The sequence below is a fragment of the Neorhizobium sp. SHOUNA12A genome (genome assembly GCF_023006505.1).
Lineage (GTDB): Bacteria > Pseudomonadota > Alphaproteobacteria > Rhizobiales > Rhizobiaceae > Neorhizobium.
On sequence record NZ_JALBGV010000029.1, the window covers coordinates 1 to 57186 of the forward strand.

At 61.3% G+C, this 57186-nt stretch carries 53 protein-coding genes and 2 pseudogenes (1 of these 55 only partly in view); 22 read left to right on the top strand and 33 right to left on the bottom strand.

Annotated elements, in window-relative coordinates; translation table 11 throughout:
- From MOV63_RS14885 to gcvP, 3 genes are all read left to right on the top strand, one after another.
- The coding region (locus MOV63_RS14885) for a glycine cleavage T C-terminal barrel domain-containing protein (RefSeq protein ID WP_309500830.1) at positions 1 to 295 on the top strand (295 nt) is incomplete at its 5' end.
- A 16-nt stretch (positions 296 to 311) separates the two neighbouring features.
- Positions 312 to 674: a glycine cleavage system protein GcvH gene (gene gcvH / locus MOV63_RS14890; RefSeq protein WP_247034492.1), complete on the top strand. Its 363-nt coding sequence runs from the start codon at positions 312 to 314 to the stop codon at positions 672 to 674.
- Positions 671 to 3538, top strand: a complete 2868-nt coding sequence (gene gcvP, locus MOV63_RS14895) for an aminomethyl-transferring glycine dehydrogenase (RefSeq protein WP_247034493.1) — start codon at positions 671 to 673, stop codon at positions 3536 to 3538. Before gcvH ends, gcvP begins: the two co-directional genes overlap by 4 nt.
- A gap of 220 nt (positions 3539 to 3758) precedes the next feature.
- Here gcvP and MOV63_RS14900 read toward each other — a convergent pair whose 3' ends face one another.
- Positions 3759 to 4100: a hypothetical protein gene (locus MOV63_RS14900; protein ID WP_247034494.1), complete on the bottom strand. Its 342-nt coding sequence runs from the start codon at positions 4098 to 4100 to the stop codon at positions 3759 to 3761.
- Between the two features lie 223 nt (positions 4101 to 4323).
- Between MOV63_RS14900 and MOV63_RS14905 the strand changes: the two genes are divergently transcribed.
- The 3 genes from MOV63_RS14905 to MOV63_RS14915 are packed head-to-tail and all read left to right on the top strand — an operon-like array spanning position 4324 to position 7175.
- Positions 4324 to 4872, top strand: a complete 549-nt coding sequence (locus tag MOV63_RS14905; RefSeq protein WP_247034495.1) for a hypothetical protein — start codon at positions 4324 to 4326, stop codon at positions 4870 to 4872.
- Between the two features lie 13 nt (positions 4873 to 4885).
- Positions 4886 to 6853 (top strand): hypothetical protein, encoded by a 1968-nt coding sequence (locus MOV63_RS14910; protein WP_247034496.1) that lies wholly within the window; start codon positions 4886 to 4888, stop codon positions 6851 to 6853.
- 4 nt (positions 6854 to 6857) lie between these two features.
- Complete coding sequence (locus MOV63_RS14915) at positions 6858 to 7175, top strand: hypothetical protein (protein WP_247034498.1); 318 nt, start codon at positions 6858 to 6860, stop codon at positions 7173 to 7175.
- 20 nt (positions 7176 to 7195) lie between these two features.
- Here MOV63_RS14915 and MOV63_RS14920 read toward each other — a convergent pair whose 3' ends face one another.
- From MOV63_RS14920 to MOV63_RS14935, 4 genes are all read right to left on the bottom strand, one after another.
- On the bottom strand, positions 7196 to 8179 hold the full coding sequence (locus MOV63_RS14920) for a hypothetical protein (RefSeq protein WP_247034500.1): 984 nt from the start codon (positions 8177 to 8179) through the stop codon (positions 7196 to 7198).
- Positions 8176 to 9039: a hypothetical protein gene (locus MOV63_RS14925; RefSeq protein ID WP_247034501.1), complete on the bottom strand. Its 864-nt coding sequence runs from the start codon at positions 9037 to 9039 to the stop codon at positions 8176 to 8178. The genes MOV63_RS14920 and MOV63_RS14925 overlap by 4 nt, the downstream gene beginning before the upstream one ends.
- Before the next feature lie 475 nt (positions 9040 to 9514).
- A complete protein-coding gene (gene dusA / locus MOV63_RS14930) occupies positions 9515 to 10606 on the bottom strand; it encodes a tRNA dihydrouridine(20/20a) synthase DusA (protein ID WP_258719205.1) in 1092 nt (363 codons plus the stop codon).
- A gap of 473 nt (positions 10607 to 11079) precedes the next feature.
- Entirely contained in the window at positions 11080 to 11964 is an 885-nt protein-coding gene (locus MOV63_RS14935; protein WP_247034503.1) for a LysR substrate-binding domain-containing protein, read from the bottom strand.
- A 126-nt stretch (positions 11965 to 12090) separates the two neighbouring features.
- Between MOV63_RS14935 and MOV63_RS14940 the strand changes: the two genes are divergently transcribed.
- The 6 genes from MOV63_RS14940 to MOV63_RS14965 all read left to right on the top strand — a co-directional run bounded on the left by MOV63_RS14940 (position 12091) and on the right by MOV63_RS14965 (position 19335).
- Positions 12091 to 13698 carry an ABC transporter substrate-binding protein gene (locus MOV63_RS14940; protein WP_247034505.1) on the top strand — a complete coding sequence of 536 codons (1608 nt, stop codon included), beginning with the start codon at positions 12091 to 12093 and terminating at the stop codon, positions 13696 to 13698.
- A 66-nt stretch (positions 13699 to 13764) separates the two neighbouring features.
- Complete coding sequence (locus MOV63_RS14945) at positions 13765 to 15168, top strand: adenylosuccinate lyase family protein (RefSeq protein WP_247034506.1); 1404 nt, start codon at positions 13765 to 13767, stop codon at positions 15166 to 15168.
- Positions 15168 to 16151, top strand: coding sequence for an ABC transporter permease (locus tag MOV63_RS14950; protein ID WP_247034508.1), 984 nt, complete (start codon positions 15168 to 15170; stop codon positions 16149 to 16151). The genes MOV63_RS14945 and MOV63_RS14950 overlap by 1 nt, the downstream gene beginning before the upstream one ends.
- Positions 16148 to 17359, top strand: a complete 1212-nt coding sequence (locus MOV63_RS14955) for an ABC transporter permease (protein WP_247034510.1) — start codon at positions 16148 to 16150, stop codon at positions 17357 to 17359. The genes MOV63_RS14950 and MOV63_RS14955 overlap by 4 nt, the downstream gene beginning before the upstream one ends.
- Positions 17360 to 17370: 11 nt before the next feature.
- Entirely contained in the window at positions 17371 to 18339 is a 969-nt protein-coding gene (locus tag MOV63_RS14960) for an ABC transporter ATP-binding protein (RefSeq protein ID WP_247034511.1), read from the top strand.
- Positions 18340 to 18342: 3 nt separating this feature from the next.
- Positions 18343 to 19335: an ABC transporter ATP-binding protein gene (locus MOV63_RS14965; RefSeq protein WP_247034513.1), complete on the top strand. Its 993-nt coding sequence runs from the start codon at positions 18343 to 18345 to the stop codon at positions 19333 to 19335.
- A gap of 175 nt (positions 19336 to 19510) precedes the next feature.
- Here the strand turns inward: MOV63_RS14965 and MOV63_RS14970 are convergent.
- Together MOV63_RS14970 and MOV63_RS14975 are read right to left on the bottom strand one after the other, a co-directional pair.
- Positions 19511 to 19651: pseudogene (locus tag MOV63_RS14970) on the bottom strand (N-alpha-acetyl diaminobutyric acid deacetylase DoeB); the annotation flags it as partial.
- 313 nt (positions 19652 to 19964) lie between these two features.
- On the bottom strand, positions 19965 to 20825 hold the full coding sequence (locus tag MOV63_RS14975) for an SDR family oxidoreductase (RefSeq protein ID WP_247034515.1): 861 nt from the start codon (positions 20823 to 20825) through the stop codon (positions 19965 to 19967).
- Between the two features lie 107 nt (positions 20826 to 20932).
- Here MOV63_RS14975 and MOV63_RS14980 point away from each other — a divergent pair, with 107 nt between their 5' ends.
- The gene (locus MOV63_RS14980) at positions 20933 to 21823 is read left to right on the top strand and encodes a LysR family transcriptional regulator (RefSeq protein ID WP_247034517.1); all 891 of its coding nucleotides are present in this window, start codon (positions 20933 to 20935) and stop codon (positions 21821 to 21823) included.
- Positions 21824 to 21920: 97 nt separating this feature from the next.
- On the opposite strand, the gene MOV63_RS14985 is transcribed toward MOV63_RS14980, so the two are convergent.
- From MOV63_RS14985 to MOV63_RS15005, 5 genes and pseudogenes are all read right to left on the bottom strand, one after another.
- Positions 21921 to 22346: a CBS domain-containing protein gene (locus tag MOV63_RS14985; protein ID WP_038543186.1), complete on the bottom strand. Its 426-nt coding sequence runs from the start codon at positions 22344 to 22346 to the stop codon at positions 21921 to 21923.
- Between the two features lie 17 nt (positions 22347 to 22363).
- Positions 22364 to 22828, bottom strand: a complete 465-nt coding sequence (locus MOV63_RS14990) for a YbhB/YbcL family Raf kinase inhibitor-like protein (RefSeq protein ID WP_247034519.1) — start codon at positions 22826 to 22828, stop codon at positions 22364 to 22366.
- A 14-nt stretch (positions 22829 to 22842) separates the two neighbouring features.
- A pseudogene (locus MOV63_RS14995) lies at positions 22843 to 22977 on the bottom strand (DUF2267 domain-containing protein); the annotation flags it as partial.
- Between the two features lie 102 nt (positions 22978 to 23079).
- Positions 23080 to 24129, bottom strand: a complete 1050-nt coding sequence (locus MOV63_RS15000; RefSeq protein ID WP_038543193.1) for an AI-2E family transporter — start codon at positions 24127 to 24129, stop codon at positions 23080 to 23082.
- A 151-nt stretch (positions 24130 to 24280) separates the two neighbouring features.
- Complete coding sequence (locus MOV63_RS15005; RefSeq protein ID WP_247034521.1) at positions 24281 to 24808, bottom strand: DUF4142 domain-containing protein; 528 nt, start codon at positions 24806 to 24808, stop codon at positions 24281 to 24283.
- Positions 24809 to 24979: 171 nt separating this feature from the next.
- On the opposite strand from MOV63_RS15005, the gene MOV63_RS15010 reads away from it, so the two are divergent.
- Together MOV63_RS15010 and MOV63_RS15015 are read left to right on the top strand one after the other, a co-directional pair.
- Positions 24980 to 25198: a hypothetical protein gene (locus MOV63_RS15010; protein WP_247034523.1), complete on the top strand. Its 219-nt coding sequence runs from the start codon at positions 24980 to 24982 to the stop codon at positions 25196 to 25198.
- A 59-nt stretch (positions 25199 to 25257) separates the two neighbouring features.
- Positions 25258 to 26190 carry a cytochrome c gene (locus tag MOV63_RS15015; protein ID WP_247034524.1) on the top strand — a complete coding sequence of 311 codons (933 nt, stop codon included), beginning with the start codon at positions 25258 to 25260 and terminating at the stop codon, positions 26188 to 26190.
- 3 nt (positions 26191 to 26193) lie between these two features.
- Here MOV63_RS15015 and MOV63_RS15020 read toward each other — a convergent pair whose 3' ends face one another.
- From MOV63_RS15020 to MOV63_RS15065, 10 genes are all read right to left on the bottom strand, one after another.
- Positions 26194 to 26556, bottom strand: a complete 363-nt coding sequence (locus MOV63_RS15020; protein WP_247034565.1) for a cytochrome c family protein — start codon at positions 26554 to 26556, stop codon at positions 26194 to 26196.
- 25 nt (positions 26557 to 26581) lie between these two features.
- On the bottom strand, positions 26582 to 27487 hold the full coding sequence (locus tag MOV63_RS15025; RefSeq protein WP_247034527.1) for a cytochrome c oxidase assembly protein: 906 nt from the start codon (positions 27485 to 27487) through the stop codon (positions 26582 to 26584).
- Positions 27484 to 28086, bottom strand: a complete 603-nt coding sequence (locus MOV63_RS15030) for a cytochrome c oxidase subunit 3 (RefSeq protein ID WP_247034529.1) — start codon at positions 28084 to 28086, stop codon at positions 27484 to 27486. The genes MOV63_RS15025 and MOV63_RS15030 overlap by 4 nt, the downstream gene beginning before the upstream one ends.
- Positions 28083 to 29972, bottom strand: a complete 1890-nt coding sequence (ctaD, locus tag MOV63_RS15035) for a cytochrome c oxidase subunit I (RefSeq protein WP_247034567.1) — start codon at positions 29970 to 29972, stop codon at positions 28083 to 28085. Before ctaD ends, MOV63_RS15030 begins: the two co-directional genes overlap by 4 nt.
- A gap of 20 nt (positions 29973 to 29992) precedes the next feature.
- Complete coding sequence (gene coxB, locus MOV63_RS15040; RefSeq protein WP_247034530.1) at positions 29993 to 30982, bottom strand: cytochrome c oxidase subunit II; 990 nt, start codon at positions 30980 to 30982, stop codon at positions 29993 to 29995.
- Positions 30979 to 31584: a cytochrome c gene (locus MOV63_RS15045; protein WP_247034532.1), complete on the bottom strand. Its 606-nt coding sequence runs from the start codon at positions 31582 to 31584 to the stop codon at positions 30979 to 30981. Before MOV63_RS15045 ends, coxB begins: the two co-directional genes overlap by 4 nt.
- A 24-nt stretch (positions 31585 to 31608) precedes the next feature.
- Positions 31609 to 34011: an FdhF/YdeP family oxidoreductase gene (locus MOV63_RS15050; protein WP_247034534.1), complete on the bottom strand. Its 2403-nt coding sequence runs from the start codon at positions 34009 to 34011 to the stop codon at positions 31609 to 31611.
- A gap of 306 nt (positions 34012 to 34317) precedes the next feature.
- On the bottom strand, positions 34318 to 34620 hold the full coding sequence (locus MOV63_RS15055; protein ID WP_247034537.1) for a hypothetical protein: 303 nt from the start codon (positions 34618 to 34620) through the stop codon (positions 34318 to 34320).
- A 173-nt stretch (positions 34621 to 34793) separates the two neighbouring features.
- Positions 34794 to 35237 (bottom strand): SRPBCC family protein, encoded by a 444-nt coding sequence (locus tag MOV63_RS15060; protein ID WP_247034538.1) that lies wholly within the window; start codon positions 35235 to 35237, stop codon positions 34794 to 34796.
- A 167-nt stretch (positions 35238 to 35404) separates the two neighbouring features.
- The gene (locus MOV63_RS15065; protein ID WP_247034539.1) at positions 35405 to 36295 is read right to left on the bottom strand and encodes a LysR family transcriptional regulator; all 891 of its coding nucleotides are present in this window, start codon (positions 36293 to 36295) and stop codon (positions 35405 to 35407) included.
- A gap of 191 nt (positions 36296 to 36486) precedes the next feature.
- Between MOV63_RS15065 and MOV63_RS15070 the strand changes: the two genes are divergently transcribed.
- Positions 36487 to 37788: an MFS transporter gene (locus MOV63_RS15070; RefSeq protein WP_247034540.1), complete on the top strand. Its 1302-nt coding sequence runs from the start codon at positions 36487 to 36489 to the stop codon at positions 37786 to 37788.
- 257 nt (positions 37789 to 38045) lie between these two features.
- Positions 38046 to 39725: a Na/Pi cotransporter family protein gene (locus tag MOV63_RS15075; RefSeq protein ID WP_247034541.1), complete on the top strand. Its 1680-nt coding sequence runs from the start codon at positions 38046 to 38048 to the stop codon at positions 39723 to 39725.
- Here the strand turns inward: MOV63_RS15075 and MOV63_RS15080 are convergent.
- Positions 39722 to 40255 carry an NUDIX hydrolase gene (locus MOV63_RS15080; protein ID WP_038593456.1) on the bottom strand — a complete coding sequence of 178 codons (534 nt, stop codon included), beginning with the start codon at positions 40253 to 40255 and terminating at the stop codon, positions 39722 to 39724. The two genes, MOV63_RS15075 and MOV63_RS15080, sit on opposite strands and share 4 nt — an antisense overlap.
- Positions 40256 to 40346: 91 nt before the next feature.
- Here MOV63_RS15080 and MOV63_RS15085 point away from each other — a divergent pair, with 91 nt between their 5' ends.
- Positions 40347 to 40991 (top strand): DUF47 domain-containing protein, encoded by a 645-nt coding sequence (locus tag MOV63_RS15085; RefSeq protein ID WP_247034542.1) that lies wholly within the window; start codon positions 40347 to 40349, stop codon positions 40989 to 40991.
- Positions 40991 to 41995, top strand: a complete 1005-nt coding sequence (locus MOV63_RS15090; protein ID WP_247034543.1) for an inorganic phosphate transporter — start codon at positions 40991 to 40993, stop codon at positions 41993 to 41995. Before MOV63_RS15085 ends, MOV63_RS15090 begins: the two co-directional genes overlap by 1 nt.
- 16 nt (positions 41996 to 42011) lie before the next feature.
- On the opposite strand, the gene MOV63_RS15095 is transcribed toward MOV63_RS15090, so the two are convergent.
- Positions 42012 to 45845 carry an ATP-binding protein gene (locus MOV63_RS15095; protein ID WP_247034545.1) on the bottom strand — a complete coding sequence of 1278 codons (3834 nt, stop codon included), beginning with the start codon at positions 45843 to 45845 and terminating at the stop codon, positions 42012 to 42014.
- A 357-nt stretch (positions 45846 to 46202) separates the two neighbouring features.
- On the opposite strand from MOV63_RS15095, the gene MOV63_RS15100 reads away from it, so the two are divergent.
- A complete protein-coding gene (locus tag MOV63_RS15100) occupies positions 46203 to 46889 on the top strand; it encodes a fumarylacetoacetate hydrolase family protein (protein WP_038543229.1) in 687 nt (228 codons plus the stop codon).
- Between the two features lie 24 nt (positions 46890 to 46913).
- A complete protein-coding gene (locus tag MOV63_RS15105; protein WP_247034547.1) occupies positions 46914 to 47441 on the top strand; it encodes a gamma carbonic anhydrase family protein in 528 nt (175 codons plus the stop codon).
- Here MOV63_RS15105 and MOV63_RS15110 read toward each other — a convergent pair.
- Genes MOV63_RS15110 through MOV63_RS15120 form a run of 3 tightly spaced genes read right to left on the bottom strand, consistent with a single transcriptional unit; the run spans position 47438 to position 49606 of the window.
- Positions 47438 to 47878, bottom strand: coding sequence for a Fur family transcriptional regulator (locus MOV63_RS15110; RefSeq protein WP_247034548.1), 441 nt, complete (start codon positions 47876 to 47878; stop codon positions 47438 to 47440). The genes MOV63_RS15105 and MOV63_RS15110 overlap by 4 nt on opposite strands.
- A complete protein-coding gene (gene znuB / locus MOV63_RS15115; RefSeq protein ID WP_247034573.1) occupies positions 47878 to 48702 on the bottom strand; it encodes a zinc ABC transporter permease subunit ZnuB in 825 nt (274 codons plus the stop codon). Before znuB ends, MOV63_RS15110 begins: the two co-directional genes overlap by 1 nt.
- A complete protein-coding gene (locus tag MOV63_RS15120) occupies positions 48695 to 49606 on the bottom strand; it encodes a metal ABC transporter ATP-binding protein (protein WP_247034549.1) in 912 nt (303 codons plus the stop codon). The genes znuB and MOV63_RS15120 overlap by 8 nt, the downstream gene beginning before the upstream one ends.
- A 95-nt stretch (positions 49607 to 49701) precedes the next feature.
- Here MOV63_RS15120 and MOV63_RS15125 point away from each other — a divergent pair, with 95 nt between their 5' ends.
- Entirely contained in the window at positions 49702 to 50658 is a 957-nt protein-coding gene (locus MOV63_RS15125) for a zinc ABC transporter substrate-binding protein (protein WP_247034550.1), read from the top strand.
- Positions 50659 to 50754: 96 nt separating this feature from the next.
- Here MOV63_RS15125 and MOV63_RS15130 read toward each other — a convergent pair whose 3' ends face one another.
- The 6 genes from MOV63_RS15130 to MOV63_RS15155 form a co-directional block, all read right to left on the bottom strand.
- Positions 50755 to 51087, bottom strand: coding sequence for an RcnB family protein (locus tag MOV63_RS15130; protein ID WP_247034551.1), 333 nt, complete (start codon positions 51085 to 51087; stop codon positions 50755 to 50757).
- A gap of 125 nt (positions 51088 to 51212) precedes the next feature.
- Positions 51213 to 52826, bottom strand: coding sequence for a glycoside hydrolase family 43 protein (locus MOV63_RS15135; protein ID WP_247034552.1), 1614 nt, complete (start codon positions 52824 to 52826; stop codon positions 51213 to 51215).
- A 184-nt stretch (positions 52827 to 53010) separates the two neighbouring features.
- Positions 53011 to 54054, bottom strand: a complete 1044-nt coding sequence (gene mgrA, locus MOV63_RS15140) for an L-glyceraldehyde 3-phosphate reductase (protein WP_247034553.1) — start codon at positions 54052 to 54054, stop codon at positions 53011 to 53013.
- A gap of 68 nt (positions 54055 to 54122) precedes the next feature.
- Positions 54123 to 55256, bottom strand: coding sequence for a Gfo/Idh/MocA family protein (locus MOV63_RS15145; RefSeq protein ID WP_247034555.1), 1134 nt, complete (start codon positions 55254 to 55256; stop codon positions 54123 to 54125).
- A gap of 23 nt (positions 55257 to 55279) precedes the next feature.
- The gene (locus tag MOV63_RS15150) at positions 55280 to 56041 is read right to left on the bottom strand and encodes a sugar phosphate isomerase/epimerase (protein ID WP_247034557.1); all 762 of its coding nucleotides are present in this window, start codon (positions 56039 to 56041) and stop codon (positions 55280 to 55282) included.
- Positions 56042 to 56065: 24 nt separating this feature from the next.
- Positions 56066 to 57186, bottom strand: partial view of a glycoside hydrolase family 2 protein gene (locus MOV63_RS15155; protein ID WP_247034559.1) — the 3' portion only. Its footprint extends 1312 nt past the window's final position; 1121 of the gene's 2433 nt are visible here — the last part of the coding sequence; the start codon falls outside the window, past its right edge; the stop codon is at positions 56066 to 56068.

A 57186-nucleotide genomic window follows, 5' to 3' on the forward strand; every position in this document is an offset into this window, starting at 1 on the left:
CATCCTCGACGAGCTGGCGAACGGCACCTCCCGCCGCCGCGTCGGCCTGAAGCCGGAGGGCAAGGCGCCCGTCCGCGCACATGCAAAACTTTACGCCGAGGCTGAGGGCCGGACCGAACTCGGCGAAGTCACCTCCGGCACATTCGGCCCCTCGGTCGAAGGCCCCGTCGCCATGGGTTACGTGCCGACCCGCTTTGCCGAACCTGGCTGCCAGATTTTTGCGGAGGTGCGCGGCAAATATCTGCCCGTCACGGTCGCCGCCCTTCCCTTCGTCACCCCCACCTACAAACGATAATCCTCCGGAGAGAACCATGCTGAAATTCACCGCTGAACACGAATGGCTGAAGCTCGAAGACGGTGTCGCGACCGTCGGCATCACCTCTCACGCTGCCGAGCAGCTTGGCGACCTCGTTTTCGTGGAACTGCCGGAAGTCGGCGCCGAACTGACCAAGGACGGCAATGCCGCGACCGTGGAGAGCGTCAAGGCCGCCTCCGACGTCTATTGTCCGCTGGACGGCGAAGTTACCGAGGTCAACCAGGCGATCGTCGACGATCCCTCGATCGTCAATTCCGATCCTCAAGGCGAAGGCTGGTTCTTCAAGCTGAAGCTCAAGACCGCCTCCGACGCCGACGCGCTGCTCGACGAGGCCGCCTACCAGGAACTGATCGCATGACCACCGACAGCACCGATTTCCATTTCACCGACTACCAGCCCTACGACTTCGCCAACCGCCGCCATATCGGCCCTTCGCCCGCCGAGATGGCCGAGATGTTGAAAATCGTCGGCTACAAAAGCCTCGACGCGCTGATCGACGCCACCGTGCCATCCTCGATCCGCCAAACGACCCCGCTTGCCTGGGGCCCGGCGCTGACCGAGCGCGAGGCGCTCGACAAGCTGCGCGATACGGCCAACCGCAACAAGGCGCTCGTCTCGCTGATCGGCCAGGGTTATTACGGCACCATCACCCCGCCGGTCATCCAGCGCAACATTCTCGAAAACCCGGCCTGGTACACGGCCTACACGCCCTACCAGCCGGAAATCAGCCAGGGCCGCCTCGAGGCGCTGCTCAATTTCCAGACGATGATCTGCGACCTGACGGGCCTCGACGTTGCCAATGCTTCGCTGCTCGACGAGGCGACCGCCGCTGCCGAAGCCATGGCGCTCTGCCAGCGCCAGGCCAAATCGAAGGCGCCGGCCTTCTTCGTCGATGCCGCCTGTCATCCGCAGACGATCGCGCTGATCGAAACCCGCGCCGCGCCGCTCGGCTGGAGCGTTATCATCGGCGACCCGATGACTGATCTCGATCCGGTCGACGTGTTCGGCGCGATCTTCCAGTATCCGGGCACCAACGGTCATGTCCGCGATTTCACCGGCCTGATCTCCCGCCTGCACCAGACCGGCGCGGTCGCCGCCGTCGCCGCCGATCCCTTGGCGCTGACGCTCCTCAAATCCCCCGGCGAAATGGGCGCCGACATCGCCATCGGCTCCTCCCAGCGCTTCGGCGTGCCGGTCGGTTACGGCGGCCCGCATGCGGCCTATATGGCGGTCAAGGATGCCCACAAGCGCGCCATGCCCGGCCGCCTGGTCGGCGTCTCGGTCGATAGCCGCGGCAACCGCGCCTACCGCCTGTCGCTGCAGACCCGCGAACAGCATATCCGCCGCGAAAAGGCGACCTCGAACATCTGCACCGCCCAGGTCCTGCTGGCCGTCATGGCCTCCATGTACGGGGTCTTCCACGGCCCGGACGGGCTCAAAGCGATCGCCCAGCAGGTCCACCGCAAGGCCGTGCTGATGGCCAAGGGCCTGGAAAAGCTCGGCTACACCATCGACCCCGACACCTTCTTCGACACCATCACCGTCGAGGTCGGCCACATGCAGGGCCTGATCATGCGCGCCGCGGTCGCCGAAGGCGTCAACCTGCGCAAAGTCGGCGAAACCCGCATCGGCATGTCGCTCGACGAGCGCACTCGTCCCGCGGCGCTCGAAGCCGTCTGGCGTGCCTTCGGCGGCAATTTCAAGGTCTCGGATTTCGAGCCGACCTGGCGCCTGCCGATCGCGCTCCTGCGCAAATCCGACTACATGACCCACCCGATCTTCCACATGAACCGCGCCGAAAGCGAGATGACCCGCTATATCCGTCGGCTCTCGGACCGGGACCTGGCGCTCGACCGGGCGATGATCCCGCTCGGTTCCTGCACCATGAAACTGAATGCGACGGCCGAAATGCTGCCGATCACGTGGCCGGAATTTGCCGACATCCACCCCTTCGTGCCGGCCGACCAGGCGCTCGGCTACAAGGAAATGATCGACGACCTGTCGCAAAAACTCTGCCAGATCACCGGTTACGACGCCTTCTCGCTGCAGCCGAATTCCGGCGCGCAAGGGGAATATGCGGGCCTTCTGACCATCCGCAACTACCACATCGCCAACGGTGATACCCACCGCGACGTCTGCCTCATCCCGACTTCCGCGCACGGCACCAACCCGGCCTCCGCCCAGATGGTCGGCATGAAGGTGGTCGTCGTCAAGGTCCGCGACAACGGCGATATCGACCTCGACGATTTCCGCGCCAAGGCCGAGCAATATGCCGAGAACCTCTCGGCCTGCATGATCACCTACCCCTCGACCCACGGCGTCTTCGAGGAGACGGTGCGCGAGATCTGCGAGATCACCCATGCCCACGGCGGCCAGGTCTATCTCGACGGCGCCAACATGAACGCCATGGTCGGCCTGTCCCGGCCCGGTGACATCGGCTCCGACGTCTCCCACCTCAACCTCCACAAGACCTTCTGCATCCCGCATGGCGGCGGCGGTCCGGGCATGGGTCCGATCGGCGTCAAGTCACATCTGGCGGCACATCTCCCCGGACACCCGGCGACGGACGGCCGTGAGGGTGCAGTTTCGGCGGCCCCCTTCGGCTCGCCGTCGATCCTGCCGATCTCCTGGTCCTACTGCCTGATGATGGGCGGCGAGGGCCTGACCCAGGCGACCAAGGTGGCGATCCTCAACGCCAACTACATCGCCGCACGCCTAAAGGGCGCCTATGACGTGCTCTACAAGTCGGAATCTGGCCGCGTCGCGCATGAATGCATCATCGACACGCGCCCGCTCAATGTCTCGGCCGGTGTCAGCGTCGACGATGTCGCAAAACGCCTGATCGACTGCGGTTTCCACGCCCCGACCATGAGCTGGCCGGTCGCCGGCACGCTGATGATCGAACCGACCGAGTCGGAAACCAAGGCCGAGATCGACCGGTTCTGCGAAGCGATGCTGGCGATCCGAGAGGAAGCCCGCGCCATCGAGGACGGTCGCATGGACCGGCAAAACAACCCGCTGAAGAACGCCCCGCACACGGTGGAAGACCTGGTCGGCGAATGGGACCGCCCCTATTCCCGCGAGCAGGCCTGCTACCCGCCCGGCGCCTTCCGCGTCGACAAATACTGGTCCCCGGTCAACCGCGTCGACAACGTTTATGGCGACCGCAACCTCGTCTGCACCTGCCCGCCGCTGGAGACTTACGCGGAGGCGGCCGAGTAGCGCGGTTTCCCGCTCAGGGAGGGCTTTGCCCGGCAAACCCCTCCCGCCTGCCGGCCACCCTCCCCACAAGGGGAGGGTCAAGACTGCCGCACCTGCTCGCGTCCCGAAGCCCTCCGCCGGCCGCAAATCGGTAGACGACCGGAGCGAGGGTCAATTCGATATCACGGCCCAAACCGTCGGAAATCCTGAAAGATTGGCGATGCGGGTTGCGGCCGGCGCCTCATGGCTTGCCGCCGGCTTCAACCCGCATCAGACAGTTCACATAGGCGCTGCGGGCAAACGACATCCTCTGGTCGGCGCAGGCAAGGCGAACCGCCTCGGAAGCTTGCTTGCGCACCTGGTCGTCGCGGAAGGCAAAAAACACCTTGCCGACGACGAGAAACACAAGCGCGGCGATCCACAGCCCGTGGCGGATCTGTTTCCAGGAAATCCGGAAAGACCGCCCCTCATCGCCGGCCTGTGCGAAACGCTCCGAAACGCGGGCGGAAACCGCCGCCGGCCCGGACGGCTCGCTGCCGGCCGCAGCGATCCCTCGTCGGCCAAATCGACGCCGCGACGCCATCACCCGCATTCTCCGCCGGTTGGAAAGCGGCGATCCTACCCGCTGTTCCTTTCGATCTGGTCAATGCCGCCGACCGCCTAAAACGCCCGGCCGCAACCGAAAAAACGCCGCGCCCCGTTCCGGCACATCTGTGCCGGGCCGCAATACGCTTCCCTTACCCTGCCCGTTCAGTCTTCCTTGAAGCTCTTGCCCTAAAACATCCGTCATCGGCTTTTGGGGATGCTTGGCTTTCGACGGCACTCCACCGACTTCCGGAGGCAACGAGGTACTCAGGCAGTTCAATGACGGATCGCAGGATGTGGTGCAGTTCCTGCGCCCTGGCGCGGCGGCGAATCCGAGTTTCGCGGATGTGGTCCTCGACAGTCGTTGGCCGGCACTGCAGATCCTCGCTGAGGGCTACCAGATCATTGACGGCCAACCGAACTACACTCCTCCGGCCAGCGTCAACCCGGGGCAGTCCTTTACCGTCAACTTCAACAACTTCGGTCTGTTTCCGTTCGTCAAATATACGACGCTGCATGTCGATGGCGTCAACGGCTTCTCGGCTAAGCCGGCCGCGACCTTCATCACCGAAAACTATAACAACCAGCTGCAGTATCATCAGGGCAACTCGACCTATTGCGTGCTGAGCGGATCGCAGGCGACGTTCTGGACCTTCAACGGCAATCCAAGCCTTGAGCGCACGAACCAGAATAATCAGTGGGTCTTCGATTACCCGCCCGATGCGATCATCGGCATTCGATACTTCATCCTCGGCATCCCGGCCTTATAAGGGTTCTTCTCGCATGGCTGAATACTACACGACCGGATCGATTCAATTGACCAACGGCAGCAATTCCGTGACCGGGATCGGCACTGCTTGGGCGATTGCGCAGGTGGCCGGCGGCACGATCTATGTCGGGGCGCAAGGCAATGCTCTTCCGCTCGTCTCGATCGAAAGCGACACGGCGGCGATTGCGGCTTTGGAGTGGTCCGGCGCGACCGGCACCTATCCGTATGCCCTGCTTCGCGCCACCGCCTTCAGCGACCAACTCGAAACCAATAGCAATATACTGTCCCGGCTCCTGGTCGCGATGGAGGCCGGAACGCTCTACCGCTATGATGCGACGGGAGATCTTGCCGAACTCACGACCTATAACGAGCGGCCGGAAGGTTTCGCCTTCCTGGCGATCGATACCAATCCGGCAAGGCTCTACATCAAGGCTTCCGCCGCTTCCGGCGATTGGGCCGGGCCGTTCGGTTATGGCCCTGGTCCTGCGGGTCCGGCACCTGATATCGATTTTCAGCCGGTGGTGACAGGCTTGCCCGGCACCAATGCCGGGATGGTCGTGACGGGCAGCGGGGAACCGGCTGACCCTTACGAAATCACCTTCACCATTCCCGCCGGCAGGACCGGGATAAACCCGCGCGGCGACTATTCCAGCGTCACGGCCTATGATCCTCGCGACATGGTCACCGATAACGGTTCTTCATGGGTCGCGCTTCAGGCGACGACGGGCAACGCGCCTCCGGTGCTTCCGACAACCGCCAACGCCTATTGGCAGCTCGCTGCCAGAAGGGGGATCGACGGTACGGGCACGGGCGATATGGTCGGACCCAATGGTGGCGTAGCGAATGGTAATGTTCCATCATTTAGCGGTACGTCTGGAAAGTTGCTTGGAGATAGCGGAAAACCTGCTTCGGGTCTGGTTGTCGGTCCGGCGGTTTCCGTGGATGGGGCGCTTGTCGGCTATAGCGGAACTTCGGGCAAGCTCCTGAAAGCGCTCACCAGTGCCGAGGCTAAATCCTGGCTTGCGACGACGGCGCTCGATGTCGTGTTCAGCAATGCGACGGCGAACCTTCCTGGCGCTCCGACGACCGTGCAGGCGGCAATTGAATCTCTCGTAAATTCCGGCGGCAGGAATGACGCCCTGCTGGCGCTCGAAGTCGCCGACCTGAAGGGTGTGCGCCTTGGGATGAGGAACGGCGTTGCTGACCCTTTCGACGACGCGACAGGCGTCGATGCGGCGGCTTCAACAAATGAGGTCTATGATGCGGCAAACGATTGGTTTTCGCCGTCTCCAACGCCGACCACTGTGGTCCATTCAATCATTCTTACGAATGATGCGTCGATTGCCACGCAACGCAAGTACCGGATCAGGTATGCCGCTGCCGGGCTTGTTGCCGCCGGCACATTCGTTCGCATCAGAGTTGTCGGACCATCTGCCGGCGCTTCCAAGGCGATTACCAACATGTTCTTCGGTCGTGCTGCCGCGAGTGGAGACGCATGGGACATGGACACCATCTCAACCACTCCAGTCCGAGTGACGTTCGCAGGCCTAAGCAAGGACGGCGCGGTAGACGAGGCGGGCACAGCTGATGTCTCAGGCTACACCCTAACTACCGGTTCGACGCCCGTGGTGACGGCCATTGAAGTTAAATCCTCTGCCGGAGCATACGCCAATATGGCGCTGCGATCTGTGGCCTATGCGGCGGCCGCAGTACCGACGACAGGCCGCATCGCGGTTCAGCTTGTCGAGATTGATCCCACTACGATCAACACAGACGTTATCGCCAAGATGTCGCGTGACGGCGGGGTCACATGGGCAACCGCCGTTCTGACGTGGGCGCAATACCAGTTCCTTCCAAGGGTCTACGAGGCGAACAATATCAACCTCGCCAGCCTTGGTTCCGGCAGCTCGCTGAAGTGGGAAATCGACACTGCCAACAATAAGAACGTCGCCGTTTCCGGTGTCGTCATGCAATGGAGTTGAGGTGATGGCGCCAAGGTTATTCGGGAATGCGATGATCGCCGGCCAGATGCCGACGATCGATCACTACAAGACGGCTTTCGATACTCATCTCGACGCTGTCGCGGCTCAACGGCAATACGACAACCGGTTGACCATCGTCAGCTACGCCGGCAGCACCAATCCGCAATGGGCAGCGGAGGCGGAAGCCTTCATCGCGTGGCGGGATTCTGCCTTGATCCACATGTTCCAGCAACTCGCCGCCGCCGAGGCGGGCGAGATCGCTCCGCCGACCATTGAAGAGTTCATTGGCGGCATCACGCCGATCGCATGGCCGGCCCTCTAAGTTGCATGGCGGGCCACGACCTATTCGGCCGGCTGCTGGGCTACCGTCTCGCTGCGGCGCCGTCTCCATGCCCGGCCTATCGACAGCACTATCGCGGTATAGGGCAGCAGCATGAAGTCAGCTCCGGTGTTCGTCCAGTAGCCGTAGCTATGCGAGAGATAGATGCTGAGATGCATGCTCGCGAAGAACATTAGGAATGCGGGGCTCAATCTCGGGAAAAACAACGCGATCGGCGCGGCAAGTTCCAGAGCAAATACCAGAAATGCGGCGATGTCACCAAGCGCCTTGAAGGACAGAAACGAGCTGAACCATAGGCTCGTTGACCACGTCGATACAAAAAGGGACTTCTCGATCGCAGCGATGGAGAACAGATCGAGCCGGGAATCTATGACCCACAGCGCGCCAATGTCGATGACCTTGTTCAGGCCGGAATAGAAATAGTAGGCGTCCATAAAGAACAGCAGGACAAACACAGGCCCGTGAAAGGTCGTGCTCAGGGTAAGCGGGTTGGCCGGTTTTCCGATCCTGTAGTACGCCTCGTTCGGGAACAGCGCGACGACAAACAGCATGAAAAGCATGACCGTCGCCGAGGCGTCCATCGTGTCGCTTCCGAGCAGGAACCAGCCAATGAGATGAGCACCAAGCAAGAGAGCGACCCAAGCCGCCAGCCGGGGAAATATCCCGAGCAGACCGCAGAGGAGGGCGCCAATCGTCGTCATCTGGAACGCGTGAAGAACGGCGACGGACGGGCGAGGGATGAGCTCGTAGATGAATTGGAACGAGGTCCAGTAGAGCCAGGGCGTCTTCCAATAGCTGAACAGCAGCGGCCGCGCTTCACGTCCGAACGCTTCCGGGGGCATGTAAGCCAGACCGGAAAAGTCCCACGACATGAACAGATAGGCAGCCAAACCAAAGGCGCCGGCCTGAATGATGTAGCAATGAAGGGCGACGACAGGGCGCGGCCGGCCGTAGAAGTCGACGGGACCAAAGAATTTCGCGATCATCCGTTCACCTGCGCGATCTTGGCGGCACCAACCACGTTCATCTGTTTGGACTTGTGATCAACCCGCACGGTCATACTCCAAAGCGAAACGGAGACTAGCTCGCTTGCCGGTGGATAGCTGGTGTAGTCGATGCGCTGATAATTGAGGTGGCTCGGGTAGGCGACTCGGTTCGGTATCATGAAGCCGCCGGCACGACGGTTTACAAAATTGTGCCGGATGATTTCGAAGAACTCTTTCTCGTGCGCCACTTGGCCGTTTTCCACCCCGAAGGTAGCCTTCGGCCAGCTCACCATTGCCAGCTCATTGTTTCCGGGGCGGATGGAGCCGTCCTTGAAGTGCAGAAACATAACCTCGCTGGTGGCATAGCCGCTCCTGTGGATGAAGGGCAGGACGGCCGGCTGTAGTGCGGATGCGAAGACGGCAGGCTCCACGTCGGGTGGCATGGATAGGCTTTCCGGGGCATCGGGCTTGATGATGTCGGGAAGTCCCGCATAAATCCATCCAGGTACTCCGCGGTGAGCAATACCGATGTGAAGCTGCCATGAATAGCTTGTGAATATCAGAAGGCAGACGCCAACCACGACCCAACGGTTACGATCTGATGGCGCTTCGGACAGCCAACCGGCAACTCCGGTACAACACCTTCTAATGTAGCGCCTGAAGAAGACGAACACGAGAGCCAAGCCGATAGCCCACGGCAGGAATATGCGGCCGGTGTCGCTCAGCCAGTCGATCCTGATTGGCTTGAGGCGGCTTAGAACAGGCAAGAGCAGCGCGACGGCCACCACGAACCCCAGATAACCGAACAACCCGTTCGATATCCTTTCCTGCCGTCTACGGCCGCTCGTTGAAGTTTCCAAGATCCCCCCTCCTAGTCCACAAGGAAAACGCAAATGCCCGACGTCTTTCCCCGGACATGGCTTCAGGCTGTCCGCATGCACCGAATCGAATGCCGGAGCACATAAGGCTTCACCGATCGACAAGGAACATTACCACATCATCATCGAAAACGTACTGGCGAGCTGGGATGGTCGTAAGTTAAGGGGATCCGCCCCCCTGCGGATGGGGTAGAAATGGGTCAGCGCGCTGTGGGTGTGAAGTTAGGTTTCTGCTGCCAAATGATCCTGCGCGTCGTGCCATTCGATTTTGCGCGCTACAGATATCAACCGCCGAACGGGGCGCTGAGAGGTGTCATTTATTACTTACCTTACGAGGCAGCTTTCAGCGCCCCGTCCGATCCTCGGGTCTCGCTTTGCTCACCCCGAGGATAACGAAAAGAAACCGAGGATCGCCAAGGGAGGAGTGTGTCCGATGGGAACTCGAAAATCTCCGCCCTCACCCCGCCAGCCTCTTCTCCTCGGGTTGAACCCGAGGGCTGCCGTCGATATCCACCGCCGCAAAGGCTGCCGCGATGACCTCCGGTCCGGCACCGGGCCGCGTGGCATCGGTAGAGAGGATCTGGCGAAACCGCCGCGCGCCGGCAAACCCCTGGAAGAGCCCGACCATGTGCCTTGTGACATGATGCAGCCGCCCGCCCCGGCCGATCAGCTCCGCCGCATAGGCCATCATCGTATCGCGGAGCGCCGGCCAGTCGACATCCGGGATTCGAGCCCCTTCGCGACCGCCACCTGCCAGAAACGCATCCACGCCGGCAAGCATTCCGGTATTGTGATAGGCGGCGCGACCGAGCATCACCCCGTCCATATGGGCGAGATGGTTGGCCGCCTGTTCCAGATCGGCGATGCCGCCGTTGATGCCGATGAACACGTCCGGATTTTCCCGCTTCATGGCATGGACCAGCTCGTAGTCGAGCGGCGGCACTTCGCGGTTTTCCTTCGGCGACAGCCCCTGCAGCCAGGCTTTTCTGGCATGAATCCAGACCGCATCGGCCCCGGCGCCAATCACCCGGGCAAGAAAATCCGGCAGCACGTCCGTCGGCTCCTGGTCGTCGACGCCGATCCGGCATTTCACGGTGACCGGCACGCTCGACATCCGCTTCATCGCCGAAACGAGGTCGGCCACATGCGCCGGATCGCGCATCAGGCAGGCGCCAAAAGTGCCCGACTGCACCCGGTCCGACGGGCAGCCGACATTGAGGTTGATCTCGTCGTATCCGTAATCGGCCGCGATCCGCACCGCCTCGGCAAGCTTTGCCGGATCCGAACCGCCGAGCTGCAGCGCAACCGGATGTTCGGCCGGCGAAAAAGACAAGAGCCTGTCGCGCGGCCCATGAATAATCGCGTCGGCCACCACCATCTCGGTATAGAGCAGCGCATCCTTCGACAACTGCCGATGCAGGAAACGGCAATGCCTATCCGTCCAATCAATCATCGGCGCAACGGCGAAAACAGGAGCCTTGATATATCTATTTTTTTCTTGTTTTACGGGCTCTTGGAGCACTCTGTTCTCCGTCTTGTTCAAGCTCATCTTGTACCAAATCCGTCCGTTTCGGTCATGGGCGCTACCACCCCGCGCGCGAAAAGATGGCAGCGTCAGCTACATGGCACGCGTGCGAGTTATGCGGGATGGCGTGACTTATCACGAGACGGAGACTTTTAACAGACGGCCGGCGGCCGCTGCGTGGATGAAGAAGCGTAAGCGGGAACTCGCGAAGCCGCGCCGCCGCGGCTCGGGGATGCTGTCGGCATTGGCAATCTCGCCTCTTCGTCGAGCTATACGATCCGCCTTACGTCCGCGCACTTGCCCTTGGATAGAAGCACCGGACTGCTCTTCAGCCCGGTGCGGTGTTGTTGCTTGTGACAGACACCGGCGGACTCGTGTTCACTGAGCCAATCGGCATGAAAGTCCGTCGCCGCTAGCGTACCGTTTCCGGCTAGACATCGTGTATGCGGAGACTGGGGCGCTGATGCCAGTTGAGGCGGACCGGATCATCGGCCGCCCTATTCCATCACCGCATCTCTCAGCCAGGTGCGAAAGAACCGGAAACTCTCGGACCGAAGCTTCGGATCGGCGAACATGAATAAATAGTGCTCATGCACCATTTCGTTCTCAAACAGAGTAACGAGCTGACCGTCCGCTAGCTCCTGCTTGACCAGCTTCTGGCGGACAATGGCAATGCCGAGTCCTTCGACGGCGGCCGTCAGTTCGAGGCCAGAGCTTTCGAGATCGATGAAGCGGGTATTTGAGAATATTCTTGGCGCACGCGGTCCGAGCCAGCGCTCCCAGTTGCGGGTGAATTCCGCCGATCGCAACAAGGTATGATGTTCCAGATCGTCGGGCGTCTTGAGAGGGGGTGCGCGGCGCAAATAGGCCGGGCTGCAGACCGGAGTGAGATCCGCGTCGCCCAATATCTCGCATACGAATCCTTTTTTTCCGACCGTCTCGCCCACATGGATCATGCCGTCCAGCCCTTCCACATCATGCCCGCCGGTGACGAATTTCACGACGATGTCGGGACGGCGCGCGTAAAGCGTTCCGAGCACCGGCATGATGCATTTCTGCAGAAAGACGCGCGGACTTCCGATCACCAGCGGCCGGCGATCGACGCTGACCGAGAGATCGCTTGTCACGGCGCGGATATCGCCAAGAGACGCGTGGATTCTCGCCCAATAGACTTCTCCGGCGGGCGTCAAGGCTATTCTTCGGTGCGTTCGTTCGAAGAGATCGCAGCCCAAAAATGCTTCCAGATTCTGGATCTGCCGGCTGACCGCGCCGGGCGTCAGGCAGAGCTCGTCCGCCGACTTGGCGATGCTCATGTGCCGCCCCGCCGATTCGAAAACAGGTAGCGAGGTCATCGGCGGCAGGTCCCTGCGCCTTCTTTGCATGATGTTTTCCTCCCTCCGCTTCTCTAGCGTTCAATTGAGAAAAACTCAATCGAATTCAAAAAATTTCGATTTTTCCGCCGGCGATCCGACGATACGGTCCCCGCGGAATGAATGGGAGGGAGGACCATGAAGAACTTATCACTGGCATCTTTCGGCTTGGCGATCGCGGCTGCGACGTCACTTGCCCCTGTCGCGGCTTCGGCCGAACAATTGCGCGTGGGTCTTGCCGCGCTCGCCACGTCGGTTGATCCGCATTTCCACCGTGCCGGCTACAATTTCGATCTCCGCGAAAACATCTCGGACGCGCTCGTTTACGCCAACGGCGTCAACGGCGGCGTCGAGCCGCGCCTTGCGAAATCATGGGAGATCCAGGGCGATACCAAATGGGTCATCACCCTCGAATCGAAGGCGAAGTTCGACGACGGCAGCCCGCTCGGCGCCGACGACGTGATCTACTCGATGTGCCGGGTGCGCAATGTGCCAAACAGCCCCGGCCTGTTCAGCAGCTTCATTTCCACCATCAGCGGCATCAAGGATGCCGGCGACGGCAAGATCGAGATCGACACCAAGAAGCCCGACCCGAACCTGCTGCGCAGCTTGAGCAATATCGGCATCGTCGAGAACCCGACCGGCCGCACGCTGACCTATGACGACAAGACCTGCGGCAACGACAACTGGCTGGAAACGGCCGGCTTCAACAACGGCAAGGTTTCCCCCGGCATCGGCCACTACCGCGTCAGGAAATTCACGCCCGACGTCCAGATCGAACTCGAGCGCAACGCACAGTATTACGGCACCCCGGCCGCCTACGATTCCGTGCTGATCAAATCCCTGCCGGACAACAGCGCCCGCATCGCCGCCCTACTTGGGGGATCGGTGGATGTCATCAATGCCGTACCGATCAATGCCATCGACAGCATCCAGTCGTCGGGCAAGCACCACCTGTCGTCCATGCCCTCGACGTTGCTGATCTTCCTGCTGCCCGATCAGGGCCAGGAAAAGACACCGAAGGTTTCCGGTACCAACGGAAAGAACCCCTTCCTTGACGCGCGTGTCCGCAAGGCGCTCAATCTCGCCATCAACCGCGAGCAAATCGCCGAGACCGTGATGGGGGGCATGGCGGGGCCGGCAAGTCAGATCATCGTTGACGGCGTCTTCGGTCACAATCCCGACCTGCAGCCCTCTCCCTTCGATCCGCAGGAGGCCAAGCGCCTGCTGGCCGAGGCGGGGTATCCGAACGGTTTTTCCCTGACGCTGAACGCGCCGAGCGACCGCTATGTTAACGGCGCCCAGGTCGCTCAGGCGGTGACCGCCATGCTCTCGCAGATCGGGCTCAACGTGACGCTGGAGACTTTCCCGTTTAGCATCTACTTCACCAAGGCCAGCGCCTACGAGTTCAGCCTCTATCTCGCCGGTGCCGCAGCCGATACCGGCGAGGGCCTGAGCCAGATGATCAACCTCGCCGGCACCCGCAATCCCGATCGCGGCTGGGGCGGTGCAAACCGCGGACGCTATTCCAGCAAGGTCACCGACAAGGCGCTCGAAGACGCGCAATCGACGCTCGACGACGCCAAGCGGGAAGATCTGATCCGCTCCGCCGTGGCCCAGGTCTACAAGGACGACGGCTACGTGCCGCTCTACCACGAGTTCGGCGTCTGGGGGGTGCGCAACGGCGTTCACTACGACGCCAACGCCAACCTGACCAATATCTTCTACACCGCACGTCCCGAATGACGCACGGCCGGTGGAGCCGGCATTTCACGCCGGCCCTGCCCTGTTTTTATGAAAGTGCAAAGCCAGATGGGTACAGAATTCAACGACGCCCTCACGTCACAATACGACTACCAGGGACTGAGGGAGGCATTCGCAGCGCCGGCCATGTACCAGGCCTTCCTGGACGTCGAAAAGGCCGTGGCCCTGGCCCAGGGAGAGCTCGGCATGATCCCGGTCGCTTCAGCGGAGGCGATCGCCGGACATTGTCGTTACGAGCTCCTGGACATGGAACGCCTGGATGCCTCCTATCGGACAACCCGCCATCCGCTGATGCCGCTCATCAATGAACTCGTCCGGCTCTGCGGCTCCGAGCACGGCGGTTATGTCCACTGGGGCATCACCACTCAAAACATCATCCAGACGGGACTGCTGTTGCTCGCCAAGCGCGCCCAGGCGGTGCTGGACGGCTTTCTCGCCAACATCCTTCAACATCTCGGCCACCATGCCCGCACCCATGCCAACACCGTTATGGCCGGACGCACGCATTATCGCCACGCGGTGCCGATCACCTTCGGTTTCAAGGTGGCTGTGTGGATCGAGGAATTCCTCCAGGCCGCGGACCGGCTCAAGGAGGCCGAGAAGCGAGCCTTCGTGGTGATGAGCGGCGGCGCGGTCGGCTGCTTCTCGGCCCTCGGCAGGCAGGGGCCGGCCTTCCAGTCGCGCGTGGCGGCTCTTCTCGGCATGGGCGAGATGGCCATTCCCTCCCGGGCGATCCGCACCCACATGTGCGAATATGTCAATGCGCTGAGCCTGATAGCCTCCATCTGCCACAAGATCGCCGAGGAGATCTACCAGAGTTCCTCCGAGGAATACGGAGAGCTGCACGAAGGTCGCATCGAGGGCACCATCGGCTCCTCTACCATGCCGCAGAAGATCAACCCGATCCTCTGCTACGGCATCATCGCTAACAGCAACAAGCTCTATTCCTGCGCCGGAATGCTGATGGCGGCCGCATACCGCCCGTTCGAATCGGACGGCAGCGCCAACCAGATGTTCGAGGACGGGCTGGCTGAGGTCATCGCCGCCATTTCCGAAATCCTCGTGCGGACCGAACTACTGGTGCGCGACCTGCATGTGGATACGGAGCGGATGCGGGCCAATCTGGACCTGTCGCATGGAGCGATCTTCGGGGAGTTCGCCATGATGCGGCTCGGCCAGACGCTCGGCAAACACAGGGGCCATGAACTGGTCCACGACGCTGCCATGGCCGCGGCCGGCGGCAAGGCCCCCTTCCTGGAGGAGTTGGCGCTGCTGCCGGGCGGCGCGGCAATCAGGGTCGAGATCGAAAAGCGGCTTGAAACCAGCAGCACCAGCGGCATATGCGCCGAATATGCGTTGCATTTCGGTTCGCTGGTCCAGGATATTGTGGCGGGGTCTATGCCGACCGCCGAGCAACGCAATATCAATGCCTACCTAAAGGCCGACCGCTGATGTTCTCCTTCGTGCTGCAGCGCCTGTTGCAAAGCGTGGTCGTGGCGCTCGTGCTGTCGATCGTCCTGTTCGTCGGCGTCTGGCTGATCGGCAACCCGGCAGACATCCTGATCTCGTCTGAAGCATCGGAGGCCGACCGGCTGGCGGCCATCACCGCGCTCGGCCTCGACAAGCCGCTCTGGCAACAGTACTTGACCTTCCTCGGCAATGCCGCGCAAGGGGATTGGGGATATTCCTTCGTCTACAAGGAGCCGGTCGTCAGCATTCTGCTGCAGCGTTTGCCCGCCAGCCTGGAACTCGGCATCGTGGCCTTTTTTATCGCCATCGCCGTCTCCGTGCCCGCAGGCCTCTATTCAGGCCTCAGGCCGGGTTCGCCGCTCGGCCGGGGCCTGATGGCCTTCTCGCTGATCGGCGTCAGCATACCGACCTTCTGGCAGGGCATGCTGCTGATCGTCGCCTTCGGTATCGCCCTGCCGATCCTGCCGGTCGGCGACCGGGGCCAGGTGGCGACCCATCTCGGCATCACCTCCAGCCTCTGGACGCTCGATGGCTGGTCGCACATCGTCATGCCTGCCTTCAGCCTGGCATTGTTGAAGATGTCGCTGCTGATGCGCGTGACGCGCGCCGCGACGATGGAAATCGTGCGCCTCGACTTCGTCAAGTTCGCCTATGCCAAGGGCGTGCGCAGCCGCAAGGTCGTCGTCGGCCATATCCTGCGCAACGCGCTGGTTCCGCTCATCACCGTCACCGGCATCGAACTCGGCAACCTGCTTGCCTATGGGGTGATCACCGAGACGGTCTTCTCCTGGCCAGGATTGGGCAAGCTCCTGATCAACTCGATCAAGGTCTTGGATCGGCCGCTGATCGTGGCGCAGCTCACCTATACCGCGCTGCTGTTCATCGGCATCAATTTCATCGTCGATATCCTTCACATGGCGATCGATCCCCGCATCAAATCCGTGATGGGACGGCGCACAGCATGAGCACGGCCGGATTCAAGGATTACGCGCAGCACTTTGCCGAAAGCCGCGCCGCCGTCGTCAGTCTTGCGGTCAGCCTGGCCTTCGTCGCCTGTGCCATCTTCGCACCGCTGCTGTCGCCGACGGACCCATACGACCTGACGCAGCTTCAGCTCTCCGATGCGTTGAAGCCGACTGGTTCCACGCGCATGCTGCCGGGAGAAGAAGTCAGGGCCAATATCCGCATCGACGGCAGCGCGACGTCTGTCCAGCCGGCCACACCAGCCAAGACCCACGTGACGCTCGTGGCCGAGCCCTGCGGGCTGAACTGTCTCGGCGTCGGCGTTCAGCCGGAGGGAACCAGGCTCGCAAACTTGCAGATCCGCAACCTTCCGGCCGGCGCAACCGTCGAGGGTGCCAGGAAGCATCCCGTCCAGTCTTGGTGGACCGTAGACAATCCGGAGGGCGGCAAGGTTAGAATCGCGTCCAACGGCCCGCTGCCAGCGACATTCACCTTTCTCGCCATCGCCAGGTCCATGGATCAGGAAACGGATTTTGTCTTTCACCTGGGCACCGACAGCTTTGGGCGCGACATGTTCTCGGCAATTCTCTACGGCGTCAGGATCAGCGTCTTCGTCGGGCTCGTGGCGGCCGGCGCCGCGATGGTGATCGGCACCGGGCTCGGGCTCCTTTCGGCCTGGCGCGGCGGCATCACGGACGCGATCATCATGCGCGCCGTCGACTTCATGCTCGGTCTTCCGGCCTTGCTCGTCGGGCTTGCAATCCTCGCCATTCTCGGCAACGGCGTCAGTAAGGTCGTGCTCGCTATCGTCATCGTGCAATGGTCCTATTATGCCCGCACGGCCCGCTCCTTTGCGATGAGCGAGCTCGGCAAGGAATATGTCGAGGCGGCACGGTGCCTGAGGCTTTCGCCCGCGCGCATCATGCTGCGGCATGTACTGCCCAACTGCATGCCGCAGATCATCGTGCTCTTCACACTCAACATCGCCTCGGCGATCTCGCTCGAATCGTCGCTGAGCTTCCTCGGAGTCGGCCTGCCGCTGACAAGGCCGTCGCTCGGCATGCTGATCGCCAGCGGCTACGAATTCATCTTCTCGCACAAATACTGGATTAGCATCTATCCCGGCATCGTGCTGCTGGTGATGATCGTCGCCATGAACCTGCTCGGCGACCGGCTGCGTGATCTCAACAATCCGCGGCTCGACCGCTAGAGGAACCGCCCATGACGGCCCCCTTCTTCCGCGTCGATAACCTCAACACCTGGTTTTTCACACGCCAGGGCGTGATCAAATCCGTGCGAGACATTTCCTTCGAACTTTCCCGCGGCGAGGTGCTGGGCATCGTCGGCGAATCCGGCTCGGGCAAATCGGTGACGGGCATGTCGATCATGGGCCAGATCGACGAACCCGGCCGCATCGTCTCCGGCTCGATAGCTCTCGATGGAGAAGAGTTGACGACGCTCGGCTTCGAGGAGATGCGCCACTATCGCGGCAAGCGGATCGCCATGGTGTTCCAGAACCCGCTGATGACGCTGAACCCGCTGATGCGCGTGCGCGATCAGATGTACGAGGCGATCGGCGAGCACGAGAACATTTCCCGCAAGGACATGCACGACCGCTGCATCGAGGCGCTGAAGGCCGTGGGCATCCCTTCGCCGGACGAGCGGCTGAATGCCTATCCGCATGAAATGTCGGGCGGCATGCGCCAGCGCGTCGTCATTGCCATCGCGCTGCTGCTCGGACCGGACATGATCATCGCCGATGAACCGACGACGGCCCTCGACGTCACGATCCAGGCCCAGATCATCTATCATATCCGACGCCTGATCGACGAGCACGGGCTCGGCATGATCTGGATCACGCACGACCTCTCGACGCTCTCCGAACTCGCCGACCGGATCATGGTCATGTATGCGGGAGCGACGATGGAAATCGGCACGACCGAGGAAATCATTGGCGCCGCACGCCATCCTTATACCCGCAAGCTCCTCGATTCCGTCCCCTCGCGCAATGTGCCGGGACGGAAGCTGAAGCAGATTCCCGGTAACATGCCGTCGCTGCTTGCGCTTGGAAAGGGCTGTCCTTTCGCCAGCCGCTGCGACCGGGCAACGGATATCTGCAGCGAGCCGGTGCCAGCCATCCAGCTATCCGCCACCCACCACATCTGGTGCTACCATCCATTCGAGGACTGACGCGTGAACGAGACGATCTTCGAGGCAAGGGACCTATCACGCAGCTTCAGCGTCGGAAGCAGCCCGCTTCGCGATTTTGCGGACCATTTTTTGCGTGACCGCCCGCCAAAAGTGCTGCGCGCCGTCGACAATGTTTCGCTCTCTCTGCGCGAGGGGGAAACGCTTGGCATCGTCGGCGAGTCCGGATGCGGGAAATCGACGCTGGCGCGGATGATCGCCGGCATCCTGCCGGCCTCTTCGGGCGAGCGGCGTTTCCGCGATGAGCCCTACGAAAGCTTCCTTGCACGCAACCGCGACGCGCTGAAGGTCCAGATGGTCTTCCAGGATCCGCTCTCTTCCCTCAACCCGCGCCTGCGCGTCGGCGATATAATCGGCGAGGCTGCGGTGTTGCACGGACTGGTGCGGCGTCCACAGATCAAGGACTATGTCGCCGACATCCTCTCCCAGGTCGGCCTGCCTGCCGACAGCATGGGTCGCTATCCTCACCAGTTTTCCGGCGGCCAGCGCCAGCGCATCGGCATCGCCAGAGCGCTGGCAGTCAAGCCCGACATGCTCATCTGCGACGAAGCCGTGGCCGCGCTCGATGTTTCGGTACAGGCACAAATCATCAACCTTTTGATGGATATCAAGCAAGATAGCGGCCTTGCGATGATCTTCATAAGCCACGATCTCGGCGTCATCCGGCACCTGTGCGACCGGGTGGCAGTGATGTATCTCGGCCGCGTCGTGGAACTTACCGAGACGGAACAGCTTTTCGCATCCCCCTTGCATCCTTACACGCGCATGCTGCTGGAGGGCATGCCGAAGATCTCGCTCCAGCGACGCCGGTTCATGCCGATCCAGGGAGAAATCCCCTCTCCTCTCAGCCCGCCCTCCGGCTGCCACTTCCATCCGCGTTGTCCGATGGCGACCGAACATTGCGGCCGGATACGCCCCGAACTGCGCGAAGCCTCGTCGGGGCATGTTCATGCCTGCTTGAATATCGAGCCTTGTTGAGGTGTGTTCGGGGATTCCGTCACGCCGGATGGCCCGCACCAGCGCCCGCCGATGGCAATGTCCTCGGCGATCAGGGCCAGCACGGAAGATGCCATCGATCGGAAAGCAGATTTGCATGGGCTATGGAAAGCCCCGCAAGCAGGAAGTGGTATCGAAAGTACCGCCTCCAATAACCTCAGTTGACGACGATCGCAATGACCGCAACGCAGTCACCGGCCTTGACCAATCCCGGGAAGTGCCGGGCGCACAGAACACCGCTCATCTTGACACGGAGTTCATGGGGTGTGACGCCGGTTCATCCGCTAGGGTAGATGCGGCCACAACATTGTACCAACTGTTATCGCCATCTGCCAAACGAGGATGCGGTCATGGGCGCGACCACCCCGCGCGCGCGAAGATGGCAGCGTCAGCTACATGGCACACCTGCGAGTTATGCGGAATGGCGTGACTTATCGCAAGACGGAGACTTTTGACAGACGCCACCCGAGTTGCCGGCAATGATCCGCTGAAGATGACTACGCAAAAGCCCCGATCGGAACGACGGTTATACGACCCATTTTTACGACGTCGCAAAATTGGGGCTTTTGCGATTTCCGAAATCTTCCCAGAATGGGGAGAGCGCGAAGCTCTCAGCCCATTTCCGAGGCGAAGTCGCGATATCGGCGGAGCGGGCGGCCAAGGAGTGCCGTCAGGCGCTCGACGTCGCCGGCCTCTGGCAGCATGCCGTCGGTCAGGAAACGCTCGCCCATCAGGCGCATGTCGTAGGCCATCCAGGCGGGCACGAACTGCTTGAGGTTCTGCTCAAAGCCCTCGGTATCGTCGCCGCCGTAGCTGATCGGGCGGGCGAGCACGTCTGACCAGATGGCGGCGATGTCCGTTCCGGTGAGCGTCTCTGGGCCGACGAGGTTGATCCGGTCGAGCGCCAGCGGTTCTGCGGCTTGTTCGCGGCGCAGCAGTTCAAGGGCGGCGATTTCAGCGATGTCACGGGTGTCGATCATGGCGAGGCCCTTGGCGCCGATCGGCATTGTGTAGGCGCCGTAGCCGGTGATGACATCTTTGACCATCAGATCGTTCTGCATGAAATAGGCTGGTCGCAAGATCGTCGCCTTGAAACCCATCTGCTCGATCATTCGCTCGACACCGAACTTGCCCGCGAAATGCGGCACGTTCACATAAACGTCGGCGTGGATCACCGACAGATAGACGATGCGTTCGACGCCCGCCGATCGGGCGACGTTGAGCGCGATCAAAGCCTGGGTGAATTCGTCCGGTACCACTGCGTTGAGGAGGAACAGGGTAGACACGCCGGACATGGCGTTGCGCAATGAGTCGATGTCGAGGAAGTCGCCCTGCACGACGCTGACGCCCGTCGGGAAAACCGCTTTCGATGGGTCGCGGACAAGAGCACGTACATCGGCGCCGCGCTCGACGAGGTGTTCGACGACTTTGCGGCCGATATTGCCTGTAGCGCCGGTAACAAGAATGGTCATGGGATTTATCTCCGGGTTGGTATTGCTTGACACCCCGAATATGTGTGGTTCATTGATGACCCGATAGACCTGCAATTTGGACACACCGTCTCACAGGTGGAACAGCAATGGATCTCGTCGCGCTTGCCGATTTTAATCTCGTTGCCCGCCATGGCGGCTTCGGCAAAGCGGCAAGGGCCACCGGCCGGCCGAAGGCGACCCTCTCGCGGCGTGTCGCCGAGCTGGAAAGCGGTCTCGATCTGCGGCTGTTTGAACGGGGTGCGCGTAACCTGAAGCTCACCGAAGAAGGACGGGCGCTTTTCGAGCGGACGGGGGCGTTGCTCGCAGAACTGGACGAGACGGCTTCGGCGATTGCCTCGGGCGGTCAAAAACCCAAGGGGAGATTGCGGATCAGCGCACCTTTACATTTTTCGCAGACCGCAATGGGCAGGATTGCTGCTGGGTTTGCCCTTAAGTATCCGGAGGTGAGGCTTGAGGTGACGAGTGAGGACCGGCCTGTGGACATGATCGAGGAAGGCTACGATCTGGTCATCCGGGTCAATCCAGATCCGGATGAAAGCCTGGTCGGACGAGCATTTCTCCGCGACCGGCTGGTTGTGGTGGCGAGCCCGGCTCTGCCCCGCCCGAACGGAGACCACCCTGCTCCCGTCGTTGCGCGCGGCCCAAGCGAACCGCAAACATGGCAGGTGAAGACACCCGGTGGCCGCTCGACGATTAGAATCGAGCCGGTGCTCACTTTGTCTACGCTCATCACGATCCGGGACGCGGTGCGAGCCGGCGTCGGTGCAGCACGTCTTCCCATTTCGTTGGTGAGCCACGACCTGGCTGACGGCACACTGGTACATTGGGGGGATATCGACGGTCCCGAGATCGCTCTATGGACTCTCTACCCGTCTCGGCGCCTGCTCAGCGCACGAGTATCGGCTTTCTTGGACTTTCTAAAACAGGTCTTTCCAAATGGGACGCCGGACGAACTGGCGGCCTATATCGGCAGGTGACGACAAAACATGCTTTTGAGAGCCGGCAAAGGCGGGCGCAGAGGATCTGCGGCTGCCGGTTTAGTCCCGATGCGCTACGCCGATTCTGCGTTCCTTGTCAGTGCGCGTGAGCGCCGCCCGGACGGGAGACCTTCTTCAATCCAGCTCCCGCGGCGGCGGTGTCCGCCAGGGCGGCATCACCGAGCGAGATGACCCCCGTCAGGCGTTTGTCGCGGTTGACGACGGGAAGACGGCGGACCTGAACCTTGCCCATGTTGCGCGCCACGTCGTCGACATCATCGTCTTCGAAACAGTACTTTACGTCCCGCGTCATCACTTCCCGGATCTTGGCATCGCCTCCAAGCCCGTCGGCAAGCCCCCGGATGACCAGATCCCGGTCCGTGACCGTTCCGACGAGCTTGTCGTTGTCACCGACGGGCAAAAAGCCGATCTGCCTGTCGGCCATGCACCTGGCGATTTCGGCGACGGTCTGATGGGGACTGGCGATCTCGACATCGCGCGACATGATCTCTGACACTTTCATGGTCTTTCCTCCTTCGTTTAGTGGACGTCGAATGTTCCGGTGAGACTGGTCTCCGAGAGGAGGTGGCTGCGCGCCTCCTTCCACATCGCCTCCACCCCAGCGGGATCCGGCACCTTGAGGTTTGGGACATCGAGTGCGGCGAGACGGAACCGGTAATGGTGCAGGCCGTGGCCTTTCGGCGGCTGTGGACCGTCGTAACGGGCATTGCCGAAGTCGTTCTCCGAGAAACGCGGGCCACCGCCGGGCGCCGTATCTGCGCTCTGGCCCAGCCGGTTCCAGTCCTTGGGAATATTGAAGACACCGCAATGGCGGAAGATCCCGTTCGGTGCGTCCGGGTCCTCCACGATCAGCACGAAGCTTTTAGCCTCCTCGGGCGCACCGCCCCAGTTCAAAGGCGGCATCAGGTTTTCGCCGAGGCGGGTATATTTGTCCGGCAAGCGTTCGCCTTCGGCGAAAGCCGGGCTGGTGAGGGTCATGGTCATTGGTCGATCCTCCCGAGCGTGTGAAGAACCGCCCCGAGCACATGCCAGGCAAGCTGCCGGTCAAGCCCTTGATCGGCCATCAGATCATCCAGCCATATATGGGTGGTTTGCAACGTCTTGTCGAAAACGGCTATACCCGAAGCACTCATGGTTTCACCTCCATGATGATGGTTCGAATCCTCCAAACCACTCAGGACGACAGATGTTCCGGAGGCTGTCGTTAAATTGCCCGGCGCGGGTCGTTGACCTCATCAGGCATCCGATGTGCCCTCTTCCTCGACGAATATTCCCCATGCGGCAATGAAGAGGGCGGCAACCAGCGGTCCGATGACGAAACCGTTGATGCCCACAAGCGAAATGCCGCCGACGGTGGAAATCAAGACCACATAGTCGGGAAGCTTGGTCTCTCTGCCGACCAGGGGCGGCCTCAAAAGATTGTCCACAAGGCCGATGACCAGGGCGCCGACAGCAACCAGCACGATGGCCCTCAGCCAAAAGCCGGCGAGCGCCAGGTAGATGGCCGCGGGCATCCAGATCAAAGCGGCGCCGACTGCCGGCAGCAGCGACAGGAAACTCATCAGAACGCCCCACAGCAGGGCCGGCTCCACGCCGAGGAACCAGAACGCAACGCCGCCGATCGAGCCCTGGATGATGGCAATGATGATATTGCCCCGCACCGTCGCATGAATGACCGCGGTGAATTTGGAGGCGAAGCGAAGGGTATGCGCGTCGCTGAGGGGGAGCGCTTTTCTGACGGCGCGGGCAAGCAGCTGGCCGTCCCGGAACACGAAGAACAGCAGATAGAGCATCACGCCGAAGGTGACGAAGAACTGCAAGGTGTTCTGGCCAAAGCTCAAGGCGCGTCCCGCAAAGAAACCTCCGCCCTGCATCAGCGCCGGGGAGATACGATCCTGCAATGCACCGAAGCCATCCAACTCGATCCGTTCGAGCCAACTGCGGACGAACAAGGGGAGCGTCTCCTGGAGCTCCTGGAAAAACCTTCGCACATCGATCTCGCCGTTGTCGATACGTTGGTAGAGGAGGTTCCCCTGTTGGACGAGCGAGCTGAGGACGACCAGTCCGGGAATGATGACGACGCAAAGGCAGATCAGCACGGAGAGCGCTGCAGCGGCATTTTTCCGCCCGCCCAGCAGCGCTTCCATACGCAGGTGAAGAGGAAAGAAGATGATGGCGAGGACGACGGCCCATAATATCGCCGAGTAGAACGGCAGGACGACGGCGACGAACGCAATGGTCACAAGGACCAGAAGCACATAAAAACTGATGCGCTGAAGGGGCATGCGACCTTTCCGCTTCGAGACTGCGCCGATGGTAGCACAGATGCAGCCGCAGCGCTCGGCTCCCGGTTCTTACCCTCCTGTCGAATTTGCGTCCACGGTTTCACGACCGCCGCATAAGCGGCAGCCGTCGTCTGAAGCCGTGCAATAGCCGCTACTTGTTCAAGTCCTTGGCCATCTGCAGATGATGTTCGAGCGCAGGCGTGGTCTTTGCAGCCCATGCCTTCAGGTCGGCATTCTCGCCTTCCTTGCCATATCGCTTGAACAGGTCGACGGCATCTTTGTGGGCGTCTTCCTGATCCGAATGATATTGCTTGGTGAACTTTGCGCCTTGGAGGCCCTTGAGCTTGTTGAGTGATCTCCCTTGCGCCCTGGTCATCGCGGTTGGCAGTTTGGCTTTCACCTTGCCGCCGTCGACGAGCTGTTTCAGTTCCGTCGTCGTCTTCTGGTGGTCCTGGATCATCTGCTGCGCGAACGTCTTCGTGGACGCATCGGCCCGTTCGGCGGCCAGCTTGCTGGACTCGATCTCGAACATGTCGCTCGTAGCAGCTTCCGTCACGAAATCCTGGGTCTTCGGAGCAACGCCCACGAGCGAATTGACGCCTGATTTTTCTGCCGCCGACTGTGCGAACGCCGATGTCGTTACCATTGCCATGGCAGCCATGAGTGCGATCTTCTTCATGAAACTCTCCTTTCCATCAACAAATTCCGATTTCGCATCAACGCGAACAACCCATTCCCCCTGTTGTTCCAACACCTGCGGAAAATCTCGTTTCGATCCCGGAAAGGCTGAAGCTGAATGCCATGGCACAAAACGGCCTCTTGAGTGTTTGAATGCTCAATGGAGGCTGAAATGAGCACTGAAAAGCAGACGACCGGCCTGAACGACAGGCCCAAGGACGCACCGATCGGCCAGGCCGCCGAAGGTTTGCCCGATGACAGCGGGCGCCCTGTCGAAGTGGACGACGAAACGATCGAAAGAACGCGCCGCAAGCTCTCGGACAATCCTCGCGAAAAACTTCTGAAGGACGTGCGGGAACAGGAAGACGCTTCGCGGCTGGGGTCCGAATGAGCTCATCCTCCGCCGTCCAAATAGGCCGACCCAGGCTTATCGCCGTTACCCGATGGAACATGCGCGGCGGGACAGGCGATATACGGTGGGCCTCGTTAATAGCAGCGGCCCTCGGAGTGGTGATTTCCATATTTCTCGGACTTTGGTGGGTGACGGCCGCAGTGCCCCGCTTTGACCCTCACGATCCGGCGTTGCGGAGCGGGAATGCGGCGCACGGGCGGCTGGTATTTGCTGCAGGCAACTGCGCCGCCTGCCACGCGACGCCGGGCCAGTCGGACCCGCTGGAACTGGGCGGCGGTCTGGCGCTCGCCTCTCCCTTCGGAACCTTCAGGGTTCCCAATATTTCCTCTGATGCCACCGACGGTATAGGCTCGTGGTCGGTCGCCGATTTGGCGAACGCGCTGATCGCCGGCGTCTCCCCGGCAGGCCAGCATTATTATCCGGCCTTCCCTTATTCCAGCTATACCGGCATGCGCCTCGAGGATATCGAGGATCTCTATGCCTATCTCAAAACCCTGCCCGCGGTTTCAGGCCGCCCGCCACCGCACGACCTGCCTCTCCTTTTCCGTTTCCGTCGCGGCCTGGGTCTGTGGAAGCTGTTGTTTTTCGAGGACGGTCGGAGCGAGGCGCGGCTGAACGGCGATCCGGTCCACGACCGCGGCGCCTATTTGGCAGAAACCCTCGGCCACTGCGCCGAATGCCATTCCGCCCGCAATGCGCTCGGGGCGATTAAGCCCGAGACGCGGTTCGCCGGAGGTGTCGATCCGGAGGGCACCGGTTTCGTTCCGAACATCACGCCAAACCGCATCGGCCACTGGTCGGAAGCTGAGGTCGCCGCGATGCTGCGGACCGGCGAGACGCCCGGACACGGCCGGGTCGGATCGTCGATGGCGGATGTCGTTGCCAATTTTTCTCTATTGCAGCAAAGCGACCGCGATGCCGTGGCCCGTTACGTGAAGTCTCTCCCGCCTCGCCCGACGCCGCATCCCTGATGGTCAGTGTTCGTAGAGATAAGCCGCCAGATGTCGCGCCTCGGCTTCGGAAATGCCGGTCATCGGCATCGCCGTCCTTGGTGAGAACCGTTGCGGGGATACGATCCACTGGACGAGGTTGTCAGGCGTATTGTTGATCACGCCGCCGATATAGACGCGCTGCCGCAGACCGGTTAGCGGACCCGCGACCTTGCCGTCGGCGCCAGCAATGCCGGGAATAGCGTGGCATCCTGCGCATCCGTATTTGCGGAAGATCGCCGGCGCCTGCGCCGGGTCGCCGCCTGTCATGGCAACCGCCACCGCGCGGCGCTCCTCGCTGCCCTTGGTAAGATAGGTTCCGACACCGAAGAGCAATGCGATCAGCATGCTGCCGATCAGCGCGAGCCGGAATTCAGGAATGGACACGGCTTGCATTGAGGCCTCCCCTGCTCGAACCGGCGATCCAGAGCGCCAACATCGCCAGAGCGGCGCCGGCATAGATGATGCCGCCCGGCCCCCACATCACCATTCCGGCCAGCTGCTGATCCTCCAGCGGCGTAAGCCCCCACTCCTGCGCCATCCTGGTCTGCGAAAGGTAGGCAACCTGCGGAGATAGAGCGATCAGGGCTCCAAGAATGCTTGTGTGCAGCATCGTCAGGAACAGATGCCAGGCGGCCATGCCCCGGTCGCTTCGCCAGATCATGGCCCACCAGAAAATCACCGCCGTTGCGAAAAAACTCAGGTGCTGCAGCCTGTGAAGCAGAATGTCGCTAACCGCCGCATCGAACAGGGTGGGCGCATGCCAGACCCAGATGGCCAGGCCATGCAGCAGCGTAGCCGGAGTACCCGCGCTCAACGCGTTCCAGGTCCTCCATACTAGGCCCGTCTTCATGACATCCCGGACCAGATGCCGGAGCGGCCGCGGCAGACCCCAGAGGAATATACCGACCGGACGTGCCAGGACGACCAGCGGTGCGGCGACCGCCATGACGAGTTCATGCTCGATCATGTGGAAGGTGAAAAGATGCTCCCCGAGAAAATGGAGGGGCGAGACCAACGCGGAGACCAGGGATAGCCATCCGGTCCAGTAGAGAATGCCGGAGTTGATGGCGAAAAGCGGTCTGTTGGCCCTTTGCTGGAATTTTACCGATCCGAGGGCATAGAGACCGCCAGCAATGGCGATCGGGGTGACGATCCACGGATCGAAGGTCCACGGAAAAGCCGAGGCGTGCGGCTCACCGTCATGTGCCGCTGCCGGGAGTGCTCCGATCGCAAGCAGCGCGGTGGTGAGCGTAAAGTCCCCCTGTCGAGCGTTCATAGCCGTGGCACCCAGTAGATACAGGCATAGAGGGGAAGCCAGGTGATGACGACGAAGTTCCAGTAAAGCGCATTATCCTCGACATCGCCGTAGCGTCGCGTGTTGTCGGCGTGCCGCGAGAACATCAGGCAAGTCAGCACCAGCGTGTCGATGAGATCGGTCAGAACGTGGATGGTATGGAGGCCGAGAAGGGTCCAGGCGATCGAGCCATAGGCATTGTCGTCCCAGCGTATATGCAGGGCGGGGAACTCGAAGACTCGAAACACCAGCGGCGCGATGCCGCACAGCGACATCACGATGAGGCCGATCCGCACCCGTTTGAGGTTTCGCTTCTGTGCCCATCGCGATACCATTATGTTTGGCAGGACGCTTGCCACAAGCAGCGCCGTCAGCGCCGTTCCCGCCCAGAGGTCAGGCGCAGGCGCATCGACCGGCCACTGCGGCGCCAGAAACATCAGATAGAAATAGACCACGATCGCCAGGCCGAATCCCGATCCCTCGATGAGCATGAAGGCATAGGTCCCCCACCATGTGGCGCTCGCTATGCCCATGCCGTGCAGCGGCAGTCTCGATACATCCAGAACGACGCGTTCCTTCACGATTCATCCTCCGCTTCACCCTTCGGCCAAAACCATCCGATCAGCGCGATTGCGATCGGGATCGAGCCCCAGACGACGGCCCAGGGCGAAAATATCGACCAGATCAGCATGACCGAGGTCGCGATCGCCGCCCAGAACGGCCAGACCGAATCCTGGGGAGACGATTCGCGCGCCTCCGGAAGTGCTTCAACGACGCCGGTGATCAGAAGTTCGCGACGGTCGGTCCTCAGCCCGGAGCTCACCGGCAGAGCGTCCGGCTGCGACCAGAGCGGGTTGCGATCGTCGACCACGGGGATGGACCGGAAATTGTAGGGCGGCGGCGGCGAACTGGTGGCCCATTCGAGCGTCGGCGCATTCCAGGGATTGTCGCCGGCAGGCCTGCCGAACGACCAGCTCCGGATGGCGTCGATGAAAAAGACGAGAAAGCCGAGCGACAGAATGATCGCGCTCAGGCTGACGAACAGGTTCAGGCCCGCCCAGGGCAGGTCCGGCTGGTAGGTATAAATGCGGCGCGGCATGCCCTGCAGGCCGAGAATATGCATCGGGAAAAAGGTCAGGTGGAAGCTGATGAAGATCAGCCAGAATGCCCACTGCCCCAGCCTTTCGCTCATCATCCGGCCGGTCATCTTGGGAAACCAGTAGTAGACGGCCGCGATCAGCGGAAAGACCGCGCCGCCGATCAGCACGTAATGGAAATGCGCCACGACGAAATAGGTGTCGTGGACCTGGGCGTCGAACGGCACCGACGCGACCATGACACCCGTCAGCCCTCCGATCACGAAGGTGATGATGAAACCGATCACGAACAGCAGCGGCGTCTTGAAGACCGGCCGCCCGGACCAGAGCGTCGCCAGCCAGCAGAATATCTGGACGCCAGCGGGGATGGCGATGGACATGCTCGACGCCGTGAAGAAGCTTTCGCCGAGCCGCGGCAGGCCGACGACGAACATGTGATGCACCCATAATCCAAAGGCGAGGACGCCGGTGGCGATCAGCGCCATCACCAGGGGAAGATAACCGAATACGGGGCGCTGGACGAAGGTCGGAAGGATCGTCGAAACCATGCCGACGGCCGGCAGGAAGATGATGTAGACTTCAGGGTGGCCGAAGAACCAGAACAGGTGCTGCCAGAGCAGCGCGTCGCCGCCTTCGGCAGGATTGTAGAAATGCGTGCCGACGAGGCGGTCCATGATCAGCGTCGAGCTCGCGAACATGATTGCCGGCATCGCCATGATGACGAGGAACGCCATGACCAGCATGGACCAGACCAGGAGAGGTATCCGGTCGAGCGACATGCCTGGCGCGCGCTGCTTGAAAACAGTGACGACGATTTCGACCGCGATCGCCAGCGCCGACACTTCGGTGAACGTGATCATCTGTGCCCAGATATCGGCACGCTTTCCGGCCCCGTATTCCGGCCCGGAAAGGGGCACATAGGCGAACCAGCCGATATCCGGCGCGGTATCGAGCGCAAACGAGATCCAGAGCAGCAGCCCGCCGGCAAGAAACAACCAGTACGAAAAGGCGTTCAGCCGCGGAAAAGCGATGTTGCGTGTGCCGACCATCAAGGGCACGAGGTAGACAGCCATGGCTTCCATGACCGGCACGGCGAACAGGAACATCATGTTCGAACCATGCATGGTGAAGATCTGGTTGTAGCGATCCGCGTCGACGAAGCGTGCTTCCGGCTGCGACAGTTGGAGGCGCATCGCCAGTGCCAGAATGCCGCCGAGGATGAGAAACACAAAGGCGGTGACGATATAGCGTCGGGCGACGACCTTGTGATCGACCGACGCGATGGCGCCCCAGAAGCCGGGCTTGGATGTCCATGTCCGGGCAAGTTGCCGCTCGAGTTCAGCCTCGTCCAGATCGGCGTCCGTCACCATGGATGATCTCTGCTCAGCCGTCATTTGAGGCTTTCCATATAGGCGGAAAGCTGGCGCAGCTCGTCACCCGTCAAGGGTACGAGCGGCATGTTGTTTCCGGGCTTAAGGGTCTGAGGATCGGCGATCCAGGCCGCAAGAGAACCGCGGGTGTTGTCCATGAGCCCCGCCGCGATGGTGCGGCGGCTGCCGACATGGGTGAGGTCAGGCCCGGTCGTGCCGGTTGCGCCGGTTCCCCGTATCGTGTGGCATGCGGCACATCGCCTTGCCATGAATACAGCCTTTCCGGCGCTCGCCTCGGCCTCGCCAGTCTGTGCGCCGGGCTGTCGCTGGGTGGCCGCCCATTGCCTGTAGCTTTCCTCTTCCTCGGCAATGACGAAAAAGGCCATGTGGCTGTGTTGCAGCCCACAGAATTCGGCGCATTGGCCGCGGTAGACCCCTGGCCGCTCTGCCCGAAGGGTGAGAAGGTTTTCTCGACCGGGGACGAGGTCCTGCTTGCCGCCAAGACTCGGCACCCAGAAGGAGTGGATGACATCGGTGCTTTCCAGCCGTACCCGTACCTCCTTGCCGACGGGAATATGGATCTCGTTGGCGGTCTGAAAAGACCCCGCGTCGGCGTCTTCGTAGACGAACTGCCACCACCACTGCTGGGCGCGGACACGGATTGTCAGGTCCGGGTCTCCCGCCCGGTCGAGACTTCTCGTCGTCTGAAAACTTAAGATCGTCAGTCCGCCGATGATCAGGACCGTTGCGGCAACCGCTCCCGACACCCAGACCCCCAGGCGCTGTTCGGAACCTCGGCTATCTCCGGCCTGCCCGTCACGGCGGCGCGTCAGCGACCAGGCCAGCATGATCATCACCCCAATCCAGACGACCAGGCAGACGACGACGATAAGAACAATCAGGTCCCTGAGAAGGGCGCCTGAGTAGCCTTGCGCATCGAGAGCCGACTGGCTCCCGCCACATCCCGAAAGAAGCACAGGAAGCGGGAGGAGAATGAGCGGTGCTCTCAAGGCGACGGCCCCTGTTCGGGATGCACCGGGCTCGGCCCCTCGTTAAAGAGCAACGCCGCCGGGGAACGGTTCTCCGCCGGTCTGTTCTGTCGGTCGTCGTTTCGGCCTGGAGCGGTAGTCTTTGCGGAATAGGCACCAATGCTTTTGACATAACCCGACAGCTGCCAGATCTCGTCGATCGTCATTCTGTCCCGGAACGGTGGCATGCCGTGCGGTCGCCCATCACGGATGGAGGCAACGATCGACACGATCGACGGGCCATAGAGCCACCATCCGTCGAGAAAGGATGGCCCTGCCCCACCTTCCCCCTCCCCGTGACACGATGCACAGCTGAACCAGGAGTAGAGGCGCTTGCCTTGGCTCATATCGTAGGCCGTGTTTTCGTAAGGTTGGTTGAGCGCGAAATAAACTTCCGGCGGGGCGCCGCCGATGCCGCTCGGCATCAGCCGGATGGCATCCAGTGCGGCGGATACGGGTGGATCGGTGCGATATTGCCGCGGCACCCTCAGCAGTCCGATGGCAACCGCAACGGCAAGCAGGGCCGCAACGCAGCAAACCTCAAAAATCCGGACCGGACCCTTGCCTGAGACAGCCGGCGACATCGCTTGACCTCCCACGCGTCGTTCTCAATTGAGTGGCATATGGCTCGACCGGCTGAGACGCACCGGCAGGAGCTTGTAGGATGGCGTCTTCGCTTGGGGGCTATGATGGCTGAGCGGAAACAAGGGGTTGGTTTCCGGATAATAGGCGCCGCAGCAGCCCTTGGGGATATCGTAGGCAAGGATCCTGAAACCCTGAACCGTCCGCCTTGTTTCCGGGTCGATCGCGGTGATCAGATCGACGATATCCCCGTCCGCGAAACCGAGCCGTTCGATGTCCTGCGGATTGACGAACAGGACCTGCCGGGTCCCGTCGACGCCGCGGAACCGATCGCTGTAACCGTAGACGGTGGTGTTGAACTGATCGTTCGACCGCAGGCTGGCAAGATGAAGAACGTCTTCTCCCATCGCTTCGGTGGGAAGCTCAGGAAACAGGCGATCCGGGGTGATGAAGTTCGCCTTTCCGTTTCTGGTGACCCATTTCCGTTCCCTGGCCGGCAGAGGGCGCGGGATCCCGCCGGGCTGGAAGAGGCGCTTGTTGAAATCCTTGAACGTCTCCGGATAGGTTTTTTCGATCGCATTGCGGATTTCCGAATAGTCGTCGACCCAGCGGTCCCAGGGCACGTTGCCTCGCGTTAGAGTCGCTTTGGCAATGCCGGCGATGATGGCAGGTTCAGACAGGAGTTCGGAGCTGGCGGGCTTGGCCTTGCCCCGCGAGCCGTGGAAATGTGCCACGGAGCTTTCCATCGAAACCGCCTGCGGTCCGCTTGCCTGCTCGTCGACCTCGATGCGACCGAGACAGGGAAGCAGGTAGGCGACCTCCCCGTGGACGACATGACTGCGGTTGAGCTTGGTGGCGATCTGCACCGTCAGGCGGAGCTTGCGCCACGCGGCTTCCATGGCAACGGTTTCCGGCGCGGCTCTGAGGAAATTACCGCCGAGGCCGATAAACGCCTTTGTTTCTCCGTCGAGGACCGACTTGCACGATTCCACCGTCGAATGGCCCTGCCAGCGTGGAGGATCGAAATGGTAGAGTTCCGAGAGCTTGTCCAGCGGCACGAGCCCCGGCTTTTCGGTGATGCCGACGGTACGCTGGCCCTGCACGTTGGAGTGGCCTCGCACAGCGCAGATATTGGCGCCCGGTTTTCCGATATTGCCGCGCAGGAGGGCGAGGTTGACGACCATATGGACGTTCTGCACGCCCATCATGTGCTGGGTCAGCCCCATGCCATAGACCATCAAAACGGCGTCGGAGCGGGCGTAGATGCGGGCCGCCTCCGTCATCTGCTCGCGGGTGAGCCCTGAAACGCGCTCCAACTCTTCCCAGGCATAATTTCGGGCCGCCGCCGCAAATTCCTCGAACCCGGACGTATGCTGTGAAATGAAATCATGATCGAGAATGTGTTTCTTGTCGGCCGCGGCAATCGACGCCGCGAAGGCCACTGCCGCGGCATCGTTCGGATCGTCCGGCGTGCCGTCGGACCCGGAGACCTTGCTGACATGGGCCTCGTGAAGCGCATCGTCCGCCTGTATGAGCGCCTTGCAGATGCCAAACAGGGCAGCGATATCTCCACCCAGCCGGACCTGGTAATAGTTCGAGGAGATCTGTGTCTCCTTGCCCGTCAACATCTGGCTCGGAGCCTGGGGATTGACGAAGCGCTCCAGCCCCGGCTCCCGGAGCGGGTTGAACGTCACGATCTTGACGCCTCGGTCGGCGGCATCCTGAAGATCGTGGAGCATTCGCGGCGACGAGGTTCCGACATTCTGCGCCATGTAGAAGATGCAGTCGCAATTCTGGAAATCCGACAGGATCGCCGTGCCGACCGAAGCTCCGATGCTTTCCGGAAGGGCAACCGACGAGCTCTCGTGGCACATGTTGGAGGAATCGGGCAGGTTGTTGCTCCCGAATATCCGCGCGAAAAGCTGGTACATGTAGGAGGTCTCGAGCGAAGCTCGACCTGATGTGTAGAACTCGACTTTCTCGGGGGCGATGGCCTGCAATTCGCGGCCGATTTCCTCGAACGCGGCTGCCCATGTCACCGGCAGATATTTGTCGCTTGCCGGGTCCCATCGCATCGGATGGGTCAGTCGTCCCTGCTCTTCCAGATCGTGATCACGCCAGGTCTCCAGCTCGCTCAGCGTATGGGCGTCGAAAAAGGCCCTGTCCGCGCGCCGGGTGGTGATTTCCCAAGCGGTCGCCTTGGCCCCGTTCTCGCAGAATTCCAGCGGATGCGTCTTAGCCGGCTTGGCCCATGCGCAACTGACGCACATGTAGCCGTCCGGCTTGTTCTGATGCGCCAGAAGAGAGGGGCCGGACAAAGGAACATGTTCCCGAATGAGCACCTCACCCACCGACTTTGCCGATCCCCACCCACCGGCAGGGCCGCTTGGGAAACCTAAACGAGGCGTCTTGTTCGGTTTTGATGTCATTATGGAAACGCAATGGTTGGACTGGGCTAGCTAATAACTTGGCTCCGCCGCCGTAGTTCCATGCCGCCGGAACTTAGTTCGACAACGGCCTCGGCTCCCTATCAGAGCCACTTCCGAGCCTTGCGACTGGGGGCCTAGCTGCGGCGGCCACCAAAGCGGGCTCCAGAGCTGAGATAGTTCCAGACCAATATTCGCCGGGCCCGATCGCAGAGCGGCGTACCCATCGGCATGCGCAATGCCGATGGCGGCCGTAGATTGTCGGTACGTGACGCTGGAAGGCGGTCGAAAAGGCCGCTGTGCCTCGACTTACTTCACGCAGCCGGCGGATGCATTGTTTTGATTTGGCCTGGAATTGTCCTTGGCGGCCTGCGCGGGGTCGCACTTGTTCGGCGGCTGGCGTGTGTCGCTCTTGGTGCTGCCCGTTTGAGTCTGGTCGAGAGGTCCGCCCGTGCCGGCGGTCGGTCCGCCAGTGTCTCCCGTATTGCCCGGTCCGTCGATGGCTCCCGTGGCGCCACCTGCGGCATTGCCGGGGCTCGGTGTCGTTTGAGCGGTCGCGCTGCCGGCCGTGAAAAGAGTGACGATGATGGCTGTGGCTATGAGCTTGGTCATGTGAGGTCTCTCGGTTGCTGCTCGAACCGAACCAAGACCGTGGCTTCCGGTTCCAGCAACCAAGAGCCACATTTCCGGAAGCAGGACGGATTTAATCGATAACAAAGCCGAGGCCGGATCGCGAAAAATGGTTGACGCGATCCGGTCACGGCCGATTATTCGATCCTGATACCTTATTCGTTGATCTCGGGCTCGACGACCTTTGCGAGGTTCCGCAGCGACTCCTGCCAACCGAGATAACAAGCCTCGGGCGGGATGACGTCCGGTACCCCTGCCTGGGTAATATTGACCTCGGTCCCGACCGAAACCTTCTTCAGCGTCACCGTGACTTCCATCTCGCCGGGCAGGTTGGGATCGTCGAATTTGTCGACGTAGCGGAGGCGCTCGCCGGGAACGAGTTCTAGATATTCGCCGCCGAAGGCATGACTGTTGCCCGTCGTAAAGTTCCTGAAGGACATTTTGAACGTTCCTCCGACCGTCGGTTCAAAGTGATGGACAGTGCACAGAAAGCCATTGGGCGGAAGCCATTTGGCGAGTGCGTCAGCCTCGATGAACGCCCGATAGACCTTCTCCGGGCTGGTCGCCAGAACGCGATGCAGGGTTATGGTATTCGGCATGGTCGTGATCCTTTTTGAATTGCCATGGACGACTCTAAGGACGAACGGGATTTTGCCAATCCGACATCGGATCGATTTTTTTGGCGCAGGAATTATCCGGGTGTTCCGGCTGCAGGCTTGGGCCAAGCTCTCCTGCCAGGGCAGGTTATCGACGCCACGGCAGGCTGTCACCTGAATGCTTCGAAGATCAATCCTCGCAGCCAGCGGTGAGCAGGGTCCGCGTCCATGCGCGGATGCCAGGTCTGCGCGATCGAAAAGCCAGGCGTCGCCACCGGCAGGTCGAACATCTGGGTCTGGTCTGTACCCCCCGCCCGGCAGTACGAGCGCGGCACCAACCCGACAAGATCGGATGCCGCCGCAACGGCAAGCACTGCCGGATAGCTCGGCACCACGAGGCTGATCTTTCGCGAGAGGCCCAGTTCGGCCAGCGCTTCATCGACCGGCCCGGTAAAATGTCCTCGTCTGGAGGAGATCACATGTCCGCACGCTGCATATCGCTCGGCGGTTATCGGCGTGGTTTTGAAAAGAGGGTGACCTAGCCTCGCCACGCCGACAAAGACGTCCTCAAACAGGGTTTGGCCGCGCAGCTCCGCGCCATCACCGGAAATAACGCCGATATCCAGGTCAATCGCAGCATCTCTCAAAGGCTGAATTTCCTTGTTCGGCTTCGGCACGAAGCGCAGCCGTATGCCCGGCGCGGCATCCGTTACGGCAACGCTGAGGCGAGCGGCGTTCAGGAGCACGAATGCTTCGTTGGCACGGATCGTGAAGTCGCATTGGAATTCCCGGATGTCGATGTCCTGCTGGGGACTCAACACGGTCTGGACCGCCATCGTCAGCGACCGCACCTGCTCGGCAATCGCTTCGGCATGCGGCGTCGCGACCATTGCCCGCCCCGCCGGGACAAGAATGGGATCACGCAATGCCGTCCTCAACCTCGACAGTGTCCGGCTCATCGCCGATGTGCTCAGCCCCAGCCTGCGTGCTGCACCCGACACGCTCCGCTCGCGAAGCAATGCATCCAGGGCCAATAGCAGGTTGAGGTCGAGATCAGGCATGATGTCGAACCTAGCGAGGTATGGCGTATGGCGCAAGAGTGAGTTGCATGTGTTGCGTCTGGCGCAAATGTAAGCCTGCGGATATCGATGGGGAAGCTCAACGAACCGGTGTTTCTCCCATGTCCGTAACGTCACCCGCAAACCTTGCCCACGATGGCTTGACGTCACCCCGAAGGTACCTGGCGGTCGCAGTGCTTTTGACGACGCTCGTCCTCGTCGTGCTGGATGGAGCGATCGCCAATGTCGCGCTGCCATCGATCGCCGCCTCGCTCGGGGCCGATGCCAGCGACACTGTCTGGGTCGTATCAAGTTATCAGCTTGCCGTGCTTGTCGCACTTCTGCCCTGCGGCGCGTTGGGCGAAATCCATGGCCCGCGGCGCGTATTCCTGATCGGCGTCGCTCTCTTCACGGTGGCTTCGGCAGCATGTGCCCTCGCCGGAAATCTTCCCGTTCTCGTGGCTTCCCGATTTGCGCAAGGGCTGGGTGCAGGCGCGATCATGGCCCTGGGCATGATGAACCTGCGCTTTGCGGTGCCGCACCGGCTGTTCGGAACCATTATCGGCCTCAATGCGATGATCATCGCGATCTCTTCCGCCGCAGGGCCAGGCGTTGCCGGGGCGATCCTTTCCGTCGCCGATTGGCCCTGGTTATTTGCCGTCAACGTGCCGCTGGGCCTCATCGTCCTTTTGTGCGGCGGTTTTCTGGGTCACCTGCCGGGGATGAAGCGGCACCTGAATGCTGCCGTATTGGTCGCCAACACGCTGATGTTCATATTGTTCTTCTCCGGTGCGGACCGGATAGCCAGCGAACCGATCAGCGGCTCGATCCTGATCGTCGGTTCCATCCTGTGCCTATGGGCGCTGCTGCGCCTTGAACGTAAGAACGAGACGCCGATTGTTCCGACCGATCTTTTGGCCAAGCCAGCCTTCCGGCTTGCGATCATCGCATCGGTATCGTGTTTTACCGGCCAGATGCTCAGCTATGTCGCCCTGCCGTTCTACCTTCAGCACACCCTGCATATGACACCGGTGCTGGCGGGCCTTTATATGATACCTTGGCCCGCCGCGACGATCGTCGCCGCGCCGATTTCAGGGTGGCTGGCCAATCGCGTCAAGACGGCGTGGCTCTGCGCTTCCGGCGGCGGGTTGTTGGCCGCAGGTCTCCTCATCGCCGGTCTCTCTCCTCCCGATCCAAGAGGAATTGCCTTTTTGGCCGGCACCGTCCTCGCGGGAATCGGTTTCGGTCTGTTCCAGACGCCGAATAACCGAACCCTGCTTCTGTCAGCACCGAAAACGCGCAGCGGTGCCGCGGGCGCCATGCAAGGCACGGCACGACTACTCGGCCAAACCTTTGGCGGTATCTCCATGTCGATCATTTTCCAGACCATGCCTCTATCGAGCGCACCGAATATCGCGCTCGTTCTGGCCGGCATCTGCGCGATTGTCTCCGGCCTGGTCAGCCTGAGCCGCGTCCGCTTCGAGGTGGTTGAATAAGGCACCGAGTGCTTACAAAAGGAGAATGCAGCGTTGAACGGTGAGCGACCGCAATGGGTCGCAGGTGGAAGATCGCCCGCCTTCGAAATGTGCCAGGAACAGGCTTAGTCGGGCAGTCCCGCAGGGGGCGGCCCCGACCGGTCAAACAGCCAGATCAGAGCCTTGAAAAAGCAATAGAATCCGGCGACTATATTAGCTGGCTAATATCTGGCGGCACTTGTCCGGCTTTCCCATCCGACTGATTTTACGAGAATGCCATGCCCTTCATCATTGCGATCGTTACCCTTGCCGGACATATAGCGCTTCTTCTCTGGGGGACGCGGATGGTGCAGACGGGCATCCAGCGTGCTTTCGGGCCGAGCCTCCGGTCGTTTCTCGGTCGCGCACTGAACAATCGGATGAAAGCCTTTTTGTCCGGAATGGGCGTCACGGCAATTCTCCAGAGCAGCACGGCGACCGGACTGATGGCATCGGGGTTCGCGGCCGAGGGGCTGGTTGCTCTTGTCCCCGCGCTTGCGGTCATGCTGGGCGCCAATGTCGGCAGTACGCTCATCGTCCAGGTTCTGTCCTTTGACGTCGCCGCCACATCGCCGGCTCTGATATTGCTGGGCGTCCTGATGTTCCGCCGCACGCAAAATCCGCAGGTCCATGATCTTGGCCGCGTATTTATCGGCCTCGGCTTCATGCTGCTTGCCCTGCATCAACTGCTCGAAGTACTGACGCAATATGCCGGCACACCGGCCTTCTCTGCGGTTCTTTCAGCCATATCGACCACCCCCCTCCTCAGCCTTCTGCTTGCCGCCGCACTGACCTGGGCAGCCCATTCGAGCGTTGCGGTGGTCCTGCTCGTCATGTCGCTTTCGGCCCAAGGGCTGATCGATCCCTATCAGGCTTTCGCGCTGACCCTCGGCGCCAATCTCGGGACGGCGATCAATCCGGTCGTCGAGGGACAGTCCGGCAACGATCTTTCGGCCAAGCGGCTTCCGATCGGCAACCTGATCACCCGGATCATGGGCGTTCTGGCGGCGCTTGCACTCCTCTCCCCGATTACCTCCCTGTTGGTACAGATCGAGAGCGATGGCGCTCGGTTGGTCGCCAATTTCCACACCGCCTTCAATCTCGTGGTCGCGGTCGTCTTCATGCCGCTCCTCACGCCCTTTGCAAATGCGCTCGTCCGGCTGATGCCGCAGCGGATAGACGAGAGCGATCCCGGCCAGCCGCGATATCTCGATCCATCCGCCAAGGAAACGCCGGTCGTGGCGCTGCAGGCGGCGGCGCGGGAAGTCCTGCGGCTGGTTGACGTGCTGGAGGAGATGCTGGCGGGAACGAAGTCCGCGCTGACGAGCACCGATCGCCGCGCCCTGTCGCAGTTGCGAGAAAAGGACAATGTCCTCGACCGCCTGAACACGGCAGTCAAACGGTATCTCACGTCCATCGATCCCGAAGAGTTCAGCGACAGCGACCGGAGACGGCTTGACGAAATTCTGCTGTTCTCGACCGGCCTGGAGCACGCAGGCGACGTCCTCGACCAGAACGTGCTTCCCCATCTTGCCAAAAGGTTGCGCCGAGGCATGACCTTTTCAAAAGAGGGGCAGCTTGAGCTCAACGGCCTGCTGGACCGTCTCTCCACCAATCTGCGCACCGCCGCCGCCCTTTTCATGTCGCAGGACGAGCGCGTCGCGCGCATGCTCGCCGACGAAAAGATCGTCTTCCGGCGGGCGGAACGCGATGGGACCAACGCTCATTTCAAGCGGCTGCGCAATGGCGATGTCGACACGGCGGAGAGCACCTCCCTGCACCTGGACCTGTTGCGGGATTTCAAGCAGATCAATTCGCATCTCGTTGCAGCCACGGCCTACCCGGTCCTGGAACGGCAAGGCGAACTGCTGCAGAGCAGGACCATCCACCAGAGCGCCGCCGACCCGGTTCAGAATTAGCCGCGATTGCGCTTCTTGCGGCCCTGCGGCTTAAATTCCACAAGCAGCGACTTCAATTCGATCTCGCGAACGCGTCGTGCCGCTTCGTCGGGGCTGACCCATTCGAGAACGCGTTGCCCCTGTTCCTTGAAACCACTTCGGACCTCCGTGACTTCGATCTGGAACACGTCCACAATACACGGAGCCACGTTGCCGTCGTCGAGTTCTTTCAGATAGGTATAGTGGCCGACCGGCTTCTTTTTCGCCGCCCCGCTCACGCCTGCTTCTTCCCAGGCTTCGGTCGCCGCCGCTTCGAACGGCTTTTTCCCCTTCATCGGCCATCCTTTGGGGATAACCCAGCGTCCAGCCTCTCGCGACGTGATCACTAGGACTTCGATGCCAGGTCCGTCCTTCCGATACCGAAAGCACAAGGCGCCATATTGTTGGCGAAACGCCCCGGCGAACAGCCTGTCGGGAACGACTGCAAGCTGCTTGAGCAGCGTCTGTGACTTGTCCGGCCGAGGCTTCGTGGTCTTCTTTGCAGATTTCATGTCGGTCAAACTGTCGATTTTGCTTGTTGCTTCAATTGCCTGAGCGTGTTTATGACACATTTATGACAGTCAGCCGGGAAGGTCGCATGGCATGATGAGTATTTTTCGTAAGCTGATGCCACGAGAAGACAAATTCTTCGAAATGTTTTCAAAGCATTCGAAGGCCGTCGTCGCAGCGGCCCACGCGCTTGATCAGCTCCTCAAAGGCAATGAGGTCGAGAAAAACTGCGAGCTGATCGTCACATTGGAGAATGAGGCCGACGATATCACTCGGGACGTTCTTCTTGCCGTCCGGCGGAGCTTCATCACCCCCTTCGATCGCGGCGACATCAAGGATCTCATCCAGTCGATGGATGATGCGATCGACATGATGCATAAAACGGTCAAAACCATCAGGCTGTTCGAGCAGTCCGGCTTCGATCCGCTCATGCAGCAGATGGGTGGGGAAATCGTCAAGGCGGCGAACCTCATTTCGGAAGCGATCCCCCTTCTTAACAAGGTCGGCTCCAACGCTCACCGTCTTGCAGCCATCGCCGAGGAGGTTACCCGCGTCGAAGGCCGATCGGACGACCTTCATGATCAGGGTTTGAAGGACCTGTACCGACGTCACGGGGCGAGCGGCAACGCGATGGCCTACATGATCGGTAGCGAGATCTACGGCGAACTGGAAAAGGTCGTCGACCGTTTCGAGGATGTCGCCAACGAGATCAGCGGCATTGTCATCGAGAACGTTTGATGGATAGCTCTCTCGCCTTGCCACTTCTCTTCGGCCTGATCGCCGTCGCTCTGTTCTTCGATTTTCTCAATGGCCTTCATGACGCGGCCAATTCGATCGCGACGATCGTCTCGACCCGTGTCCTGCGACCGCAATATGCGGTTGCCTGGGCGGCCTTCTTCAATTTCATCGCTTTCCTTTTCTTCGGTCTGCATGTGGCGGAAACGCTCGGCACAGGCATCATTGATCCTGCGATCGTTTCGCCGCAGGTGATCTTTGCCGCCCTCATGGGAGCGATCATCTGGAATATTGTCACCTGGATCTTCGGAATTCCGTCCAGTTCGTCGCATGCGCTTGTCGGCGGTCTGGTGGGAGCCGGCCTGGCAAAAGTTGGTTTCAGCTCGATTGTCTGGAGCGGTCTCGGGAAGACGGTCGGAGCGATTTTCCTATCGCCGGCCATCGGCTTCCTGCTTGCCTTGCTGCTTGTGCTCCTGATTTCCTGGCTCTTCGTCCGGCAAACGCCGTTCGCGGTGGATCGGACATTTCGCACGATGCAGTTCATCTCCGCTTCGCTTTACTCCCTCGGCCACGGCGGCAATGACGCACAGAAAACGATGGGCATCATCGCAGTGCTTCTGTTCAGCCAGGGATATCTCGGTTCCACGTTCTACGTGCCCTTCTGGGTGGTGATCTCCTGCCAGTCGGCAATGGCTCTCGGCACGCTCTTCGGGGGGTGGCGGATCGTCCACACCATGGGCTCGAAGATCACCAGGCTCAACCCGATGCAAGGTTTCTGCGCCGAGACTGGCGGAGCGCTGACACTGTTCGGAGCGACCTGGCTCGGCATTCCCGTCTCGACGACACATACGATCACCGGAGCGATCGTCGGCGTGGGCGCGGCGCGGCGGGTCTCGGCGGTACGTTGGGGGCTCGCCGGCAACATCGTGATCGCCTGGATCGTGACGATGCCGGCAACTGCAGCGATATCGGCGGCGTTCTACAGCCTCGCGAACCTGCTGCAATAATCGCACCTGGCCCGCGTTATTCGCGGGCATCCGGGATCGTTGCCCGAAGAGCCTCCGAAAGCTGCCGCAGACTGTAGGGTTTTGGCAAAATCTCCACGCCTTCCGCGGTCGCAGCGCTCTTGAGCACGTCCGCATAACCCGATGTGAGCAGGATCGGCAGTTTTGGATGCCTTTGCTTGACCTCCTTGGCGAGATCGACACCATTGATGCCGCCAGGCATCATGATGTCGGAAAACATCAAGTCCGGCTCGGCATCGGACGCGAGCACGCTCAACGCGGCGGCGGCCCCATCGACGCGGGTTACGGAATAGCCAAGTTGGTCGAGCATGTCGTTGACCAGCATAGCGACGCTGTCGTCGTCTTCCACGACCAGGATTTTTCCGGCGACGCTCCTGTCGGCGTCCCCCTGGGCACGGGACGAATGGTTGCCGGTCGCCTCCAATGACGCTTCGATCGACCGGGGAAGCCAGAGGTCTACAGCTGTTCCGACGCCCGGTTCGCTGTTGATCTCGACCGATCCGCCGGAGGCCTCGACGAAACCATAAACTTGCGCAAGACCCAATCCCGATCCCTTGCCGATGTCCTTCGTGGTGAAAAACGGTTCGAACACCCGCTTGAGAACCTCGGGCTGCATTCCCATCCCGCTATCGGCAACGGTGATCTTCACCACGTCGCCCCTTTGACCCGACGCATCGACGACGGAGTTGGACGCCCTGATGATGATCGTCCCGCCATCTGGCATCGCATCGCGCGCATTGACGCAAAGGTTCAGGAGGACGAGCTCGAGTTCGGCCGGATCGGCCTGTACCGGCCACACCCCCATATCGACGTCGACGTCGATATTGATGTCTCCGCTCAGGGTCCGGTCGAGAAGTTCGCGCATCTCGGAAATCTGGTGGCGAAGATCGATCGGCTGCGGTTTCAATGGCTGCCGCCGGGCAAAGGTCAGCAATTGCCTGGTGAGCGACGCTCCGCGATTGACCGCCTGTAGCATGCCGCTTTTGATGCGCTCCCGCCGCGCCGGATCGTCGCGTTTGTCGAGGACATCCAATCCACCGGAGATCACCATCAGGAGGTTGTTGAAATCATGCGCGACCCCGCCGGTGAGCTGGCCGATCACTTCCATCTTCTGGGCCTGGCGCAGCGTTTCCTGCGTTTTTCTCAGCTCGTCGTCGCGTCTTCTCTGCTCGGTGACGTCACGGGCGCTGGAATAGAGCTTGTCGTCGACGACGACAGCCACCCAGGAGAGCCAGCGATGGTCACCCTCGCGGGTCCGGCATCGGTTTTCGAAGTGAAGCACGGGCATGCCGCTTTGCGCCGCCTGAAACGCAGTTTCGCTGGCGACGACGTCGTCCGGATGAAGGAGCGCCCGCAACGGCGTGCCCAGGAGCTCCTCCTCTTTCAAACCAAGGGTCTTCTCCCAGGCGGGATTGGTCTTTTCGAATAGGCCGGTCTGAAAATCGATCACCGACAGCAGGTCCGGGCTATATTTCCACGTCCGTCCCCGCTCGCGCGAATGTTCCAGAACGCGGCGCTCCAGATCCGCATTAAGCTCTTCCAGGCGCGCAGCGTTTTCCTTCAGAAGCGCCTCGCGCCGATCGCGCGACAGCCTGATAGACGCCGAAATGCGCCCGACCAGTTCTCGAGCCGAAAAGGGCTTCACAAGATAATCATCGGCACCGGCGCGCATCCCCTCCAGCCTTGCCTCTTCGCCGGCTCGGGCGGAAAGGAGGATGAGGGGCAGATCCCGGAGATCGTCGTCGGCCCGTATTCTCGACAGCAGGCCAAATCCGTCGAGCCCCGGCATCATGACGTCGGAAACGATGAGGTCCGGCCGTCTGAGGCGTGCGGCGTTGAGCGCCGCCTCGCCATCAGCCGCAGCCTCGACCGTAAAGCCGGATGTCGACAGCAGCCGCTCCACATAGGCACGCATATCGGCATTGTCGTCCGCCAGAAGGACATGCCCCGTCGGAGCGAGCGTTTCGGCCGTCTCCGTGCTCGCAGCTGGCAATATCGAAGCGGCCCCCGCGGCATCGCCCGCCGCAAGCCATGACATCGCTTCGTCGACGAAAGCCTGGCGTCTACCGGTATTGCTCTCGACCGGCTGGGACATTCGCATCTGCTCCGAAGGGATGTGCGCCTTTCCGAACGGTATCGAGATCGAGAAGGACGTGCCTTCGCCAAGCCGGCTTTCGGCTCGGATTTCCCCGCCCTGGAGATGCACCAGTTCCTGCACCAGCGCGAGCCCGATGCCGGAGCCCTCGAATGACCTTCCTTTGGCGCCCTCGATGCGGTGAAAACGCTCGAACAGGCGCGGCAACTCCTCGGCCGCAATCCCCGTACCGGTGTCGCGTATTTCGATTTCGACCCGTTCCCCGTCGTCCGACAACCTCACGCTGATGCGTATCTCGCCCTCGAACGTGAATTTGAACGCGTTGGAAAGCAGGTTCAGGACGATCTTCTCCCACAGATCCCGGTCGAGATAGACCGGCTGGGGCAAGTCCGCGACTTCGATAACCAATCTCAGCCCGGCTTGTTCGATCGCGGATCGGAAATTCGATGCCAGTTCTGCGGTCAGGCTGCCGATATCGATCGGTTCGAAGGAGGCCTGCACACGCTGCGCCTCGATCCTCGAAAAGTCCAAGAGCGTATTGACCAGTTTCAACAGCCGTTGACCATTGCGCTGGGCAACAACAATTCGCTGCCTGTCATCGACAGAAAGCCCGTCCGGCTGCTGAAGCACGTCGGCGAGCGGCCCCAGCATCAGCGTCAACGGTGTACGGAACTCATGGCTGACGTTCGAAAAGAACATGGTCTTGCTGCGATCGATTTCCGCCAGCGCTTCGGCCCGCCGCCGCTCGTCGGTACGTGCCCGCACTGCGCTGACCGCGGCGGAGATAGCGGTCGCAAGCAGTTCGTAGAAGCCCATATAGCTATCGTCGAAAGGCAGGCGTGGCGAGGCGCCGGCCACCACGAAGACCGGAGGCAGATTCAGGCCGGGGACGGCGATGGGAAGAAGGAGCGCCCGATCGGGAGGCTCATCATAAGACCCCGCACCCTCGAAGAATTCGGAAAGACCGTTGACCCCCAGAGGGCCGCCTGTCGCCAGTGCCTTTTCCATCGGCCATGGGGCATTCGAGTGCGCGTCGATTGTGGCCATCGATGCGATACGTCGAGACGGCAGACCATACTGCGCTGCAAGCCCATAACTGCTCCCATCCGAAGACAAATGGTAGAGAAGAACAAGCGGCAGATCGAATTCGAACTGTGCAAGGACTTCAACGACGCGTCGCGACAGGTCGTCCATGTCTTCCGCCAAAGCCAGACTGGCGTTCAAATCCCGGAGTGCGCGGGTTCGCCGTTCCGACAGCATGGTCGCCGTCGTCTCCGTCACCGGATGGAACAAGCCGCCGATCTCGCCGGTCTCGTCCCGGATCGGCGAAAGCGAGAAGGTAAAGAACGTTTCCTCAAGATAGCCGTTGCGGGTCAGAAACATCCGCTGGTTTTCGAGGAATGACGTATTTCCCCGGCGCGCCTGACGAAATGGCTCGCCGATCGCCGGCCAGGCGCTTGACCAGGTGACGCTGTAATCCTCCCCGAGCGCGCGGGGATGAGCCGAGCCGCATACGGTGCGATATCCGTCGTTGTAGATCTGGGTGTTTTCGTCGCCCCAGATCACGTTGATCGGAAAATTCGAGGCGAGACAAAGACTAACGGTTGTCCTGAGGCTTTGAGGCCATCGACCGATCGGCCCCAGCGGTGTGTCGCTCCAGTCCTTTGTTCGGACGAGCTCGGCCATTTCGCCACCGCCCGCCAGGAAGTCGCCGGTGAGTATCTGCTGTGTCGACAACCAGTTAGCCCCATTCTGGCACCGGCTCGGGAACCTGACGCTCGATACAATGAGCCCCGCAGCTCAGCCGTTGTAATATCCAACTGTGTTCGTGAGGCCCGCTTGGATGCCGCGGATCCGGGGCACTATTATTGACGAGTTTGGCCGCCGAAAGACCCGGCCGGTTTATTCAACGAATCACTGAAATAATCTAGCATGAACTATCAAGGGTTGAAATTGCGCTTCACTAAACCTCCCTCCGCCGGGCGCAAGCTTTTCCTGCGGTCTTGAAAAAGTGCTAGGATTAATCGGCGAATTGGGAGACAAAGGGCACCGTCTTTATCGACCCGTGCCCACAGTTTTCTCAGGATGTCTTCCATGCTCGCGACCGTGATCCCCATGCCCGAAACCGTTCTTCTGCCGGTCGAGGGAGTGGCGGAGCGCTTTCCGGTGCGCCGGGTCTATTGCGTCGGACGCAACTATGCCGACCACGCGATCGAGATGGGCGGCGACCCGACCCGCGAGCCGCCGTTCTTTTTCCAGAAGAATGCCGACAACATCTATAACGGCGAGACCTTCCCCTACCCGCCGCTCTCCTCCAGCGTCCACCACGAAGTGGAACTGGTCGTGGCGCTGTCCGGCGGCGGTGCCGATATTTCGGTCGGAGACGCGCTGTCCAACGTCTACGGGTATGCCGTCGGCATCGACTTCACCCGCCGCGACCTGCAGGATGTCGCCAAGAAGATGAGCCGTCCGTGGGAGGCCGCCAAGGCCTTCGAGAAATCGGCCCCCGTCTCCGCCCTCGTCCCGGCCGAAAAGATCGGTCATCCGCAAGCAGGCGCGGTCTGGCTCGACGTCAACGGCGCGCGAAAACAGTCCGGCGACCTCAATCAGCTGATCTGGAAACTGCCGGAGATCATCGCCGAACTGTCGAAACTGTTCGTCCTCGCCCCCGGCGACGTGATCATGACCGGCACGCCGGCGGGCGTCGGCGCCGTGGTGCGCGGCGACAGGGTTACCTGTGGCATCGACGGCGTCGGAACGCTGTCGCTGACGGTCGCCTGACGAAACCGCGACAGGGAGGAAACCATGCCGATCTATGCACTCGGAGAATTCGAGCCGAAAACGCCCGGCCCCGACCGTTTCTGGCTGGCACCCGATGCGACCATCATCGGCAAGGTCGAACTCGGCGAGGATGTCGGCATCTGGTTCGGCTCGGTGCTGCGCGGCGACAACGAGCCGATCGTCGTCGGCAAGGGTTCGAACATCCAGGAAGGCGTGATGATCCACACCGATCCGCGCTATCCGGTGACGATCGGCGAAAACTGCACGATCGGCCACCATGCAATCATCCATGGCTGCGTGATCGGCGACAATTCATTGGTTGGTATGGGCGCAACGATCCTGAATGGCGCGAAGATCGGCCGGAATTGCCTGGTCGGTGCCAATGCTCTGGTCACCGAGGGCAAGGAATTTCCCGACAACTCCCTGATCGTCGGCTCGCCGGCGAAAGTGATGCGGGTGCTGGACGACGAAGCGGTCGAGAAGCTGAAACAGTCGGCTGTCCGCTACGTCGCCAACTGGAAGCGCTTTGCGCGCGATCTCCGGCTTCTCTAGGCCGCGCAGGCGCCGCACAGCCCGCGGATTTCAATCGTCGTCTTGGCAGGCTTGAAGTTCTTGGCCTTCGCCCAGGCGCCGAGGCGGTGATCGACCTCGTGGTCGTGGAATTCCGAGACGTGGCCGCAACTCTCGCAGATCGCAAATGCGACCGTGCCGTGCCCATGGCCATGCCCCTTGCCGCAGCATTCGCTTTCTGGGTGGGCGCAGGCGACGAAGGCGTTGAGGCTTTCGAGCCGATGCACCATGCCGAATTCCAAAAGCTTGTCGAGCGCCCGGTAGACCTGCAGCGGCGCACGAAACCCGTGGTCGCGCAGCCGGTCGAGGATCGTATAGGCGCTCATCGGCGCATCGGCGCGGTCGAGAACGTCGAAGACGAGCGACTGGTTCTTGGTCAGCGCCGGAGCGGATGTCGGTGTCGAAACTGGTGCGTTCATCATCGCACTCCTTGGTTGCCGGCCTTCTCGGCCGTGTTTTTACCCGCTGCGGGAAGCAGGCTTAAAATGAAAAGTAAGAGCGCCGCGACCACAATGGAAGGGCCGGACGGCGTATCGTAGTGCAGCGAGCCGAACAGGCCGCCGACCACGGCGAGCGCGCCGATCAGCGAGGCGAGCACCGCCATCAGCTCCGGGCTCGCCGAGAACCGCCGCGCAGTTGCGGCCGGAATGATCAGAAGCGCGGTGATCAGCATGATGCCGACGATCTTCATCGCGATCGCGATCACCAGCGCCATCAAAAGCATGAAGAGCATCCGCGTCTGCGCCGGCTTCATGCCCTCGGCTTCTGCCACATCCTCACTGACCGTGGACGCGATCAGCGGCCGCCAGAGCCAGACGAGCGCCGCCAGCACCAGCACCCCGCCGCCCCAGATCAGCGCGATATCGGTGCGCGTCACGGCCAGGATATCGCCGAACAGGAAGGCGATAAGGTCGATCCGCACCCAGGTCATGAACGCGACGAGCACGAGGCCGATCGCCAAAGCTGAATGGGAGAGAATGCCAAGCAGCGCATCCGCCGAGAGCGACTGGCGCCGCTGCAGCGCCAGAAGCAGCAGCGACACGACGACCGCGACGCCGAAGACGGCGATCAGCAGGTTGATCTGGAAGAACAGCGACAGCGCCACGCCGAGCAGAGCCGAATGCGCCATCGTGTCGCCGAAATAGGCCATCCGCCGCCAGACGACGAAACAGCCGAGCGGCCCGGCCGTCAATGCGACGCCGATGCCGGCGACGAGCGCGCGGGTGAAGAAGTCGTCAAACACGGCCCTCTCCCTTCGCCTCGGCATGATCGCCGTGATGGTGGCCGCCATGATGGTCATGGTCGGAATGGTCGTGATCATGCCCATCCTGATCATGATGCCCATCATCGGGATGGCAGTGATCGGTGACCGAACCGTCGCCATGCATCACCCGTCCGTCCGGCAGATGGGTGTGATCGTGGTGATGGCTGTAGACCGCCAGCGAACGCGAATTGCCAAAGAGTTTCAGGTAATCGGCGCTCTGGCTCACCACTTCCGGTGTGCCGCGGCAGCAGACATGGCCGTTGAGGCAGATGACGGTGTCGGTGCCGGCCATCACCATATGCAGGTCGTGCGAGATCATCAGGATACCACAGCCGGTCGTCGTCCGGATCGAGCGGATCAGGTCGTAAAGCGCACTCTCGCCGGCAAAATCGACGCCCTGCACCGGCTCGTCGAGCACCATCAGATCCGGCTTGCGAGCGATCGCCCGGGCCAGCAGCGCCCGCTGGAACTCCCCGCCGGAGAGATGTCGGACCTCGGCGTCGATGAGATGGGAGATGCCGGTCGAGGCCAGCGCCGCCAGAAGATCGGTGTCATCAAGCGGGCCGGTCAGCCGCATCAGCCGACGCACGGAAAGCGGCATCGTCCAGTCGATCGCCAGTTTCTGCGGGACATAACCGACGCGCAGGCCGGGCAATCTTTCAACTGTTCCTTCGTCCGGGCGTAACACGCCGATCGCCAGTTTCGCTGTCGTCGACTTGCCGGCACCATTCGGACCGATCAGCGTGACCACCTCGCCGCGCCGGATCGAGAAATCGACGCCTCGCACCAACCAGCGGCCATCCCGGCGAATGCCGGCATTAGCAAGCGAGACGAGCTTGCTTTTTTCGGTTTTGGGCGCGCGAGGCCGATTGGACATCAGCATGTTTTTCCGGATTCCCTGTTGTCAGTGGCTATGACACACGTTATAGCATAACGCAATTGATGTAATAACATTACCATGGAATACAAGGACGCAGCATGAAACTCGCTTCGATCTTCCTCCTCTCCTCCGCGGCATTTTTCGTGGGTGCAGGCCAAGGCTTGGCGGCGCCGGACGTGGTGGTTTCGATCAAGCCGATCCACTCGCTGGTCGCCTCGATCATGAAGGGTGTCGGCGAGCCGAAACTGATTGTCGATGGCGCCGCCTCGCCCCATACATTCTCGCTGAAACCCTCCAATGCCGCGGCCATCGAAAGCGCCGACGTGATCTTCTGGATCGGCCCCGGTATCGAGGCCTTCCTTGAAAAGCCGCTGGATGCGCTGGCGGCCTCGGCAACGGTGATCGAGCTGGAGGATGCACCCGGATTGCAAAAACTGCCCTTGCGCGAGAGCGGCGCCTTCGAGGCACACGATCACGGACATGAGGCCGAGGACGCACATGAACATGGCGACCACGAGCACGACGGGCATGGCGGTTTCGACACGCATCTCTGGCTCGACGCGATGAATGCCAAGGCGATGGCTGCGGAAATCGAAAAGACGCTGGTCGGCGCCGACCCGGCGAATGCCGCCACTTATCAGGCGAATGGCGCTGCGCTGATGAAGGATCTCGACACGCTTGATACCGAGCTCAAGGCCACGATCGCGCCGGTCAAGGACAAGCCCTTCATCGTCTTCCATGATGCCTATCAATATTTCGAGAATCGTTATGGGGTGAGCGTCGCGGGTTCGATCACCGTCAGCCCCGAGACCATGCCCGGCGCCGAACGCGTCGGCCAGATCCAGAAGAAGGTGAAGGAACTCGGCGCCACCTGCGTCTTCGCAGAACCCCAGTTCGAGCCGAAGCTGGTGGCAGTGGTGACGGAAGGCACGCCTGCCCGTTCAGGAACACTCGACCCGGAAGCAGCGACGCTGAAGCCCGGTCCCGGCCTTTATTTCGAGCTGATGCGTGGGCTCGCGAGCTCCATGAAGAATTGCCTGTCGCAGGGGACGTAAGGTCGGGCCACGAAAAGTGCGACCGCCGATACGCGTAGCGGCGAACGTGCGAGGCCTGCGGGAGGGAAGGCAAATACCCCCGCAGGCCGATCTTTCTCAGCGAGCCACGATGAAACTCGAGATCACGCCGCTCGCAATGCCGACCAGCAGGAAATCGTTGTCGACCTTGACCCAGTGATAACCGCGCGGCGGAGCCGACAGGCGGTAACGGCGATAGTCGCGGATTTCCGCCATGCGGCGACGCTCGGCAGTCGTCATGCGATGGCCCCTGGACCAGCGCGGCTTTACGACCACGACCTTCTTCTGAATCGTCACCGTGCGAGTCACGGTCTTGGTCCGCTCCGGAGGCGAATGACGATCCTGCGCCTGGGCCGCAAGTGGAGCGGCAAGCACGGTTGCGGAAAGAAGAATTGCAAAGAACTTTTTCATTGGGTGTTTCCTCGTGTTGACCACGCTCGGAAACTAGGACCCAAACGATGAACCGTAGCTGAATTGACGCATTACGTTTTTGTAATGAAATTAATGCGTTCCGCTGACTTCCTGATATTTAGAATTTACTGAACTAGCGCCTCATAAACGAAATAGTCGAAATCCGCAGCCTTCGCCCGTCCCGACGTGTCGAAGGCGAAGAGGCCAACAAATGCGCCGGTGAAGGAGCCGTGTTCGCCGCGGCCACCCTCGTCAGAGATGACGCCGGCATCGAGCACCGGACCAAGTTCCTGCCAATCGTTGGAGCCGCCGGCGCGCCAGAAGAATTGCAGGTCGTGGTCGCGGATCTCCATGGTGAGATGTACCGGGCCGTCGGGTACGGAAACGCCGCTCCCTGCCGGAAAGCTCATGCGCCCATGCGGGAAGTCGCCCGGGCAGGAGAAGATCGTCACCACACGGCCAAGCTTCTCGTGCAGGGTCACCACCAGCGAATGGAACTTGTGGCGATTGTAATAGTGCGTCAGGCCCGCGACCTGCTGATACGTCTCGGGTGAGAAGTCGACCACCGTCTCGGCGCGGAAGGAATGGTGTTCCTGCCGGCGGGCGACGAGCGATTGTTCAAACCAGGATCCGATGCTTTCGCGGCCGAAAAGACGCAAGTGACCGGGACGCTCGGTCAGGCTGAACAACCGTTCCGGATGAGGCGTACGCGGCCACTGGAATTCCGGCGGCAGGACCTTGTCGTCGAATGAGCGCTCCATGCGGACAGGCTGTTCGATATGCGTGACGTTGCCCGGTGCCGGCACGTCGACATCGGGCACGACGCCGCCCTGGGCGAGATAGAGCCAGTCGTCCTCCCAGATGCATTTCTGGATCGCGGTTTCGCGGCCGAGCGTGCAGCGGCGTTGCGGGGCGAGCGGCCGGCCGCAGAGATGGGTGTGGTATGCTTCGCCTTCAGGCGTTTCGACGTACTGGCCATGGCCGGCTCGCTGCAGAACGGCTTTCGGATGGTCTTTCGAGGTGATGAGATGCGTCTGCGGATGCATCTCATACGGCCCGTCGATCGAACGCGCGCGCGCCATGGTGACGGCATGGTCGTACCCTGTGCCGCCCTCGGCGGTCGTCAGGTAATACCAGCCGTTGCGCTTGAACACATGCGGCCCCTCGACCAGGCCGAGCGAACTGCCGGCGAATATGTTTTTGATCGGGCCCTTGAGCGCCCTCGTCTCGAAATCCCACTCCTGCAATAGGATGCCGTCAAAGGCCGGATGTTTCGGCGCGCCGCCGTAGCTCTCCGTGCGGTGGTTCCATTGCATGTTGAGGAACCACTTGCGGCCGTCGTCGTCATGGAAGAGCGTCGGATCGAACCCGGAGGAGTTCACATAGATCGGATCGGACCATTCGCCCTCAATGGTTGGCGAGGTGACGATGTAGTTGTGGGCGTCCTTGAAATTGCCATCGAAGCGTTTGACGTCCGTATAGACCAGGAAAAACAGCCCGTCGGAATAGGAAAGGCACGGCGCCCAGATGCCGCAGCTGTCGGGATTGCCGCGCATATCGAGTTGGCTTGCCCGCTCCAGCGGCCGGCGCTTGAGCGTCCAGTTCACCAGGTCGCGCGAATGATGGATCTGCACGCCTGGATACCATTCGAAGGTGGAGGTGGCGATATAATAATCCTCGCCGACACGGCAGATGGACGGATCGGGATTGAAGCCCGGCAGGATGGGGTTGTGGATCATAAGCTTCTCCCAGATTGAAACTGCGGGCTTGGCCCCTCATCCGGCTGCCGCCACCTTCTCCCCGCGCGCGGGGAGAAGGACTTTGGAGCGACTGCCGTGCCACATCTCCCTTCTCCCCGTCAGAACGGGGAGAAGGTCCCGGCAGGGGGATGAGGGGCGAACCCGCAACCCTCTGATTACATTCTTACCGCGCCGGCCCTGCCCGCTCCGCTGATTTGGCCCAGAGGTTGATGTCGGCATCCTTGGCATAGGTGTCGATCTCGGCGAGTTCGGCCGCCGTGAACTCCAGATTGTCGAGCGACTTGACGCAATCCTCGACCTGTTCCGGGCGGCTGGCGCCGATCAGCGCCGTGGTCACGCGGCCGCCGCGCAGGACCCATGCGAGCGCCATCTGCGCCAGCGTCTGGCTGCGCTTTTCGGCGATTGCATTGAGCGCCTTGAGGTTGGCGATGTTTCGGTCGTTCAGGAAGGCAGGCCGCAGCGACTTGCCCTGCGCGGCACGGCTGTCTTCCGGAATGCCGCCGAGATATTTCGACGTCAGCATGCCTTGCGCCAGCGGCGAAAAGACGATCGAGCCGATGCCGAGGTCTTCCAGCGTATCGAGCAGCCCATCTTCCTCGACCCAGCGGTTGATCATCGAATAGCTCGGCTGGTGGATGAGAACAGGCGTACCGAGTTCCTTCAGGATAGCGGTTGCTTCCTGGGTGCGCTTCGAATTGTAGGACGAGATGCCGACGTAAAGCGCCCTGCCCGAGCGGACGATGTGATCGAGTGCGCCGCACGTTTCTTCGAGAGGCGTGTCCGGATCGAAGCGGTGCGAATAGAAGATGTCGACATAGTCGAGGCCCATCCGCTTCAGGCTCTGGTCGCAGGAAGAGATCAGGTATTTGCGGCTGCCCCATTCGCCATAAGGACCCGGCCACATGTTGTAGCCGGCCTTCGATGAGATGATCAGTTCGTCGCGATATCCCTTGAAATCCTCGCGCAGGATTTGGCCGAAGGCGGTCTCGGCGCTGCCGGGCAGCGGGCCATAGTTGTTGGCGAGATCGAAATGGGTGATGCCGAGATCGAAGGCCTTGCGAGTGATCGAGACCTTGCGTTCATGCGGCGTGTCGTCGCCGAAATTGTGCCAGAGGCCGAGCGAGATCGCCGGGAGTTTTAGTCCCGAACGGCCGCAGCGGTTGTATTTCATGGTTTCGTAGCGGTTGGACGCTGGTTGCCAGGTCATGGTCGTTTCCTCCGAATGAAATGCGGCGCGCCCATGTCTCAAGCGGTGCGCGCCGCATTCATAGCCGATCAGCGCAGAAGCGCCAGCGCCTCGTCGATGCCGAGCGCCGCCGGCTGGGTGCAGGTGGTCGAAAGCTCGATGAACCGCCCTTCCTCGCCGGATTTCAGGATCGAGGTCATCACGTCGACGCCGTGGAGCGTGCGCTCCAGCGAGCAGCGCGCATCGCGGCCTTCGATCAGCGCCATCGCCATGTCCGCGAGACCGGCTGTGCGGTAGTTGGCGCGTGGTCCCTGCGGATGCTCCTGGTTGTTGATTCCGAACGGATGATCCCAAGGGTCCAGCGGCTGGATATCCTTGTTGCGTCCGCTCGCCTCGACAGTGCCGCCGAAGAAGTTCGGATCGGGCACGAAGATCGAGCCCTCGGTGCCGTAGAGCTCCATATTGGCGTGGCGGTGCGACCAGACATCCCAGCTTGCCGATAGCGTGATTGTTGCGCCGTTGACGAATTCGAGCAGCGCATGGATGTTGGTCGGCGTCTCGACCGGGATCACCTGGCCCTTCAGCGGTTCGCTAGTGACGAGGCGGGTCGGGTTCGCCATCGATGTCAGTGCCCCGACCCGTTTCACCGGACCGAGGAAGTTGATGAGGTTGGCGATGTAATAAGGTCCGAGATCGAGGATCGGCCCACCGCCTTCGAGGAAGAAGAAGCCGGGATTGGGATGCCACATCTCCATGCCCGGGCTCATCACGTGGCAGGTGCCCGACGTGATGCGCCCGACGCCGCCTTCGTCGATATATTTGCGGGCGAGCTGGTGCGCGCCGCCGAGGAAAGTGTCCGGCGCGCAGCCCACCGACAGACCCTTCTCCCTAGCGAGCGCCTGCAGCGCCTTGCCTTCCTCCAGCGTGATGACCAGCGGCTTTTCCGAGTAGACGTGCTTGCCGGCTTCGAGGATCGCCTTGGAGACGGCGAAATGCGCCGCCGGTATGGTCAGGTTGACGATCACGTCGAGTTCGTCATTGGCAAGCATCTGCTCGATCGACTGCGCCTTGACGCCGTATTCCTCGGCGCGCATTTCGGCCGCGTGCTCGTTGAGATCCGCGCAGGCGAGAACCTTCAGGCCTTTGAAGAGCGGCGACAGTTTGAAGTAAGTGGTAGAAATATTGCCGCATCCCATGATGCCGACGCCAAGTTCCTTGGGCATGGAAAACTCCGGAATTCCTGTGATCAATAGGTCTTGAAGGAAGCGATCGACCGCGTCAGCAACCGATCGAGATCCTTCGGGTTATCGTGTTCGAGGACGTAATGTTTTGCGGACGTCTTTTTGAGCGCCGCCATCAGGTCCTTCCACGGAACGGTGCCGTGGCCGACATCGGCCCAGCCGTCCTCATCCGCGTTTTCGCCGGCCGGCGCGATGTCCTTGACATGGACGGCGGTAATGCGTTTGGCGTAGCTCTCGATCCAGGCGAACGGATCGGCGCCGCCGCGGATCACCCAGGCGATATCCGCTTCCCAGGCAAGGTCAGGACCACCGGCGAGGATCTGTTCCTGCGGGGTCGAGCCGTCCGGCAGCGTCTTGAACTCGAAGTCGTGGTTATGCCAGCCGAACGTGTAGCCGGCATCCCAATAGCGTTTGCCGACGTTCTGCAGCCGTTGACCGAAGGCGAACCAGCCAGCGGCATCGGTTGGGCGCTGGTCGGCGACGAGATGCGGGCAATAGATCGCCTCGACGCCGAGCGTCCTGGCGATCAGCAGCGCCTGTTCCGGCTCCTTTTCGAGAAGGTCGAGGCCGAAATGGCCGGTCGGCATGGTCAGGCCGTTGGCATCGAGATCACCCTTGAGCGTCTTCAGGCCTGCTTCGTCAAGCGTCGCATAGATGCCGCCATAACCTTCGACTTCCGTATAGCCGGCCTGCGCAACCTTCTTCAGGACATCCGAGAGCGGCGGAAAGTTGCGTGCGCAATAAAGCTGAAAACCGAGTTTCGTCATGGTGTTCCTCCCTTGATAGAGACCTCAGCCTGCCGCCTGGCAGGAATAGAGGTCGTAGATGCGGAATTGCGGGATCGCGTCCGTCGGGGCGGCGGGCGTGAAGCGGATGCTGCGGCTTTCGCCGGCGGCGAGATCGAAAGCGTTATCGGAATAACGGCCGGGCGTGCCACTCTCGATCAGCACGAAAAGGGCAAGCCCGTTTGCCTTGGTGACGAGATCAAAACCTCCGTCACCGGATGGAGACACGGTAAGCTCAAGCCCAGCCGGTTCGAGTTCTAGCGCCTTGTAGGTGCCCGGCACCTGATGCCCCTCGCCGGCCATGCCGTTCGACGCGGTAAAGCTCCAGGCGAGGATCCCGCCCTCGGGAATATCTGCGGTCGGTAACGTCAGTACGGTCACGGCCGCATCTGGCGTGCAGACGGATTCCACACGCCGAAGCGAGCTGCGTTCGCCCTTGAGCGTCAGGAGCGAAAGGTTAAGCGTCACCGTCACATTCTCCGCCGTGTCATTGACAAGCGAGAAGCGGATCTCCTGGCCGTCATCGGACGGGATCGCCGCGACCGTAACCGGCTGGAAGAAGCGCTTCGCCATATAGTGCAGCACTTTCCAGCTGCCGCCATAGTCGAGGCTGGACCAGGAGGCGACCGGCCAGGTGTCGTTGAGCTGCCAGTAAAGCGCGCCCATCGTATGCGGCTTCAGCGACCGCCAGAAATCGACGGCGGTCTTGATCGCCAATCCTTGCTGTACCTGGCTGAGATAGACGAAATTGGCAAAATCCGTCGGAAAGCGGAAGTTGCGGAACATCGTGCCGGCGATGCGCTCGTTGCCACCGACATTCTTCTGGTGATGCTCCATGACTGGCGAAGCGATATTCATGTCCTTGGCCGCGGCATAGGTCTCGATGACCGGCAGCGACGTATAGGACTGGAAGCCGAATTCCGAGCAGAAGCGCGGGCGGACAGAGCGGTAATTGTCGAATGGCTTGTTCTCGTGCCAGACGGACCAGTAATGCATGTCGCCCGAACCGTCCGCGTGCCAGGCGTCGCCGTAATCGAGATAACCGGAAGCAGGGCTGGACGGCCACCAGATGGCATCGGGCGCGGCCTTGTCGAGCGCCTGTTCGATGACCCGGTTCAACCGGTCGT

Bases quoted from the DNA above. Each gene is read 5' to 3' on its own strand.
- gcvH (WP_247034492.1), top strand. From the start codon at position 312: ATGCTGAAATTCACCGCTGAACACGAATGGCTGAAGCTCGAAGACGGT.
- gcvP (WP_247034493.1), top strand. From the start codon at position 671: ATGACCACCGACAGCACCGATTTCCATTTCACCGACTACCAGCCCTAC.
- MOV63_RS14900 (WP_247034494.1), bottom strand. From the start codon at position 4,100: ATGGCGTCGCGGCGTCGATTTGGCCGACGAGGGATCGCTGCGGCCGGC.
- MOV63_RS14910 (WP_247034496.1), top strand. From the start codon at position 4,886: ATGGCTGAATACTACACGACCGGATCGATTCAATTGACCAACGGCAGC.
- MOV63_RS14915 (WP_247034498.1), top strand. From the start codon at position 6,858: ATGGCGCCAAGGTTATTCGGGAATGCGATGATCGCCGGCCAGATGCCG.
- MOV63_RS14920 (WP_247034500.1), bottom strand. From the start codon at position 8,179: ATGATCGCGAAATTCTTTGGTCCCGTCGACTTCTACGGCCGGCCGCGC.
- dusA (WP_258719205.1), bottom strand. From the start codon at position 10,606: ATGAGCTTGAACAAGACGGAGAACAGAGTGCTCCAAGAGCCCGTAAAA.
- MOV63_RS14935 (WP_247034503.1), bottom strand. From the start codon at position 11,964: ATGCAAAGAAGGCGCAGGGACCTGCCGCCGATGACCTCGCTACCTGTT.
- MOV63_RS14940 (WP_247034505.1), top strand. From the start codon at position 12,091: ATGAAGAACTTATCACTGGCATCTTTCGGCTTGGCGATCGCGGCTGCG.
- MOV63_RS14945 (WP_247034506.1), top strand. From the start codon at position 13,765: ATGGGTACAGAATTCAACGACGCCCTCACGTCACAATACGACTACCAG.
- MOV63_RS14950 (WP_247034508.1), top strand. From the start codon at position 15,168: ATGTTCTCCTTCGTGCTGCAGCGCCTGTTGCAAAGCGTGGTCGTGGCG.
- MOV63_RS14955 (WP_247034510.1), top strand. From the start codon at position 16,148: ATGAGCACGGCCGGATTCAAGGATTACGCGCAGCACTTTGCCGAAAGC.
- MOV63_RS14960 (WP_247034511.1), top strand. From the start codon at position 17,371: ATGACGGCCCCCTTCTTCCGCGTCGATAACCTCAACACCTGGTTTTTC.
- MOV63_RS14975 (WP_247034515.1), bottom strand. From the start codon at position 20,825: ATGACCATTCTTGTTACCGGCGCTACAGGCAATATCGGCCGCAAAGTC.
- MOV63_RS14980 (WP_247034517.1), top strand. From the start codon at position 20,933: ATGGATCTCGTCGCGCTTGCCGATTTTAATCTCGTTGCCCGCCATGGC.
- MOV63_RS14985 (WP_038543186.1), bottom strand. From the start codon at position 22,346: ATGAAAGTGTCAGAGATCATGTCGCGCGATGTCGAGATCGCCAGTCCC.
- MOV63_RS14990 (WP_247034519.1), bottom strand. From the start codon at position 22,828: ATGACCATGACCCTCACCAGCCCGGCTTTCGCCGAAGGCGAACGCTTG.
- MOV63_RS15000 (WP_038543193.1), bottom strand. From the start codon at position 24,129: ATGCCCCTTCAGCGCATCAGTTTTTATGTGCTTCTGGTCCTTGTGACC.
- MOV63_RS15005 (WP_247034521.1), bottom strand. From the start codon at position 24,808: ATGAAGAAGATCGCACTCATGGCTGCCATGGCAATGGTAACGACATCG.
- MOV63_RS15010 (WP_247034523.1), top strand. From the start codon at position 24,980: ATGAGCACTGAAAAGCAGACGACCGGCCTGAACGACAGGCCCAAGGAC.
- MOV63_RS15015 (WP_247034524.1), top strand. From the start codon at position 25,258: ATGCGCGGCGGGACAGGCGATATACGGTGGGCCTCGTTAATAGCAGCG.
- MOV63_RS15020 (WP_247034565.1), bottom strand. From the start codon at position 26,556: ATGCTGATCGCATTGCTCTTCGGTGTCGGAACCTATCTTACCAAGGGC.
- MOV63_RS15025 (WP_247034527.1), bottom strand. From the start codon at position 27,487: ATGAACGCTCGACAGGGGGACTTTACGCTCACCACCGCGCTGCTTGCG.
- ctaD (WP_247034567.1), bottom strand. From the start codon at position 29,972: ATGGTGACGGACGCCGATCTGGACGAGGCTGAACTCGAGCGGCAACTT.
- MOV63_RS15045 (WP_247034532.1), bottom strand. From the start codon at position 31,584: ATGTCGCCGGCTGTCTCAGGCAAGGGTCCGGTCCGGATTTTTGAGGTT.
- MOV63_RS15050 (WP_247034534.1), bottom strand. From the start codon at position 34,011: ATGACATCAAAACCGAACAAGACGCCTCGTTTAGGTTTCCCAAGCGGC.
- MOV63_RS15055 (WP_247034537.1), bottom strand. From the start codon at position 34,620: ATGACCAAGCTCATAGCCACAGCCATCATCGTCACTCTTTTCACGGCC.
- MOV63_RS15060 (WP_247034538.1), bottom strand. From the start codon at position 35,237: ATGCCGAATACCATAACCCTGCATCGCGTTCTGGCGACCAGCCCGGAG.
- MOV63_RS15065 (WP_247034539.1), bottom strand. From the start codon at position 36,295: ATGCCTGATCTCGACCTCAACCTGCTATTGGCCCTGGATGCATTGCTT.
- MOV63_RS15075 (WP_247034541.1), top strand. From the start codon at position 38,046: ATGCCCTTCATCATTGCGATCGTTACCCTTGCCGGACATATAGCGCTT.
- MOV63_RS15080 (WP_038593456.1), bottom strand. From the start codon at position 40,255: ATGAAATCTGCAAAGAAGACCACGAAGCCTCGGCCGGACAAGTCACAG.
- MOV63_RS15085 (WP_247034542.1), top strand. From the start codon at position 40,347: ATGATGAGTATTTTTCGTAAGCTGATGCCACGAGAAGACAAATTCTTC.
- MOV63_RS15090 (WP_247034543.1), top strand. From the start codon at position 40,991: ATGGATAGCTCTCTCGCCTTGCCACTTCTCTTCGGCCTGATCGCCGTC.
- MOV63_RS15100 (WP_038543229.1), top strand. From the start codon at position 46,203: ATGCTCGCGACCGTGATCCCCATGCCCGAAACCGTTCTTCTGCCGGTC.
- MOV63_RS15105 (WP_247034547.1), top strand. From the start codon at position 46,914: ATGCCGATCTATGCACTCGGAGAATTCGAGCCGAAAACGCCCGGCCCC.
- MOV63_RS15110 (WP_247034548.1), bottom strand. From the start codon at position 47,878: ATGAACGCACCAGTTTCGACACCGACATCCGCTCCGGCGCTGACCAAG.
- MOV63_RS15120 (WP_247034549.1), bottom strand. From the start codon at position 49,606: ATGCTGATGTCCAATCGGCCTCGCGCGCCCAAAACCGAAAAAAGCAAG.
- MOV63_RS15125 (WP_247034550.1), top strand. From the start codon at position 49,702: ATGAAACTCGCTTCGATCTTCCTCCTCTCCTCCGCGGCATTTTTCGTG.
- MOV63_RS15130 (WP_247034551.1), bottom strand. From the start codon at position 51,087: ATGAAAAAGTTCTTTGCAATTCTTCTTTCCGCAACCGTGCTTGCCGCT.
- MOV63_RS15135 (WP_247034552.1), bottom strand. From the start codon at position 52,826: ATGATCCACAACCCCATCCTGCCGGGCTTCAATCCCGATCCGTCCATC.
- mgrA (WP_247034553.1), bottom strand. From the start codon at position 54,054: ATGACCTGGCAACCAGCGTCCAACCGCTACGAAACCATGAAATACAAC.
- MOV63_RS15145 (WP_247034555.1), bottom strand. From the start codon at position 55,256: ATGCCCAAGGAACTTGGCGTCGGCATCATGGGATGCGGCAATATTTCT.
- MOV63_RS15150 (WP_247034557.1), bottom strand. From the start codon at position 56,041: ATGACGAAACTCGGTTTTCAGCTTTATTGCGCACGCAACTTTCCGCCG.